Below are 55,343 nucleotides of genomic sequence, written 5' to 3'. Positions count from 1 at the left end.
TCCCAATCCGCGCTATCGCGATCTCTTTCCGGCACCACCGCCGGAGGGCCTGATTCCCAGCTGCGCGGAAGCGGGCATCATCGGAGCCCTGACAGGCGTCATCGGCACGCTGATGGCAATGGAGGCGATCAAGCTTATCGCAGGCATCGGCGAGCCGCTGATCGGCCGCCTGCTGCTCTATGATGGGCTTTCCTCGCGCTTCGAAACCGTACGCTATCGCCGCAAACGCGCTCGGGTCGCGGCGGAATGAGCGAAATCGCGTTTCGTCGCCTCGATGACGGCTTCGACCGCTGGGATGCGTTGCTGGATCTTATCTTGGCATCCTTCGCTTACATGAACGGCCGCATCGATCCGCCATCCTCCGCGCTCGCGCTGACATCCGAAACGCTGAAAGCGAAGGCGTTTAGCGAGATCGCTTATGCCGCGCTTGATGATAAGCATTTAGTCGGCTGCATTTTCTGCCGGCCGGAGGCAGAGAGCCTTTATGTCGGCAAGCTCGCCGTGCTGCCGACAGCGCAGGGCAAGGGCATTGGCAGACGCCTGCTTGCCCTGGCCGAGACTAAAGCGCGCGAGCTCGGTCTAAAAACCTTGCGGCTGGAAACGCGGATCGAGCTCACCGACAATCACGCCACCTTCGCCGCCTGGGGCTTCCGGAAGACGGCCGAAAATCGCCACGCCGGTTTCGATCGCACGACATCAATCGAAATGCGAAAGGCGATTGCCTAGCGCATCTTCAACCGTTTAGCCGTGTCGTTAGGCTTCGCGCGGCGGAATGCGGGTGATGCGGGCACCCATGGCATTCAGCCGCTCCTCGATGCGCTCATAGCCGCGCTCGATCTGCTGGGCGTTGTTGATGACGCTGGTGCCCTCGGCACACATGGCCGCAATGAGCATGGCCATGCCGGCGCGAATGTCAGGGCTTTCGAGCTGCGCGGCGCGCAGCTTGGAGGGGCCCGCGACGATGGCGCGATGCGGATCGCACAGCACGATGCGGGCGCCCATGGCGATCAGCTTGTCGACGAAGAACATGCGGCTTTCGAACATTTTCTCGAACATCAGCACGACGCCATCGCATTGCGAGGCGGTGACGATGGCGATCGACATCGTATCGGCGGGAAACGCCGGCCAGGGCTGATCTTCGATCTTCGGAATATGGCCGCCGAAATCAGGCTGGATTTTCATCTCCTGACCGGAGGGAATGACCAGATCATCGCCGTCGATCTGGCAGCGGATGCCGAGACGCTCGAAGGTCATGAGGGTGGAGCGCAGATGCTCGACGCCAGCGCGGCGGATGGTGATTTCCGAGCCGGTAACGGCGGCAAGGCCGATCAGCGAGCCCACCTCATTGTGGTCGGGGCCGATGCGATGCGATGCACCGCCGAGCCGCTGGCCGCCGTGGATGGTCATCATATTGGTGCCGACGCCTTCGATTCGAGCGCCCATGGCAATCAGGAACCGCGCAAGATCCTGCACGTGCGGTTCGGAAGCACAATTGCGCAGGATCGTCGTCCCCTCGGCGAACACGGCAGCGCAAAGCGCATTTTCCGTCGCCGTCACGGATGGCTCATCGAGGAAGACATCGGCGCCACGCAGCCCATCAGTGCGGAAGCTATAGACGCTATTGACCTCGACCCTCGCGCCGAGCTGTTCCAGCGCCAGAAAATGCGTGTCAACACGCCTGCGGCCGATGACGTCTCCACCGGGCGGCGGCAGAGTGATCTCGCCACAGCGCGCCAGCATCGGTCCGGCAAGCAGGATGGAGGCACGGATACGGGCGCAAAGATCGGGATCGAGATTGGCGGGGCGAAGCTCGCGCGCTTCGATTTCGAGCTCATTGCGGCCGAGCCAATGTACTTTCGCACCGACCGACTGGATCAGCTCCACCAGCGCCTCGACGTCGCGGATGCGCGGCACGTTGCTGAGCTCGACGCGTTGATCGGTCAGAAGCGACGCGGCGATGATCGGCAATGCGGCATTCTTGTTGCCGCTCGGTTCGATCTCTCCCGACAGCTTGAAGCCGCCCTCGACCACATATTGAATCCGCTCATGCGGCAACGCGCGCGCCATGATTTCCGCCCTTCCTGATTTGTGTTTGTGGTCACCTCTGGGCCGGCTTTGTGACATGCACGTGACCGGCGAGAGGGAAATGAGATCAAATTTGCAGCGGGGTATTCAGCCCGTTTCAGCGGGCGAATCAGCATGCTTCCGTCATCGAAAGGGCAGCACGCGATTGGGCGGGCGATGGCCGTCGATGAAGGTGCGGATGTTGATGATGACTTTGTCGCCCATGTCGATTCGGCCCTCGAGCGTGGCCGAACTCATATGCGGCAGGATCACCACCTTGCCCTCATTGGCGAGCTTCACCAACTTCGGATTGACGGCCGGTTCGTTCTCGAACACGTCGAGGCCGGCGCCGGCGATCTTGCCCTCGCGCAGGATCTTGATCAGCGCCGCTTCGTCGATAACATCGCCGCGCGCCGTGTTGACGATGTAGCTCGTCGGCTGCAGCAGCGCCAGGCGGCGGGCAGAAATCAGATGGTAAGTCGCAGGTGTCGACGGGCAATTGACCGAGACGATATCGACGCGGGCAAGCATCTGGTCGAGGCTGTCCCAATAGGTTGCCTCCAGCTCGTCCTCGGTCGTGGGATTGACGCGCTTGCGATTGTGATAGTGGATTGATAGGCCGAACGCCTTGGCGCGGCGGGCGACGGCGGTGCCGATCCGCCCCATGCCGACGATGCCGATGCGCTTGCCGTGGATGCGGCGGCCGAGCATCCAGGTGGGCGACCATCCGGCCCATTCGCCGGGGTTGTCGGTCAGCACACGCGCACCTTCCGCCAGTCGCCGCGGCACAGCGAGGATGAGCGCCATGGTCATGTCGGCGGTGTCTTCGGTCAGCACATTCGGCGTATTGGTGACGGTGATGCCGCGGCGGGCGGCGGCCTCGACATCGATGTGATCCGTGCCGTTGGAGAAGCTGGCGATCAGCTTCATCTGCGGGCCGGCTTCTTCGATGATCTCAGCATCGATGCGGTCGGTGACAGTCGGCACCAGCACATCGACCGAGCGGACGGCCTCTATCAATTCGTCCTTGGTGCGTGGGCGATCATCTATGTTGAGCTCGGCATCGAAGAGTTCGCGCATGCGCGTCTCCACCGCGTCAGGCAGTTTGCGCGTGACGTAGACCTTCGGTTTTTTCTTCGTCGTCATGGCGAGCGGCGATGCCTTGTTCAGATGTTCTTAACCAAGAAGCAGGATAATTTTCCCGTTCCGGGCATTTCTACCAGACCCGCAGGCGAAGACAAACAAAACTCGCTGACGCGATCCGAGGATTTGCCGCTCACCGGAGCGAAAGGTCGCCGGAACTGCGCCTTTGTCATGACGAACGAACGGAACTCCCATGCGTGGCAATGTCTTGAAGTCCTGCGCCATTTTCGCAATCGGCCTGATGATGGCCGCTGTGTCGGTCGATCTTGCCGTCGCCCAGGCCGCCAAGGGGCCGAGCGGCTTGCCGCTGCCGCGCTTCGTCACGCTGAAGTCGAAGCGAGTCAACCTGCGCATCGGGCCGAGCGCGGATTATGCCGTGTCATGGCTCTATCTCAAGCAGGGCCTGCCGGTCGAAATCATTCAGGAATACGATAATTGGCGGCGCGTACGCGATGCCGACGGCACGGAGGGCTGGGTCAACCAGTCGCTGCTGTCGGGCCAGCGCTCGGCGATCGCCGCCCCCTGGATGAAGGGCAAAGGCAAGGCCGTCTTCGTCAACATGCGCCGCGAATCCCAGCCATCCGCCGCCGTCATTGCCAAGCTTCAGCCCGGCGTGATGATGAGTGTCAAGGAATGCACGGGCGACTGGTGCCTCGTTACCGCCGACGGCACCGAAGGCTGGGTGGCACAATCGGAAATCTGGGGCGCCTACCCCGGCGAGGCCTTCAAGTAACGTACTCCTTGGCTTTTCACACATAAGCGATAGTACGACTTTCCGGCACAATGATGTATCCGGTATGAGAAACGGAGACCGGTTACCTTGGCGTACGTGCTCGGCGTTCTTGGCGTTGCAATCGCCACATTCACATCGACGAACATAGACGATATTTTCGTGCTTCTCGGCTTCTTTGCCGATCCGAAGTTCCGATTGAGGCAGATCATCATAGGCCAATATCTCGGTATTGGCGTTCTTTACGGCGTCAGCGTCATCGCCTCATTGCTCGCTCTCGTCATTCCCGCAGCCTATATCGGCCTGCTCGGCCTTGCGCCGATCTATTTCGGCCTCAGCAGGCTATGGGAGCTCTGGAACGGCAGGGAGGCCGGCGATAATCCGGAAGATCACGCCAAGGCCTCGGTAGGACATGGAAACATCGTGGCGGTCGCATTGGTCACGATCGCCAATGGCGGTGACAATATCAGCGTCTATACGCCTCTCTTTGCGACGCGCTCGGCCTATGAGGTTTTGGCCATCGGCTGCATCTTCGCGGTGCTGACGGCAGTCTGGCTGGGTGCAGCACATTCTCTCGTCAATCATCCGAAGCTCGGCGCACCGATCAGGCGACATGGACACAGGGTCGTGCCCTTCGTGCTGATCGCGCTCGGCATCCTCATCCTCTATGAGGCGGGAACCGTAACGCTCTTTCGGTGATAAGCTTGCTTCGGCACTTTATAGCAAAGCCGCCCCTGCGATCTGCCGAAGGCGGCTTCGATGATCTGCTGATAGAGATAAACTTCGTCAGACAAGCCCGAATTCCTTGGCGGCTTCCGACAGCGACCGCATCGGCCGCGGGCCGATCTGCTCGATAACGACGGCGGCGGCGAGATTGCCGAGCTTGGCGCAGTCTTCCAGACCGCGGCCTTGCGTGTAGCCGAAGAGGAAGCCCGCAGCGAAAAGATCACCTGCACCGGTCGTGTCGATACGCTCCTCGATCGGATGGGCATCGACGACATAGCGCTCATCGCCGCGCACGACGACGGCGCCATCTTTGCCCGTCGTCACGGCGGCGATCTTGCAATCGGCCGCGATCAGAGTCAGCGCCTTTTCAAAGTCGTCGGTCTCGTAGAGCGAGAGGGCTTCGTCACGATTGGCGAAGACAATATCGACGGTACCGGAGCGCATGAGGTCGAGGAACTCGTGGCGGTAGCGGCCGACGCAGAAGCTGTCGGAGAGCGTCATCGACATTTCCCGGCCATTGGCATGAGCAATGCGGGCGCACTCGCGGATCGCTTCCTTGGCGCGTGGCGGATCCCAGAGATAGCCCTCGAAATAGGTTACCTTTGCATCGGCGACGACATCTTCCTCGACATCTTCGGGACCCAGCTCGACGCAGGCACCGAGATAGGTATTCATGGAGCGCTCGCCATCCTCAGTGACGAAGATCATCGAACGGGCGGTCGGCGGGAAGGTGCCCTTCGCCTTAGTTTCGTAATGAACGCCCTGGGCGCGGATATCATGGGCGAAGATCTGGCCGAGCTGGTCTTCGGCAACCTTGCCGAAATAGGCAGCCTTGCCGCCAAAATTCGCGACACCGGCCGCCGTGTTGCCGGCACTTCCGCCGGAGGCTTCCAGAGCCGGGCCCATGCGCGAATAGAGAAGCTCGGCGCGCTCGGCGTCTATGAGGTTCATCGCGGCTTTGGTGATGTTGTTTTCGATCAGAAACTGATCGTCGCAACGGGCGATAATGTCGACAATAGCATTGCCGACGGTCAGTACATCGAAGCGAGTCATCTATAGGAGGGTCCCGGATCCTGGTGATAGCCGGTATCCGGTATTATCGGTTTTTCTGAAGTTTTAAAGCAAAATCCGCGCCAACGCGGCCAACTTGATTGCAATCAGTCATTTGCCTGTCACTTTCTATCTTTACATGCTTATCACGCGACTGGGATGGGAAGCTCGAAAGACTTCCGAGCCAGTTTGGGAAGGAATGATGCCTTCCGCCTCACCGGTACGCGGGCCGACCACGGATGAACTGGCGGCATGTGCACCGGGGGGACCTCCCCACCGGGGCGAGATCGACAAGAGCGGGCCAAGCCCGCTTTTTTTGTTTTGCGGGTTTCCAGCCCCGGGCAAGCTGCTACAAGTTTCGGGTCCAATTCCTCGAAATCACGAGCTTCATACCCGCGTGTCCGAAATCCTCACAGACGTTCTTCCCGTCTTCCTGCTCATTCTCGTCGGCTGGGTCATCGTGCGCACGGGGTTGCTGAAAACCGATGTCGGTGAGGCCATGAGCGAGTTCGTCTTTAAGGTCGCGGTGCCGCTCCTGCTGTTCCGGACCATCGCCGAAGCGGATTTTCGCGGTGCTTCGCCGTTTCGATTGTGGATCGCCTATTTCTCCGGCGTCGCCATCACCTGGACTGCCGGCCATATCGTCGCGACACGGCTCTTCGGGCGAGATGCGCGCATCGGTGTGCTCGCCGGCGTTTCCTCGGCTTTTGCCAATACGATCTTCATCGGCCTGCCGCTGGTCGGGCGCACGGTGGGGCCTGACGGCGTCATGGCGATGTCGATCCTGATCGCCGTGCATCTTCCAACGATGATGATCGCAGGCACGCTGCTGATGGAGCAAGCCGAGCGCAAGGAGAATGCCGACGCCGGCCGCAGCACCGGCGAGTTGCTGCGTCAGGTTGGTAGCAATCTCCTGCGCAATCCGCTCGTCATCGGGCTTTTCTGCGGTCTCATCGTCCACCTGACCGGCCTTCCCATCCCCGCAACGCTCGGCACGGTCGTCGACAACATTGCCAACATCGCCGGCCCGGCTGCGCTGATCTCGCTCGGAATGGCGCTGCGTCAATATGGGCTGTCGGGCAATCTCGGCGTCACCAGCGTCATTGCCGCCTTCAAGCTTTTTCTGCTGCCGGCCTGCGTGCTGGCTGCCGGACTTCTTCTCGGCCTGAGCCCGGAATGGCGAGCCGCACTGGTCCTCACGGCCGCTGTTCCTACAGGTGTGAACGCCTGGCTGATTGCCAATCGCTTCGGCGTGGGCCACAGTCTCGCGGCCTCGACGATTACCTTGACGACAGCGCTCGGCGCATTCTCGGTATCGCTCTGGGCCTATCTGCTCGGATAACCGAGGCCGAAACCCGCCGATCGTAACGGCATCTCTCCGCTTTCGGAGAAGCAGGCAGGAAAATGGTCATATATTTTGCGCATCCCGGCCTTCCCACCCGGAGCGCAGCAAAGGATGGCACATGAATATTGCAGCTCCGCTCACCAATCCCGCGTCAGCCTATGCGCAGAAGGTCTTCGTGCTCCAAGGCGGCGGCGCGCTCGGCTCCTATCAGGCGGGTGCCTTCCAGGCGCTGAGAGAACAGAATATCGAGCCGGACTGGATCGCTGGCATCTCGATCGGCGCGATCAATGCCTCGATCATGGCCGGCAACGTGCCCGGCGAGCGGCTCAAGGCGCTGAGCTCCTTTTGGAACAAGGTGACCGTGCATCTCCCCGTCGATCTACTGATGGAAGATCGGCGCGAGACCAACCCTTTCTATCGCTCGGTCAGCAGCTGGTGGGTATCGACCTTCGGCGTGCCCGGCTTCTTTTCCCCGTGGCAGCTTCCAACCTGGTTCCAGACGCGCGGCTCGGCGGGCGCGACCAGCATCTACGATACGGAGCAATTGCGCCAGACGCTGCTCGATCACGTCGATTTCGACCGAATCAACCACGGCCCGGTGCGTTTGAGCCTCGGCGCCGTCAATGTGCGCACCGGCAATTTTGCCTTTTTCGACAACAAGGAGATCAAGATCGGACCCGAGCATGTGATGGCGAGCGGCGCATTGCCGCCGGGCTTTCCAGCGGTCAAGATCGGCAACGAGCATTACTGGGACGGTGGCCTGGTCTCGAACACGCCGCTCAGCTACGTGCTGCGCAATGGCGCCGATATCGATACGGTCGTCTTCCAGGTCGATCTCTTCAGCGCCGTCGGCCCGCTGCCGCAGGATCTGGAAGAGGTCGAGGAGCGGCGCAAGGATATCACCTATTCAAGCCGCACACGGCTCAACACAGATCTCTTTCTGGAACGCCATCGTCTGCGGCGCGCAATATCGGAGCTCTATGCCCGCCTTCCCGAAGAGGCCAAAGCCGATCCGGAGATCAAGAAGCTGGAGCAGCATTGCTCCGATTACGGCGTCACCATCATCCACCTGATCTACCGCAACAAGCAGTTCCGGTCGCATTCGAAGGATTACGAGTTTTCGGCACTGTCCATGCACGAGCATTGGGAGGCCGGCTTGCGCGATGCCCGTAAGGCGCTGGTCGCCGAGGATTGGCGCATGCCGCCGAGCGCCGAGGACGGGTTGAAGGTGTTCGACCTCGATCAGCGGACGCAATCCCGCCGGCATTCAATCTGAGCGAGCAACACAAAAACGCGGCCTGACGGCCGCGTTTTTCAATCGATCCGGTAATTGCCTCAGTTCGTGGCGGCCGGTGCGTTCGGGTCCGGCAGCGGCACCTGGGTATCGGCAAGCGTGCGCAGATAGGCGATCACGTTGGCGCGATCCTCTTCCTTCGGCAGGCCGGCAAACCCCATTGCCGTTCCGGCGACGAATTTCTTCGGCGCGGCCAGGAAATGATAGAGGTGGTCATAGGTCCACTTTTCCGTACCGCCCTTGGAAAAATCCTTCATGCCGGACGAATAGGCGAAGCCTTCGTGCTCGGCGACCGGGCGGTCGACAATACCCCAGAGATCAGGACCAACCTTGTTCGGACCACCCTTTTCTCCGGAATGACAGGCCTGACACTTCTTGAAGATCGTTTCGCCGACCTTGGCATCAGCCTTCTGAAGGAGCTGAGCGATCGGCGTATCCGGCTTGGCAGCCGCGCCCTTGTCACCGCCCGCAGCCGGTTCCTCGGTCGCGACGATGGCAAAACCGGGCTTTTCCGGCGCCTCTGAATGGAAAATAAATCCTGACGCGAGCGACACGGACTTCAACACGAACAGCGTGGCCAAAAGCGCCCCGACACCCATGTTCACGTAGGATGAATTCATCTGCTATGCTCCCCTCGCCGCCAGCATCCTCCGCTGGCCCATCTTGAATTCGCGCGAAACCTATGTCTTTTGGCTGTTTCTTGCAACTCTGTAAACGGTCTCCACCATGAGACGTTTTGACACTTTTCCCTCGGGAATAGAAGGCCCAACAATGACTGATTCAAATTTAGACAAGACGCTGGTCCTCATTCCCGCCCGCATGGCCTCCACGCGCTTGCCGGGCAAGCCGCTCGCGGATATTTGCGGTCTGCCGATGATCGTACAGGTTGCCAAGCGCGCGCGCGAGGCGGCGATCGGTCGCATCGTCGTCGCCGTCGACCATGAGGATACCTATGCCGCAGTCGCCAATGCCGGCTTTGATGTCGTGATGACCGGCAGGGATCATCAATCGGGCTCGGACCGCATCTACGAGGCGCTGCAGGCCGTCGATCCGCAGGGCCGGGCCGAAATCATCGTCAATGTGCAGGGCGACCTGCCGACGATCGATCCCGAGACCATCCGCGCCTCGCTGCGCCCGCTGGAAAATCCGGCCGTCGACATCGCCACACTGACTGTCGAGATCAAGGACGAGGAGGAAAAGACCCTGCCGAGCGTCGTCAAGGTCATCGGCTCGCCGATTTCCGAAAATCGCCTGCGCGCGCTCTACTTCACGCGTGCAACAGCGCCCTACGGCAAGGGGCCGCTCTATCACCATATCGGTCTCTATGCTTACCGCCGCGCTGCACTCGCGAAATTCGTGAGCCTCGGCCCATCGCCGCTCGAACTGCGCGAATCACTAGAACAGCTGCGGGCGCTGGAAGCCGGCATGCGCATCGATGTCGAGATCGTTGACACGATCCCGCTCGGTGTCGATACTCCCGGCGACCTCGAAAAGGCCAGACGCATCCTCTCCGCCGCTTCTCATTGACGGCATTCCCCCAAGGGCAGTCCCATGATTACCAAGACCAACAAGATCTCCTTCCAGGGCGAGTACGGCGCCAATTCCGATATGGCCAGCCGTGACATGTTCCCGACCATGGAGCCGCTGCCCTGCCAGACTTTCGAGGATGCTCTCACTGCCATCGAGAACGGCGACGCCGATCTCGGCATGATCCCGATCGAAAACACGATTGCCGGCCGTGTCGCCGATATTCATCATCTGCTGCCGGAATCGCGCCTGCATATCGTCGGCGAATATTTCATGCCGATCCGCTTCCAGCTGATGGTGCTGCCCGGTGTCAAGAAGGAAGAGATCCGCACGGTCCACAGCCATATCCATGCGCTCGGACAATGCCGCAACATCGTGCGCGCCAATGGCTGGAAACCGGTCATTGCCGGCGATACGGCGGGTGCAGCCAAGCTGGTGCAGGAAACCGGCGACCGCAGCATGGCGGCACTGGCGCCGCGGCTTGCGGCCGATCTCTACGGGCTGGAGATCATCGCCGAGAATGTCGAAGACACCGAAAACAACATGACGCGTTTCGTCATCCTGTCGCGCGACGAAGACTGGGCGGCACGCGGTTCGGCGGACGAAAAGATCGTCACCACTTTCGTCTTCAACGTCCGCAACATTCCCGCCGCCCTCTACAAGGCGCTCGGCGGTTTCGCCACCAACGGCATCAACATGACGAAGCTTGAGAGCTATCAGCTCGGCGGCCGTTTTGTCGCAACGCAATTCTATGCCGATATCGAGGGCCATCCCGCCGATGCGCATGTGCGCCGCGCGCTGGAAGAACTGCGCTTCTTCTCCGAAAAGGTCCGCATTCTCGGCGTCTATAAGGGACACCCGACGCGGGGCGATCTTTAAGCAGGCGGTTATGGCGACACCATTGTGACGGATTTCCCTCTTCCCTTGACGGGAAGAGGGTAGGTTCGGGGACAAATCGCGATCTCGGCTTACTTATCCGGCTCACAAACGCGCAGTCGATGGCCATCCGGATCGAGCACGACGAAGGTCGGGCCGAAATCCATGGTCGTCAGCTCCTGTGCGATCGGCAGGCCGCGTGCCTTCCAATCCCTGTAATGCTGCTCAACCGCCCCGGTGCCTTCGACCATGAAGCCCAGTTCGCCGCGATTGCCGATGGCGGAGGGCTGTGGCTCGACGCTGCTGCGGCGCCAGAGACCGAGACTTAGGCCATTGTCGAGCGCGAAGGCTACGAAGTTCGGCGACGCGAATGCCGGCTCACGGCCGAAGAGATCGCGGTAGAACGGCGTACTTTCGCTGGGATCCTTGACATAGAAAATGATGAGGTTCGGGCTGGTCATGTGGATGGTCCTCTCGTTTGGGTGAATTTAAGGGCATGCGGATAAGAACCGGCGAACGGAGCAAAGTTCGCCGGGAGTGACTGTGTCATCGCGTGGTTGAAGGCGTGCGGGGATGCGGTTCCAAAACGCGTTGCGCTATTCGGATCAGCGTCTTGCGCTCGGATCTTTGATTATGCGCAGGTCGTTACCGCGAAGGTCGCGACGAGTTCGCATCGATTGCCTCAGCGCATCCGATCTTCCTCTCGATACGGCTCACAGCCGTCGAGAAAGCCAAGATCCCGCTTCACGGAATCGGGCACTTCCTCAATATCGAGGCGATTCCAGCGGCAGCTGAAATAGCCGAGGGCGACCTCAGAGAGACGAGCGGGCCATGACTGATGCTTGCCTTTAAGCGCCTCAATGTCGCCGCAATGCACATGTTGCGAAATGATGGAAACGTTGCCTGCCATGATCGGTCCTCCTTCCTGCTTGGATGGTGCCGATCATAGCCAAGCCTACTGACAGTTTCTGGCAGTAGCATTGCGCCCCGAAGATCAATTATGGGCCAGGCCCTCGCGCGCCTGCCATTCTCTTGCCAGAGCGACGCGGCGGCGTGGGTAGCGTGCCTCGAGCACTGCGAAGTCGACGATGCGGTCGGCGCGGAAATGGCGGAAATCCTGGCGTAGTTCGCACCAGGCCATGATGATGCGGGAATTGTCGAAATAGCCGAGCGCGAAGGGCCAGATGCGCCGGGTCGAGATGGCGCCGTTCACATCGCCGTAAGTCAGCTGCACCATGCGCTCGGTCTGGATCGCCTTGCGCATCAGGGAAAGATCGGCCTTGTCTTCGGTGATGCGGCGCGTGCCGACGACCACGGCCGCCTGGTCGACCGCCTCGCGGAGGTCCGCGGGCAGCACGGCGGCAATCTTTGCGAGCGCATCGGTCCCGGCTGCCGCCAGACGAGCGTCGGTTGCACGCGCCACCCATCTCGACCCCAGCACCAGCGCTTCGATCTCATCCTGGGAAAACATCATCGGCGGCAGCATGAAGCCGGGCTTCAGGACATAGCCGATCCCCGGTTCGCCCTCGATCATGGCGCCCTGCGACTGCAGGCTGGCGATATCGCGATAGAGCGTACGCAGGCTGACGCCGGTTTCCTCCGCCAGAACGGCGCCGCTCACCGGACGACGATAGCGCCGCAGCGTCTGCAACAGCGTCAACAAGCGTTCGGAGCGGGCCATGGCAGAATAGTCCTAGCGCTTCCACTCCACCCAGTCGCGCATCAGGCGATGGGCGATAGCGCCCTTGGGCGGAGAGGTATTGCCGGATACAGAGACGCGATCGAGCATGGCAAGCGTCTCTTCCGGGGTGAACCAGCGGCAATCCTCGAGCTCAGCCTCATCCATATGGATTTCCATCGACTTGGCTTCGGCATAGCAGCCGATCATGAGGGAATGCGGCATCGGCCAGGGCTGCGAGGCGTGATAGCGCACACGGCCGATATGAATACCGGATTCCTCGAGCGTTTCGCGGCGCACCGCATTCTCGATTGTTTCGCCCGGCTCGACGAAACCGGCGAGACAGGAATACATGCCCGGCGCAAAATGATGGCTGCGGCCGAGAAGACAACGATTCCTTTCCTCATCGATGCCAAGCATGATGACCACGGGATCCGTGCGCGGGAATATCACGTGTTCGCAGACCGAGCAGACCCGCTTGTAGCCGCCGATCCTGCTTTCCATGACCGAGCCGCAGCGGCCGCAGAAGCGGTTGTCGCCATTCCAGCGGATAAGGCTCATGCCCTGCGCGGCTTCACCCAGGATTTCGCCTTCCAGCAGAAGATCGCGCCAGAGCGAGCGCATGTCAGCCGGCTTGTATTGGCTGGCAAGCTCGTCGGCATTGACGCGCACGGGCACAGCAAGGCGGGGCTCGCCACTCTTGCGATAACCGAGGAGAACGGCATCGTCCCAATTCGGATCGAGATCCTTCAACTCGTAGCGGGCAAACAGAGGGTCGAGCACCTGGCCATCATGCTTCAGCACCAGCCGGTCCTGGGCGAAGGCCAGGATGTGCGTGCCTTCCTTGGCGAGCGCCTGCTTAATCGATTCCTCGTCGCGATGCTCGGCATCCCGGTTGAGCTGGTTTTCCGCGAAAGCGGTGAGACTGCTGGCTTCCGGATGCGGCGCATCCGAGGAAAAGATGGAATGGCTCATTGTGAAAGCGTTTCCCGCAACTTGGCTATGAGGCTGTTCATGTCTTCGTCCGAATAGGGTTCCGCCTTGCCATAGCCCCAGACGGGACCTGGCCAATTGGCATCACCTTCGAACCGCGCGATGACATGAACATGCAGCTGGCGGACGATATTTCCAAGTGCCCCGACATTGATTTTTGTTGCCCCCGTCACCGTCTTCAGGACGCTCGCGACCTTATCCGTTTCGAAGGTCAGCAAGATCCGGTCGAGGGGCGTCAGCTCGAAAACTTCCGATTTGTCGGGCCGGCGCGGGATCAACACGAGCCACGGCCAGCGGCGATCCTTCATCAGCCTGACGTCGCAAAGGCCAGTTATGGTGACGGAAACGCTGTCATTCGCAAGACGATCGTCGAGCGTAAACTCCTTCAAAGGGGCATCCTCCATTGTTTTATCAAATGTTTAGCAGTTTTTTTTGACCTTGGCTTGCTTTTGATGACGATATTGCCGATATGTGCATCCGGGAGGTTGGTGGTGGACGAGCCACTCGCCAACCGGGTCAGGTCCGGAAGGAAGCAGCCCTAACGAGCCCGGCACGGGTCATTCGTGCCAGCCTCCCACCCTTTCCGAAAGCAAGACCCGGCTTTCCGGGCAACAAGCAGGGCGATGAGCGACACCGAGCGACAAGCAAAAGATGCCGCTTCGACCGGCACCGGTTACCGGGTGCTGGCCCGCAAATACAGACCCAAGGACTTCACGGACCTGATGGTCGGTCAGGAGCCGATGGTTCGAACGCTGACCAACGCGTTCGAGACCGGCCGTATCGCTCAGGCCTATATGCTGACCGGCGTGCGCGGCGTCGGCAAGACGACGACCGCCCGTATCCTTGCCCGCGCCCTCAACTACAAGACCGCCGCGGTCGATCGGCCTACGATCGATCTGCGCGAACCCGGCGACCATTGCCAGGCGATCATGGAAGGCCGGCATGTCGACGTCATCGAGATGGACGCCGCCTCCCATACCGGTATCGACGATATCCGGGAGATCATCGAGCAGGTGCGCTACCGGCCCGTTTCGGCCCGCTACAAGGTCTATATCATCGACGAAGTGCACATGCTGTCGACGGCGGCCTTCAACGGACTCCTGAAGACGCTCGAAGAGCCGCCCGAGCATGTGAAGTTCATCTTCGCCACGACGGAAATCCGTAAAGTTCCGATCACGGTGCTGTCGCGCTGTCAGCGGTTCGATCTGCGCCGCATCAGCGCTTCCGATCTCGTCGGGCTGTTCACCACCATTGCCGGCAAGGAAGGCATCGAGGCCGAGCCGGAAGCACTCGCCATGATCGCCCGCGCCGCCGAAGGCTCGGCGCGCGACGGCCTGTCGCTGCTCGATCAGGCGATCGCCCATGGCAGCGGCTTCGTCGCCGCGGATGCCGTGCGCACAATGCTCGGCCTTGCCGACCGCGCCCGCATCGTCGATCTCTTCGGCCATGTCGTCAAAGGCGATGTCTCGGCAGCCCTTGCCGAATTCAACAGCCAGTACGAGGCGGGCGCCAATCCCGTGGTCGTGCTCACCGACCTTGCCGATTTCACCCATCTCGTGACCCGCCTCAAATATGTGCCCGATGCCGCCGACGATCCGTCGCTCAGCGAAGTCGAGCGCACGAAAGCGGCGGAATTCGCGCGAGGGGTTGCGGTAACCGCACTTTCCCGCATCTGGCAGATGCTTCTCAAGGGCATTGCCGAGACGGAGAATGCCTCGCGCACCGCCGGTGCTGCCGAAATGGTGCTGATCCGGCTTGCGCATGCGGCCCATTTGCCGGCACCGGAAGATGCGGCGCGCAGGCTCGCCGAATTTTCTGATGGCAATGGCGCCGCTCGTCCGTCGCCCTCTTCGAGCGGCGGCAATGGTGGCGGCGCTGTGTCCTATCAGGGCAGCGCCGTGGCCCGCGCGGTCGAAACGCCGGCGCCAAGACCTACGCCTTCCGCGCCGGTCGCCATGCTGCGCTCCGTGCCGAATACGCAGCCGGATTCGCAACCTGTCGGCCGTATCGAGTCGAAGCCCGCCGAAGCGCCGAAGCCGCTCGTGCCTGTCAATTCGATGGCCGATATCGCTGAACTTGCGAGCCAGAAGCGCGATCCGAAGCTGAAGGCGCTGGTGCGCACATTCGTGCGCCCCGTCAAGCTGGAGCCAGGAAGGCTTGATGTCAGCTTAACGCCGGGCGCGCCGGGCACGCTTTTGAACGAGCTTGCCGTCAAGCTAAAGGAATGGACCGGCATCCACTGGATCGTCAGCCTCAGCCGCGAGGAAGGCCAGCCGACGCTCGTCGAAGCAGAAGCGAACGCCCAGAAGCAACGGGTCGCCGATGCGCGGCAGGACCCCGATGTCGCGGCGATCCTGGCGCAATTTCCGGGCGCAAAGATCATCGACGTGCGGGTGCGGGCTCCCGAGACGGACGAAGAGGACGAAGCCGCTGCTCCGCCGGCAATCGCCGAATCCATTGATGGCGATATTCTACCCGGCGACGACATCGAATTCTAAGGCTAGGATGGGTGCAGGCGGAACCGCTTCGGCTTGAAGCGTTTGACGACCATGACGACATATCCTGCCGCTCAAACAGAGACTTGCAGAAGAAGGACCAAAGACGATGCGCGACATCATGGGCATGATGGGCAAAGTGAAGGAAATGCAGGCGAAGATGGAGAAGATGCAGTCGGAGATCGCCGACATTCGCGTCGAAGGCAAGGCCGGCGGCGGCCTCGTCACCGTTACCGTCAACGGCAAGGGTCTGATGCTCGGCCTCAAGATCGACTCCTCGCTCTTCAAGGAAGACGATGTCGAGATCCTCGAAGACCTGATCGTTGCCGCCAATAAGGATGCCCAGGAAAAGGCTGAGGCGATCGCAGCTGAAAAGACGCGCGAACTGACCGCCGGCCTGCCGATCCCACCCGGTTTCAAGTTGCCGTTCTGAGAGGGCACGCTTCCCCATCAGCGTGCGGCCGCCTTGCGAATGAGATCGCGGCCGATCGCCTTTATCGGTTCGTTTCGCAACACCAGCGATGTCGTCACCGCGCCATGGCGGGCGATGGAATCGACGATGGTTTCAAGGTCTGACGGTGTCGGCACAAGAACCTTGAGCAGGAAGCAATCTTCGCCCGTCAGCCTCAACACCTCGATAATTTCGGGCATTTCCGAAAACTGCTTCAGATACGGCCGGATATGCTCGTGTGTCGTGCGCAGGCGGATGACTGCCATCATGCCGAGCCCGACGGCGGCGGGATCGACCACGGCACGGTAGCCGGCAATCACGCCACGCTCCTCCAGCCGCTTCAGCCGCTCCGATGCCGCCGGCTGCGACAGGCCGACACGACGGCCGAGCTCCGATACCGAGATTCGTCCGTCCTGCTGCAGGATTTCGATGATCGACAGATCCGTCGGATCCAGTCCTCTTTCGATAGTGTCCATTGCTCACCTTCAATTCATCGGTTGGGATAAGTTTTATCCGATGGATTGCAATGTCAATCGGTATCCCAGCATGCGAGCTTTTCTCCATGAGAGACCATGGAGAAAGGATAGAGATGAGCGATATCATCACGCTACCGGGGCTTGGCGGCTCAGGCGAAGGTCACTGGCAGACATTGTGGGAACGGGACGATCCAGCTATGCGACGCTTCCAGCCATCAAGCTGGGACAGACCGATACTTTCGGATTGGATTGCCGCGCTCGAACGGGAAATCTCCCTTTCTAGAACGCCGCCGATCCTGATCGCGCACAGCCTTGCCTGCCAGCTGATCGCCCATTGGGCGCCTGTGAAGGAGACGGCGATCCTTGGCGCGTTCCTGGTGGCTGTGCCCGACCCTACTGGCGAAATCTACCTTGCCGAGGCTGGCAGCTTTGCCAATCCGCCACGGCAGCAACTACCCTTTCCGTCTCTGCTGGTAGCCAGCACCGATGATCCGTTCGGCTCCTTCGACCACGCACGCCATAGCGCCGAAAGCTGGGGCAGCACCTTCGTCGATGTCGGGCCACGCGGCCATATCAATGCGGCTTCCGGACTGGGCGACTGGCCGGAAGGCAAGGCAATCTTCGGGCGTTTTCGCGCCGAGCTTGGCTGAACATAAATCCGGCATTTGGAAAAGCCGCGCCGGAATGCTATCTCTGCCCCCTCTTCCAGACGTCGTCTGGCCTGCCTGACCGGAGGGAATGCGATGAGCCTGTCGACGTTGCTTGTTTTTGCCGGTGCCTTGTTCATTGCGGCGGGATCGCCGGGACCGAACATCGCGGCACTCGTGGCGCGCGTGCTGACGAAGGGCGCGCGCAACGTGCTGCCTTTCCTCTCCGGCATGTGGCTCGGAGAAGCGATCTGGCTGACCTGCGCCGTTGCCGGACTTGCGACCATTGCCGAAACCTTCCATCTCGCCTTCGTGGTCATCAAATGGCTTGGCGTTGCCTATCTCCTCTATCTTGCCTGGAAGATGTGGTTTGCCTCCTCCGATACGACGGGAGAGGAGTTGCCGGAGGAGCAATCGGCCATACGACTCTTCCTCGCCGGCTTCACGGTCACCATGGGCAATCCGAAGATCATGGTCTTTTACGTGGCGCTGCTGCCCTCGATCATCGATCTGCATGGCGTGACGGTTTCGGGCTGGGCCGAGCTGGTCGCGACGATGTTTGCGGTGCTCGTCATCATCGATCTCTCCTGGGCGATGCTGGCGGCCAAAGCCAGAACCTTCCTCAAAAGCCGCCGGGCTGTGCGCATCGCCAATCGGGCCAGCGCCGGCACCATGGCAGGCGCGGCCGTCGCGATTGCCATGCGGTGATTTCAGGCCGCTGCGTCGCTTTCGATGAACGCCCGCAGCTTATAATGGATAGGCGCCGCCAGATAACGCGCCCGATCCTCCGGTGACAATCGCCTGCCGAAGGTCGCCATCATTTCCGGCATCGTCACTCTCGCGCCGGCATAAGGCAGATAGGTGACCGGCATGTCAGCGCTCACCGTGCCGCCCGCAAGAACGCGGCAATAGATGCCGGGCCGTCCGGCCCGGATATAGCGCTTGATGAATTGCGGATCGTCCATCTTCGCTGCGAAGGTGGAACAGGGAATACGCGCCGAGGTCACTTCCAAAACAAGATCGCCGGCTATGAATTGATCGCCGACGGCGATCTCGCGATTGTCCAGGCCTTCGATGATGATATTTTCGCCGAAGGCACCCGGCTCCATCGATCGTCCAAGCTCGCTTGCCCACCAGTCCAGCGTCACCGAACCTTCGACATAAACCGCCTGGTCACGGCCGCCGTGATGCTTGCGATTGCAGATAGCATCACCGAGCAGCCCCAGCTCGTCGATCATGACGGCACCGTTGACGGCATGCTTGTTGATGCCGGTCTTCGCTTTCTTGCCCGGCAGCATTTCAGGGGCGCCACGGCAAACGGCCAGAATTTTCATCGGTCAACCGTTCCTTCCGAGATTCCGTTCTTGAAGCTTATGAGCTAAAAGCCTCCCATGGCAAAGCGAGTCACCGGCCCCGAAATCGAAAAACTCATCCAGCTCCTGGCGAAAGTGCCGGGCCTCGGGCCGCGCTCGGCGCGCCGCGCGGCGCTGCATCTCATCAAGAAGAAGGACCAGCTGCTCGGGCCACTGTCCCATGCCATGGGCGATGCCTATGACAAGGTGAAGATCTGCTCGCGCTGCGGCAATGTCGATACCGTCGATCCCTGCACCGTCTGCACCGACGACCGCCGCGACCAGTCCGTTATCATCGTCGTCGAGGATGTCTCCGACCTCTGGGCTCTGGAACGATCAGGCGCGATGAACGCCGCCTATCACGTTCTCGGCGGCGTCCTGTCGCCCCTCGACGGTGTTGGGCCTGACGATCTCAACATTCGCGGATTGATCGCCCGCGTCGGCGAAGGCGGTGTCCGCGAGATCATCATCGCCGTCAATGCGACGGTCGAAGGGCAAACCACAGCACACTATATAACTGACCAGCTGGATGGCCTCGAGGTCAAGATCACCCGCCTTGCCCATGGCGTGCCCGTCGGCGGCGAGCTCGATTACCTTGACGAGGGCACGCTTGCGGCAGCGCTGAGGGCGCGGACGGCGATTTGAGGCGATTATTTTCGCAAAGACATAAGGATTGAGCATGAGGAGAGTGCATACCCCCCTCTGTCAGCTTTCGCTGACATACCTCCCACAAGGGACAGAGGGAGGTATCTTTCGGCATATTCGATACCTGCTCGTCCTCCTCTTCGCCCTCCTTCCCCTCCCCGCTCTCGCCGCTTCCAAAGCCGATGTCGAAGCGCAGTTTCAGGTCTGGATCCAGAAGGATCTCTGGCCGGAAGCGCGAAAGGCCGGCATTTCGGAAAAAACCTTCCAGGCCGCTTTTGCCGGCGTGACGCTGAACTGGGATCTGCCGGATCTCGAGCCGCCGGGCTTCCCGAAACCGAAACAACAAGCGCAGACACAGGCCGAATTTTCCTCTCCCGCCCCCTATTTCAATGAGGGGCGGCTGCAGAAACTGGCCGTAACCGGGCGGGGCCTCGCCTCGCAATATGGGCCGGTGCTGCGGCGGATCGAGAAGTCCTACGGCGTACCGGGACCGATCCTGCTGGCGATCTGGGGCCGAGAGACCGGCTTCGGCATCGCCAAGCTGCCGAATTCCGCCGTTCAGGTGCTGGCAACCAAAGCCTTTATGTCGACGCGCAAGGACATGTTCCGCAACGAGCTGATCGCAGGACTGCGCATCCTCGAACATGGCGACGTTACGCCCGATCAGTTCAAGGGCTCCTGGGCCGGCGCGCTCGGCCAGCCGCAGTTCATGCCGACCAACTATCTGAAATATGCAGTCGATTTCGATGGCGATGGCCACCGCAACATCTGGACTTCGGTGCCGGACACGCTGGCATCCATCGCCAACTATATGGTTCAGAAGGGCTGGCAGCGTGGCCGCGGCTGGGGCTATGAAGTTACCATTCCGCAGAACGTCTCCTGCGCCCAGGAAGGGCCAGACCTAGCCAAGCCGATTTCGCAATGGGCCTCGCTCGGTATTCAGCGGGTTTCCGGCAAGTCATTTCCATCCGACGAAATGCGGGCGACCGGCATGATGCTGGTGCCGGCCGGACGCGACGGGCCGGAATTCATCGTCACGCCGAACTTCTATGTCATCAAGGAATACAACAATTCCGACCTATACGGCCTCTATATCGGCAATCTAGCCGACCGCATCGCCAATGGCAGCGGGGCCTTCCAGGAAAAATGGGGCGATGTCGGCAAGATGCTGCGCTCCGACGTCGCAAACATGCAGAAGGCTCTAGAGCGCAAGGGCTACGATGTCGGCGGTACCGACGGCCTGCCCGGCTACAAAACGCGGCGCTCGATCGGCCAATGGCAGGAGAAAAGCGGCATGAAGCCGACCTGCTATCCCGATAGCTCCATGCTCGGCGTGCTGAAATAGCCGCGGAAAAGGCTTTCGGCGCGAATGCCTTGCAATTTGCCGGAAAGAGGCTTATATCCGCATCAAATTCTTGATCGTGTGATGAAGAGTGGGCCGCAAGGACCCGCTCTTTTTTATTAGCGCGATCTCCCAATGCATGAACAATGCGGAGTGAATGCTTGTCGGACGTGACAAACGCAGACAATACCAATGAACCCAGGCTGATCGTCGAAACCGGCCTTGATCAGCGCGTCGCCGCCATCATCGAGCCCGTCCTTGTGGGCATGGGCTTCCGTCTGGTGCGCGTGCGTCTCCTCAATCTGAACGGCCTGACGCTGCAGGTCATGACCGAGCGCAACGACGGCACCATGACCGTCCAGGACTGCGAAGAGGTCTCCACGGCCATTTCTCCGGTCCTAGATGTGGAAGATCCCATCGATAAGGCGTATCATCTCGAAGTGTCTTCGCCGGGCATCGACCGCCCGATGGTGCGAAAGTCGGATTTCCAGCGCTGGATCGGCCACATCGTCAAGTGCGAAACGTCGATCCTCGTCGATAACCGCAAGCGTTTCCGCGGCAAGATCGTCGCCGTCGATGCCGATGGCTTCACGATCGAACGCGATGAGGCGACCCGCGGCGAGGAACAGAAGGTAACCATTCCGTTCAGCACGCTGGCCGAGGCCAAGCTGATCCTGACGGACGATCTCATCCGCGACGCGCTGCGCGCCGACAAGCTGGCGAAAGCCGAGGCAGCGAACCAGAACGAAGCGGACGACGACGAAGAATAACCGATCAACGAACCGCCTGACGGAACGGGAAACCTGAAGGCAGGAAGACGGAGACTAAGAACAATGGCAGTCAGTGCGAACCGGCTAGAACTTCTGCAGATCGCAGATGCAGTGGCGCGCGAAAAGGTCATCGACCGCGAGATCGTGCTTGCCGCAATGGCGGATGCGATCCAGAAGGCCGCGCGCTCGCGTTACGGCACGGAGTCGAATATCCGCGCCGACATCAACCCGAAGACGGGTGAAATCCGCTTGCAGCGCCTGCTCGAAGTGGTCGAGAAGGCCGAGGACTATTCCACGCAGATCCCGCTGGAACTGGCCCGCGACCGCAATCCGGACGCAGCCCTCGGCGATTTCATCGCCGATCCGCTGCCGCCGATGGATTTCGGCCGCATCGCTGCCCAGTCGGCCAAGCAGGTCATCGTGCAGAAGGTGCGCGAAGCCGAGCGTGACCGCCAGTTCGACGAATTCAAGGATCGTGTCGGCGAAATCGTCAACGGCACCGTCAAGCGCGTCGAATACGGCAACGTCATCGTCGATCTCGGCCGTGGCGAGGGCATCATCCGCCGCGACGAAATGATCCCGCGCGAAAACTTCCGCTACGGCGATCGCGTCCGCGCCTATGTCTACGACGTCCGCCGCGAGCAGCGCGGCCCGCAGATATTCCTGTCGCGCACGCATCCGCAGTTCATGGTCAAGCTCTTTACCATGGAAGTGCCCGAAATCTACGACGGCATCATCCAGGTGAAGTCGGTTGCCCGCGATCCGGGTTCGCGCGCCAAGATCGCCGTCATCTCGAACGACTCGTCGATCGATCCGGTCGGCGCCTGCGTCGGTATGCGCGGTTCGCGCGTTCAGGCCGTCGTCGGTGAGCTGCAGGGTGAAAAGATCGACATCATTCCCTGGTCCAGCGAGCCGGCGAACTTCGTCGTCAACGCGCTGCAGCCGGCCGAAGTCGCCAAGGTCGTTCTCGACGAAGATGCAGAGCGCATCGAAGTCGTGGTGCCGGACGAGCAGCTTTCGCTTGCCATCGGCCGCCGCGGCCAGAACGTCCGCCTCGCATCGCAGCTGACCGGCTGGGATATCGACATCATGACGGAAGCCGAGGAATCGGAACGCCGCCAGAAGGAATTCAACGAGCGTACGAACCTGTTCATGGATGCGCTCGACGTCGACGAAATGGTCGGCCAGGTTCTGGCCTCGGAAGGCTTTGCCGCCGTTGAGGAACTGGCTTACGTAGATCTCGATGAAATCTCCTCGATCGACGGTTTCGACGAAGATACCGCGCAGGAAATCCAGACCCGTGCCCGCGAATATCTCGAGAAGCTCGAAGCCGAGATGGACGAGAAGCGCAAGGCGCTGGGCGTCTCCGACGAACTGCGAGAGATCAACGGCATGACCGCACAGATGATGGTCGCCCTGGGCGAGGACGGCATCAAGACGATCGAGGACTTCGCCGGCTGCGCCGCTGACGACCTCGTCGGCTGGAGCGAACGCAAGAACGGCGAAACGAAGAAGTTCGAAGGCCTGTTCTCCAAGCTTGAAGTCTCGCGCGTCGAAGCTGAACAGATGGTCGTGCAGGCTCGCCTGCTGGCCGGCTGGATCACCGAAGCCGATCTCGCCGCTGAGACCGAAGAGGTCGCGGAGGACGAAACCGAGCAACAAGCATGACGATCACCGAGGGGCCTGGCGCACCGACTGAGGACAATGATCTCGGCGGTAACGACGCAAATGGCCGCATGTGCATCGTAACACGCGAAAGCGGATCACCCGACGAATTGATCCGCTTCGTAGCCGCTCCGGACGGAACTATCGTTCCCGACCTGAAGCGGCAACTGCCGGGACGCGGCTGCTGGGTTAAGATAGACCGGGCACTGGTGGACAAGGCAGTGGCGAAGAAACTGTTTTCCCGCGCTTTGAAGGCGGAAGTGACGGCACCGGCAGATCTCGGTGCCGTCGTCGACCGGCTTCTCTTGGCGCAACTGGCCGGGATGATGCACATGGCTCGCAAGGCGGGCCGGTTCGTCAGCGGTTCATCGAAGGTCGATGGCGCCGTTCGCAACGGCTCGGCAATTGCCGTGTTTCATGCGATCGCCGCCGCCGCCGATGGCGTCCGCAAGATCGACCAGGCACGAAAAGCCTGGCATCTCGGTATGGAAACCGAAAAGGAAATACCTTCCTTCCGTGTCTTTACGGAAGCGGAGATGGAAGAACTGATGGGCCAGAATGCTTTTATCCATGCCGCAGCGCTTGCAGGGCAGGCGGGTGAGGGTGTAGTGAAGCGCGCAAACCTGCTCGAACGGTACCGCAACGGCGGTCAGTCCCGGGCAACGGGCGGCGCTGGCCGGCGAAAACAATGACGCGGTCACCGGCCTTTGCCGGACGCCTCATTAAGGTACATGCATTGAACGACAGGGTCTGACGGACGTTTCCGTGCCCTGTCCGAAGGAACAGGAACGGAATGACCGACAATCAAGACGACAAGACGCTGAATGTTTCAGGTAAGAAGACTCTCACCCTGAAGCCATCAGGCGTAAACCAGGGCACCGTGCGCCAGGACATGGGCCGCGGTCGCACCAAGGCGGTCGTGGTTGAGACCCGTAAGCGCCGCCCGCTACGTCCTGAAGACGAAAAGCCAATCACGCCGGTAACGACCGCCGCGCCCTCGGTGACGCGCGTCGCCGAACCGACGCCGCAGCCGCCGCGCCCGCCGCAGCCGGCTCCGCGCATTCATCAACCTGGTGGCCAGCAACAGCGGCCGGGGCAGCCCAACCAGGGTAGTCAGCAGCGCCCGCAGCAGGAGCGTTCGTCGCGACCGGTGGTCTTGAACCATCTGTCGGCCGGCGAAATGGATGCTCGCCGCCGTGCGCTCGCCGAAGCCCAGGTTCGCGACGCTGCCGATGCCGTGCGCCGTGCCGAAGAAGAAGCACGCCGCGCTCAGGAAGAAGAGGCACGCCGCATCGCCGAACAGGCCGAAGCTGCACGCCGCGCCGCAGAAGAGGCCGCACGCGCCGCCGAAGCCAAGGTCGAGACACCCGCACCGGTGGAAGCGCCGAAGCCGGCAGTCCAGACGCCTGCAGCTCCCGTCGTTGCACGTCGTCCGGATGCGGCTCCTCAGCCGGCACGCCCTGGCGCTCCTGCCGGCGAGGCACCGGCCAACCGCCGTCGCGTCAATGAAGAAGAGAGCGATCGCGGCCCGCCCCGAGGCGCTCCGGCACGCGGCAAAATCGTACGCCCGGAACCGGCAAAGCCTGTTACCACGCGTCCGAAGACCGAGGACGAGCGGCGCCGCGGCAAGCTGACGGTTACCACGGCCAATGTCGACGAAGACGGCAATGCCCGCGGCCGTTCACTTTCGGCCATGCGCCGCCGCCAGGAAAAGTTCCGGCGCAGCCAGATGCAGGAAACGCGCGAGAAGATCTCGCGTGAAGTCGTGCTGCCCGAGACCATCACCATTCAGGAACTGTCGCAGCGCATGTCCGAACGCGCCGTCGACGTCATCAAGTACCTGATGAAGGAAGGTCAGATGATGAAGCCGGGCGACGTCATCGACGCCGATCTGGCCGAACTCATCGCCGGCGAATTCGGCCACACGGTCAAGCGCGTTTCGGAATCCGACGTCGAACAGGGCATCTTCAACGTTGCCGACGAGGAAGGCGAACTGGTTTCCCGTCCGCCCGTCGTCACGATCATGGGCCACGTCGACCACGGCAAGACCTCGCTGCTTGACGCCATCCGTCATGCGAACGTGGTCGCCGGCGAAGCCGGTGGCATCACCCAGCATATCGGTGCCTATCAAGTCGAGCAGAACGGTCAGAAGATCACCTTCATCGACACCCCCGGCCACGCCGCCTTCACGGCGATGCGTGCTCGCGGCGCCCAGGCAACCGATATCGCGATCCTGGTCGTCGCAGCCGACGACAGCGTGATGCCGCAGACGATCGAATCGATCAACCACGCCAAGGCGGCGGGTGTTCCGATCATCGTGGCGATCAACAAGATCGACAAGCACGAAGCCAACCCGCAGAAGGTCCGCACGGAACTGCTGCAGCACGAAGTCTTCGTCGAATCGATGGGCGGTGAAGTGCTCGACGTGGAAGTCTCCGCGAAGAACCGAACCAACCTCGACAAGCTGCTCGAAGCCATCCTGCTGCAGGCGGAAATCCTTGATCTCAAGGCCAATCCGAACCGCACGGCCGAAGGCACCGTCATCGAAGCCCAGCTCGACCGCGGCCGCGGCTCCGTCGCCACCGTGCTCGTGCAGAAGGGTACGTTGCGTCCCGGCCAGATCGTCGTTGCCGGCGATCAGTGGGGCCGCGTTCGTGCGCTCGTCAACGACAAGGGTGAGCATGTGAAGGAAGCTGGCCCGGCCATGCCGGTCGAACTGCTCGGCCTTTCCGGCGCACCGCAAGCCGGCGACAAGTTCGCCGTCGTCGAAAGCGAAAGCCGCGCCCGCGAGATCTCGGAATATCGCCAGCGCCTCACCCGCGACAAGGCGGCTGCCCGCCTGTCCGGCCAGCGCGGTTCGCTCGAGCAGATGATGACCCAGCTTCAGACGGTCGGCGTGAAGGAATTCCCGCTGGTCATCAAGGGCGACGTGCAGGGCTCGATCGAAGCCATTGCCGGCGCTCTCGACAAGCTCGGCACCGACGAAGTTCGTGCCCGCATCGTCCATTCAGGCGCAGGCGGCATCACCGAGTCGGACGTCTCGCTGGCGGAAGCCTCCAATGCAGCGATCATCGGCTTCAACGTCCGCGCCAACGCGCAGGCACGTCAGTTCGCCGAGCGTCAGGGCATCGAAATCCGCTACTACAACATCATCTACGACCTGGTGGATGACGTGAAGGCGGCGATGTCGGGCCTGCTCTCTCCGGAGCGCCGCGAAACCTTCCTCGGCAATGCCGAAATCCTCGAGGTGTTCAACATCACGAAGGTCGGCAAGGTCGCAGGTTGCCGCGTCACCGAAGGCAAGGTCGAGCGTGGCGTCGGCGTCCGCCTGGTGCGCGACAACGTCGTCATCCACGAAGGCAAGCTCAAGACCCTCAAGCGCTTCAAGGACGAAGTGTCTGAGGTCAATGTCGGCCAGGAATGCGGCATGGCCTTCGAGAACTACGAAGACATCCGCGCCGGAGACACGATCGAGTGCTTCCGCGTCGAGCATATCACCCGTACGCTGTAAGCAATCCTCGATTTGCGAGATATCAAAACCGCCGGCCAAAACCGGCGGTTTTTTCTTGCCCGTTACGAACAACAGGGAGCCAGTCCGAATCCTTCGTCACCTATATCCCGGCACCTGCCTTTGCCAACCGGGGCGCTCAGGATGCCGCATTCTCAAGGATTCTCGGCTTCTGGCGGGCCGCAAAACCTGTCCAGCCTTGACCTTTGCGCCGGATCGAGTCATTTGACCCCCTTTATCGCGTCCAATGGGACGCTGCTAACGGAACAACCATGACCAAACCAACTTCCTCCGCGCCTTCGCAGCGCATGCTTCGCGTCGGCGAGCAGGTGCGCTCAGCGATCACGCAGGTTCTGCAGCGCGGCGAAGTGCGCGACGACCTGATCGAGCGCACCGTGATCTCCATTTCCGAAGTGCGCATGTCGCCCGATCTGAAGATCGCGACGGCCTTCGTGACGCCGCTCGGCGTTTCCGACCACGGCGCCGTCATCGAAGCGCTGAACCGCCATGCGAAATACATCCGCGGCCGCCTCGGCCCGCAGCTTCGCCAGATGAAGTACATGCCGGAAGTTCGCTTCCGCGACGATACGAGCTTCGACAATTACAAGAAGATCGACGCGCTTCTGCGCTCGCCCGAGGTCAGCCGCGATCTCGACGACGACAACGACCAAGATCAATAAAGAGACAGAGAATGTCCAAGCCACGCAAGCCCAAGGGCCGTCCGATTTCGGGCTGGCTCATCCTCGACAAGCCGATTGATTTCGGCTCGACCGAAGCCGTTTCCAAGATCAAGTGGCTGTTCAAGGCCCAGAAGGCCGGCCATGCCGGCACGCTCGATCCGCTCGCCTCCGGCATGTTGCCGATCGCGCTCGGCGACGCCACGAAGACGGTTCCCTACGTCATGGATGGCCGCAAGATCTATGAATTCACCGTGACCTGGGGCGAGGAACGCGCTTCCGACGACCTGGAGGGCGCTGTAACCGCCACCTCCGACAAGCGTCCGAGCGAAGAGGATATTCGCGCGCTGCTGCCGAAGTATACCGGCGTCATCAACCAGATTCCGCCGCAGTTCTCCGCCATCAAAATATCAGGCGAGCGCGCCTATGACCTCGCCCGCGAAGGCGAGACGGTCGAGATCCCCTCACGCGAAGTCGAGATTTTCCGCCTGACGCTGCTCGCCTGCCCGGATGCCAACACGGCCCATTTCGAAGTCGAATGCGGCAAGGGCACCTATGTGCGCGCGCTCGCCCGCGATTTCGGCCGCGACCTCGGCTGCTACGGTCATATTTCCGGCCTGCGCCGCAGCTTCGTCGCGCCCTTTGCCGAGGAGGCGATGGTGCCGCTTGCCGATCTCGTAGCGCTGGAGGAGATCGAAGATGCGGACGAGCGACTGGCAGCCCTCGATGCGCTGCTGATCGATACAGCGGAAGCTCTTTCTTCGCTGCCGCATCTCGTCATCAGCGACGACCAGGCGCATCGCCTGAAGATGGGCAACCCGATCCTGGTGCGCGGCCGCGATGCACCGGTTGCCGAGACCGAGGCCTATGCCACGTCCCGCGGCAAGCTGATCGCCATCGGCGAGATCGGCCAGGGCGAATTCCGCCCCAAGCGCGTGTTCGGCTGACCTCAATCAACCGGAAATAGCGGCTATTGCGAGTAATGGCGATGCGATATGTTCCCCGACGGGCCATCATGGCCCGTCCAAAGGGGGCAAATATGCGCAGAGTTACATTCGGAATACTTGCATTCCTTTCCCTGTTTCTGACGGTGACAAACGCCCAATCCGCCGAGCGGTGGGCCGGGCTACCGCCATTTCCGCCAATGCCGCAGCCGAAAACGAGCGGCATGGCCGATGTCGACGACATCAAGATGTATTATGCCGAATATGGCGCGGGCGACCCGATCCTCTTCATCCATGGCGGCCTCGGGAATGCCGACGTCTGGGGCGCTCAGGTCGCCGATTTCGCGAGAGATCACCTCGTCATCGTCGCCGACAGCCGCGGGCATGGCCGCTCGACGCGCAGCGAAAAACCTTTTGGCTACGATCTGATGACTTCGGATTATGTCGCGCTGCTCGACTATCTGAAGGTCGGCAAGGTGACGTTGGTCGGATGGTCTGACGGCGGCATCATCGGCATCGACATGGCGATGAAACATCCCGAAAAGCTGACGCGCGTGATCGCGCAAGCCGCCAATGTTACGACCGACGGCGTGAAGCCCGACGTCATGAGCAACAAGACTTTCAACGATTACATCAACGTCGCCGGCGAATATTACAAAAAACTATCGCCAACCCCGAACGAATATGAGGCTTTCGTCAACCAGATCTCGCAGATGTGGGCGACGCAGCCGGCATGGACCGCAGCCGACCTTGGAAAGATCACGGTGCCGGTGACGCTTGCCATAGGCGACCATGACGAAGCGGTGAAGCTTGACCATACCGAGATGATGGCGAAGGAGATCCCGGGCGCGAAGCTTGTCATTCTGAAGGATGCCAGCCATTTCGCCATGCTGCAGGATCCGGAAGGCTACAATGCCATGATCCGGGACGCCATGGCGGGACGCTGAAAGGCGCTCAGGGAGAACCCTCTTTCAATTGGCGCTCAATTGGTTTATAGGCAGCGCCAGCATCAGGCATGCCTGATTGCATTCGCGGCCAATGCTGGACGACATCCCGGCGTTTGGCGACTTCAATCTCCTCTCATAGAAAGGACCATCCGATGTCGATCACTGCTGAGCGCAAGGCTGCGCTGATCAAGGAATACGCTACCGTCGAAGGCGACACCGGTTCTCCGGAAGTCCAGGTTGCGATCCTGACCGAGCGCATCAACAACCTCACGGAACACTTCAAGGACCACAAGAAGGACAACCACTCCCGTCGTGGCCTCCTGACGATGGTTTCCAGCCGCGCTCGCTTCTTGACTACCTCAAGAAGAAGGACGAAGGCCGTTATACCAAGCTGATCACCAGCCTCGGTATCCGCCGCTAACGGAATTTCCGGCGGGCGTTCACCTGAACGTCCGCCGGATGCTTATGAAGGGTATGAACCCTTGAGACCAGTTTCCCTCGCGCCTTATGCCGGTGCGACGCGAAACTGTCGGCAGGCCGGATGGGCCGGTGCTGCCAACAACAACCGTTGACCTGTCATGGGGCAGGATTGCCGGATGCTTTCAGCCGAAGCCTAGCGCTTCGGCCTGATTTCGAAAGCCTCTCGTTGTCTTGCCCGTGATGCGTCACACTTCGTGCGGTCGAAGATGTGCCCTGCCGAATTCGTCGGCGACGGCGCCTTTTCCCGCATCATGCAAGGACAAGATATGTTCGATATCCATACCGTCGAAATCGAGTGGGCAGGCCGCCCGCTGAAGCTCGAAACCGGCAAGATCGCCCGTCAGGCTGACGGCGCCGTTGTCGCCACCTACGGCGAGACCGTGGTGCTTGCGACCGTCGTTTCCGCCAAGGCGCCGAAGCCGGGCCAGGACTTCTTCCCGCTCACCGTCAACTACCAGGAAAAGACCTACGCAGCCGGCAAGATCCCCGGCGGCTACTTCAAGCGCGAGGGTCGCCCGAGCGAAAACGAAACGCTCGTTTCGCGCCTGATCGACCGCCCGATCCGCCCGCTCTTCCCGGAAGGCTACAAGAACGACACCCAGGTCGTCGTCACGGTCATCCAGCATGACCTCGAAAACAATCCGGACATCCTGTCCATGGTTGCAACCTCGGCTGCCCTGACGCTCTCGGGCGTTCCCTTCATGGGCCCGGTCGGCGGCGCTCGCGTCGGCTATATCAACGGCGAATACGTGCTCAACCCGCATCTCGACGAGATGGACGAATCGAGCCTCGACCTCGTCGTCGCCGGGACGCAGGACGCCGTTCTAATGGTTGAATCCGAAGCCAAGGAACTGCCCGAGGACGTCATGCTCGGCGCCGTCATGTTCGGTCATCGCGGCTTCCAGCCCGTCATCGACGCGATCATCAAGCTCGCCGAAGTCGCCGCCAAGGAACCGCGCGACTTCCAGCCGGAAGATTATTCCGAGCTCGAGAAGGAAATGCTCGGCCTCGCCGAAGCCGAACTGCGCGACGCCTACAAGATCACGCAGAAGGCTGATCGCTACGCTGCCGTCGACGCCGTCAAGGCGAAGGTGAAGGCACACTTCCTGCCGGAAGAAGGCGAAGCCAAGTACACGGCCGAAGAAGTCGGCGCCATCTTCAAACACCTGCAGGCGAAGATCGTTCGCTGGAACATCCTCGACACGTCGAGCCGCATCGACGGTCGCGACCTGTCGACCGTTCGCCCGATCGTTTCGGAAGTCGGCCTGTTGCCGCGCACGCATGGTTCTGCGCTGTTTACCCGCGGTGAAACACAGGCAATCGTCGTCGCCACGCTCGGCACCGGCGAAGACGAACAGTATGTCGACAGCCTGACCGGCATGTACAAGGAGCGCTTCCTGCTCCATTACAACTTCCCTCCCTACTCGGTTGGCGAAACCGGCCGCATGGGTTCCCCGGGTCGTCGTGAAATCGGTCACGGCAAGCTCGCATGGCGCGCTATCCGCCCGATGCTGCCGTCGGCGGAACAGTTCCCCTACACGCTGCGCGTCGTTTCCGAGATCACCGAGTCCAACGGCTCGTCCTCGATGGCAACGGTTTGCGGCACCTCGCTCGCCCTCATGGACGCCGGCGTGCCGCTGGCGAAGCCCGTTGCCGGCATCGCCATGGGTCTGATCCTGGAAGGCGATCGCTTCGCCGTTCTCTCCGACATTCTCGGTGACGAAGACCACCTCGGCGACATGGACTTCAAGGTTGCCGGCACTGCCGACGGCATCACCTCGCTGCAGATGGACATCAAGATCGCCGGCATCACCGAAGAGATCATGAAGGTCGCTCTCGGCCAGGCACAGGGCGGTCGTGCCCACATCCTAGGCGAAATGTCCAAGGCCATCACCGAAAGCCGTGGCCAGCTCGGCGAATTCGCACCGCGCATCGAAGTCATGAACATCCCGGTCGACAAGATCCGTGAAGTCATCGGCTCCGGCGGCAAGGTCATCCGCGAAATCGTCGAAAAGACCGGCGCGAAGATCAACATCGAGGACGACGGCACCGTCAAGATCGCCTCGTCCTCCGGCAAGGAAATCGAAGCGGCCCGCAAATGGATCCACTCGATCGTCGCAGAGCCGGAAGTCGGCCAGATCTACGAAGGTACTGTTGTCAAGACCGCCGACTTCGGCGCCTTCGTCAACTTCTTCGGCGCCCGCGACGGCCTCGTCCACATCTCGCAGCTCGCTTCCGAGCGCGTTGCCAAGACGCAGGATGTCGTCAAGGAAGGCGACAAGGTCTGGGTCAAGCTGCTCGGCTTCGATGAGCGCGGCAAGGTTCGCCTGTCCATGAAGGTCGTCGATCAGGCCACCGGCCAGGAAATCGCTGCCGACAAGAAGAAGGACGACGCAGCCGAATAAGCTGCGCCTTCATCCAAGTTCCGGGGCGCGGGATCTCTTCCGCGCCCTTTTTATATTGAATGCCCGTTGGTTTGGCTGGATCGTGGAAGCTGCGTGCCTGGCCCCTCACCCTAGCCCTCTCCCCGCACATGCGGGGCGAGGGGACATGACTGTGCTCGACAACGGCCTATACACACCAAGGGGCATGTTTTCCGGCTCTGTCGTCCCCTCTCCCCGTCCCAACGGGAAGAGGGCTAGGGTGAGGGGTAAGCACGAGATACGATAAGGCCACAGATATCTGACGGTTCAAGTCCACCTTTCAAGACGAGACCATGCCCATGAGCCGCGATGCCCTGAAGACCCTGTTCCATCCCTTTGCCTCCGGCACTGTCGACGCACCCGGCGAAGGCGAGCGGATCCTGTTTCTCGGCGCGGAGGCAGGCTTTGCGCTGCCGGAGGGCTTCGCCGCCGAGCTTTCCGCCGTCCAGGGCTTCCGCCCCTTCTATCGCCAGCTGCAGGCGCAGCGCATCAACGTGACGCCGGAGATCGAGGGTGAAGGCTACGACGGCGCGCTGGTGCTCTGCGGCAAGCACAAGGGCGAGAATGAGGATCACATCGCCGAAGCGCTGACGCGCGTAAAGGGAGGCGGCCTCATCGTCGTTGCAGGCGGCAAGGAAGATGGCATCCAACCACTGCGCAAGCGCATCGAGGCCTTCGGTCTCGAAATCGAGCACATGCCGAAGTATCACGGCGTCGCCTTCTGGTTTGCGCGGCCTGCCGATATCAAGCTGTTGACGGCGCAGCTCGCGAAGCCGGCAACGCGCGTCGACGACAGCTTCACCACGGCGCCCGGCATGTTTTCCCATGACCGTATCGATGCCGGCTCCGAACTGCTCGCCTCGCGCCTGCCAACCGATTTTGCCGGCGATGCCGCCGATTTCGGCGCCGGCTGGGGCTATCTTTCCGTCGAACTGGCAATCAAGTCGCCGAGAATCGAGCGCATCGACCTCTACGAGGCCCATTACGGCTCTCTGGAGGCCGCACGCGCCAATCTGCTGTCGCACTGCCCGAAAGTCGCCCAGCGCTTCTTCTGGCACGATCTGGCGAGCGAGCCGGTCAAGGACAAATACGACCTGATCATCATGAACCCGCCCTTCCATGAGGGCCATGCCGCCGAGCCTTCGCTAGGCCAGGCGATGATCAAGACGGCCGCTTCAGCGCTGCGAAGCGGCGGGCGGCTGATGCTTGTCGCCAATCGCGGCCTGCCCTACGAGCCGGTACTGGCCGAGAATTTCAAGGAATTCGGCGAGACCTGCCGCAATGCCCGCTACAAGGTGCTCTGGGCGAAGAAGTAAGGAAGGATGGCGGTCAGATGGCCGCCATTTTTTGAGCAGGCTCAGGAGGTTCGTTTCAGCACTCTTGCGGCCCACTCGCAGTCGAGCACGGCGTAGACGCATTCATCGCCCCAGACACCATTGAAGCGATCGTTTTCGATCAAAAGCGCCTCGCGACGCAGGCCAAGCCGTTCGACGACACCGACTGAGCCGGTATTTTTCGCATCCAGCCGTGCAAAGATCCGGTGAAAGCCGAATTTTTCGAAGCCGAGGGTAATCATGGCTTCCGCCGCCTCGGTAGCATAGCCCTTCTTGGCATAGGCCGGGTTGGAGGTATAGCCGAGCTCCGCTTGAAGTGCGGCCTTATTTGCAAATGTCAGGCTAACGTCACCTACCAAAGCCCCATCCTCCCGCCGAATGGCAGCGCACAGCAGCGTATCCCCATCTTCGGAGAAAGCGGAATTCAAACGAGCATCGAAACGCTCTCGCAACACCTCCGGCGAAGGTGGATCGCGATACAGGAAACGATAGATCTCCGGCAGGGAGCGATAGGCGCTGTAGGCGACAAAATCCTCAGGCACGAAGCGGCGGAGGACGAGGCGATCAGTCGATGCCAAAAGTTCTGCGTCGTTTGACGTCATCGGGAATCCTCTGGAAGGATATCCGGAAATTCGATCCTCCCGGCCAAAACCGGGAGGACACGACTGAGATCGGGAGCTTATTCCGCGTCGGCGCTCGACAGCGTTTCCAGCGTCGGCATGGAGGTGATGTTGTAGCCAGCATCGACAAAATGGATTTCGCCGGTCACGCCGGCCGAGAGATCCGACAGGAGATAGAGCGACGACGAGCCGACCTGATCGATGGTGACCGACTTGCGCAGCGGCGCGTTGCGCTGGTTCCACGACAGGATGGCTCGGGCGTCGGAAATACCGGCGCCGGCAAGCGTACGGATCGGGCCGGCGGAGACGGCGTTGACGCGAATGCCGCGCGGGCCGTAGTCGGCGGCAAGATAGCGCACAGAAGCCTCGAGGGCCGCCTTGGCGACACCCATGACGTTGTAGTTCGGGATCACGCGCGTCGAGCCGTTATAGGTCAGCGTCAGCATGCTGCCGCCTTCGGTCATCAGATCGGCGGCGCGCTTGGCGACCTCGGTGAAGGAGAAGCAGGAAATCACCATGGTGCGGGTGAAATTCTCCCGCGTGGTGTTGGCATAGAGCCCCTTCAGCTCGTTCTTGTCGGAAAAGCCGATGGCATGGACGATGAAGTCCAGCTTGCCCCAGCGCTGCTTGATGGCGTCGAAAACGGAATCGACCGAAGCGAGATCCTCGACGTCGCACGGCAGAAGGAAGTCCGAGCCGACTTCGGCGGCTAGCGGCTTGACGCGCTTGCCGAGTGCTTCGCCCTGAAACGTGAAAGCCAGTTCCGCGCCTTCGGCGGCCAGCGCCTTTGAAATACCCCAGGCAATCGAATGATTGTTTGCGACACCCATGATGAGGCCGCGCTTACCCTGCATAATTCCCGTCATTGCCTTATCCGTTGTAGCGCTGGAATACGAGCGTAGCGTTGGTGCCGCCGAAGCCGAAGGAGTTCGAAAGAGCGATATCGAACTTGGCGTTGTCGATGCGCTTGCGCACGACCGGCACGCCTTCGAATTCCGGATCGAGTTCGGTGATATGGGCGCTTTCCCCGATGAAGCGCTCCTGCATCATCAGGATCGAGTAAATCGATTCCTGCACGCCCGCTGCGCCGAGCGAATGGCCCGTCAGCGACTTGGTCGACTGGATCGGCGGGATCTTGTCGCCGAAGACTTCGCGGATCGCGCCGATTTCCTTGCTGTCGCCCACCGGCGTCGAGGTGCCGTGGGTGTTGATGTAGTCGATATCGCCTTTCACCGTGGCAAGCGCCTGGCGCATACAGCGCACGGCACCCTCACCCGAAGGCGCCACCATGTCGTAACCATCAGAGGTGGCGCCGTAGCCGATGATTTCGGCATAGATCTTGGCGCCGCGAGCCTTGGCGTGCTCCAGCTCTTCCAGAACCAGCACGCCGGCGCCGCCGGCGATAACGAAGCCGTCACGCTTGGCGTCATAGGCACGCGAGGCGGTTTCCGGGTGGTTCTCGTTGAAGTCGGAGGACATGGCGCCCATGGCGTCGAAGAGGTTCGACATGGTCCAGTCGAGATCTTCGTGGCCGCCGGCGAACATCACGTCCTGCTTGCCCCACTGGATCATTTCAGCGGCATTGCCGATGCAGTGCGCCGAGGTCGAGCAGGCCGACGAGATGGAGTAGTTGACGCCGTGGATCTTGAACCAGGTTGCAAGCGTTGCCGAGGCGGTCGACGACATCGACTTCGGCACCGCGAAGGGGCCGATGCGCTTCGGGCTGTTGTTCTTGCGGGTGATGTCGGCCGCCTCGATCAGCGTGCGGGTCGAGGGGCCGCCAGAGCCCATGATGATGCCGGTGCGCTCGTTGGTGATATCGCCTTCCTCGAGGCCGCTATCGGCGATCGCCTGCTTCATGGCGACGTGGTTCCACGCACCGCCCTGCGATAGGAAGCGCATAGCGCGGCGATCCACCAGGTCGGTCGTATCGATCTTCGGCGCGCCCCAGACCTGGCACTTGAAGCCATGCTCGGCGAAATCAGGAGAGAAGGAAATACCGGATTTGGCGTCGCGCAGCGAGGCGGTCACTTCTTGCGCATTGTTTCCAATCGAAGAGACAATACCCAGACCCGTAACAACTACCCGTCTCATGTCGATGACCTTTTCTAAAACATCTGTCTTTTTGGAGGCGGCGATGCCGCGGTTCAGGCAACCTTGTCCTTGGACAGGCCCACGCGCAGGTCCGTCGCCTGATAGATGGTCTCGCCATCGGCCTTCAGCCAGCCGTCGGCGGTGCCAAGGACGAGGCGGCCGCGCATGACGCGCTTGAAGTCGATGCCGTATTCGAGAAGCTTCGTGTCCGGACGAACCATGCCCTTGAACTTCACTTCGCCTGTCGAAAGCGCCATGCCGCGGCCGGGCTCGCCGAGCCAGCCGAGGAAGAAGCCGGTCAGCTGCCACATGCCGTCGAGGCCGAGGCAGCCCGGCATGATGGGGTTACCGGCAAAATGGCAGGGAAAGTACCAATCATCGGGGCGCACGTCGTATTCGGCGCGGATATAGCCCTTGTCGAAGGCCCCGCCCGTTTCGGAAATATCTGTAATGCGATGGACCATCAGCATCGGCGGCAAGGGAAGCTGTGCATTGCCCGGGCCGAACAGCTCGCCGCGGCCACAGGACAGGATTTCCTCATAATTGAAGCTGGATTGTCTCGTCGTCATAAAAATTCCGTTTCCCCCGCATGAATGCCGATGGATGTGAAGCTTTAGTGCAAGATCGACAGAAAATGAAGCGAAAGCATTGGACTCTCATTCATCCGTTCGATCGAACGCATTAGCTCTTATGTGGTGGTCGCATACAGGAACGCCAGAGCCGCTACCAGTGCCAAATGCGGCAAAAGCCCGATTTTTCCGGCTTTTGAGCACCTTCCCACCCCACGGAAACTATTGAAAGCAATCAAGGCAAAAGTTATATGGCTTAGTAAAGAATTATAGAGATCAGGAATCTGGAGTCCCTGGATGGCAGAACATGCCGAAATCGCGATCGAAACCAGGCTGCGTAAAGTGGGCCTAAGGCCGACTAGGCAGCGGATCGCACTGGGAGACCTCCTTTTTGCCAAGGGCGACCGCCATCTGACCGTGGAAGAGCTTCACGAGGAAGCCGTTGCCGCCGGCGTTCCGGTTTCGCTCGCCACCGTCTACAACACACTGCATCAATTTACCGAGGCAGGCCTGATCCGCGTGCTCGCCGTCGAAAGCACCAAGACCTATTTCGACACCAATGTCTCCGATCACCATCACTTTTTCGTGGAAGGCCACAACGAGGTGCTGGATATTCCGATCAGCAACCTGACGATCGACAATCTGCCCGAGCCGCCGCAGGGCATGGAAATCGCCCATGTCGACGTGGTGATCCGCCTGCGGCGCAAGCAGCAGCGCTGAAATAAGCGCCGCGTCAGCTCACCTGCGACAAGATTCTCCGTCACATCACATCGTCCGGATGCCGGCCTGGCTTATGGTGATAGGTCGGGAAGGTCCAGCCGAACCAGAGCGCGCCGCCGCGCACTGCAAAGGCCGCGATCACACCCAGCCCTGCAGAGGCATAAAGCGGCAGCATCGTTGCATTGGCGGCGGTGAAGACGCTGGCGCCGACGAGTGAAGCAGTCACATAGATTTCCGGACGCAGCAACACCGAAGGTTCGTTTGCCAAGAGATCACGTAAAATGCCGCCGAAGGTCGCCGTCAGCGCGCCGGTGACGATAGCGACGGTGGGCGAGCCCGTCGCTGCCATGCCCTTGGCTGCCCCCATCACGCAATAGGCCGACAGCCCCACCGCATCGAGCCAGATGAGCAGCCGATAGCGCGATTCGAAGAGGTGCGCGGTAAAGAAGACCAGCACGCCGACCACGGCACAGATGACGATATAGGTCGGGTTCAGCACCCAGAAGACCGGTACCCGGCCGAGAACGATATCGCGCAGCGTGCCGCCGCCGATGCCGGTGACGGCCGCCAGAAACAGGAAGCCGATCAGATCGAGCTGCTTGCGCGAGGCCGCCAGCGCGCCGGTCGCGGCAAAAAGAGCGACGCCGGCATAATCAAGAAACGAGAGAAGCGACATCGAAAACTCCAGCGGAACGCCCGCGATTTTTCCGAAATGAATCACGACGGCAAGGGCCGCGCAAGCAGGCGCGTGCAAAGATGTCGCAGCGGCTGCGGCTGTTATCGCGACCGTAACGGCGCTTCGAAAAGGAATCCCCCCGTGAAATCCCTGCTGATCTTAATCCTCAACCTCTTCGCTCTCGTGGTCATGCCCGCCGCGGCCGAGGCGCAGCAATCGATCCTGCAGGACCCCGTGGCCTTCGAGAAGGACCATTTCACCAAGAGCTGCGACGGCCAGGTGAGCTTCGGCGACAAATTCGCCACCCAGCAGGACATCAACAACGACAAACTGATGGATATCGTCGTCAATGAAGGTGAGATCACCTGCAAGGGCGAAAAGGGACCCTACTGCACGGACGAAGGCTGCCCCTACAATTTCTATGTCCAGGTGGCCGAAGGCGGCTACCTGATGATCGCCACGGCGAAGATCTACGGCTACGATTTCATCCAGCGCTTCGGCAACATGGTGCTGGTCATGAAGATGCATCCGCGCTTCTGCGACCGCAAGGATGGCGAAGCGGTCTGCGAAATCACCGTCAGGGTGCGCGGCACCAAATTCGTCACCATATCCCAGAAATAGGTTTTACGGCGCGCGCATCGTTAGGGCCTGAATACGCCGTTACGGTCCTGGATACAGGGCGGAGGTGCGGCCGGCGGCGTAATAGCCGACCAGACCGACCCATTCACGCAATCCGGTCGCCAGCAGTTGCGCATTGCGCGAGGGCTGTGTGAAATCGAAGCCGAGACTTTCCTTGCCGGTGCTGCGATAGTCGACCGGCCAGGGCACGACATTCATGCCCTGTTTGCGGAAAATGCCCATCGAGCGCGGCATGTGGAAGCCCGAAGTGATCAGCAGGCACTCCGAAAGCCCGTTCTGCGCCAGCAGCTCCTTCGTATTGACGGCATTCTCGAAGGTGGTGCGCGAGGTCTTGTCCTCGACCATGCGGCTTGTCGGAATGCCAAGCGCGGTGAAGAAACGCTCGGAAATCACGGCATCGCCCTCATAGGTGCCGCCGATCGAGCCGTCGCCGCCCGAGATCACGATGCGCGCCTGCGGGTATTTCTGCGCGAGACGCAGCGCTTCAATCAGGCGATCGCCGGCCGAATCGAGTTCGTAGCCGCCTCGGACCGTCGTCACCTCGTTCTGAGTGGCGCCGCCGAGAACGATCATGCATTTGAGATCGGCGGGATCGGCAGCCGGATGCGGAAAGCGCTCTTCGAGCGTTTGAACGACATAGGCGCCGGCCGTCGTATAAAGCGAGACGAACAGGATCAGCGCCGACAAGAGCGCCGAGGTGATGACGGTTGCTCGCCAGCGCAGCAGAGCGGCGATGAATGCCAACAGGACAAACAAGAAGGCCAGCGACAGCGGCTGACCGAAGATCCAGACAAGTTTCGAAAAAACGAACACGGCACATCCTTACGCTTGTCGGCAAAACGATTCGCTTTACTCCCTAGCAGATTTTTGTGCACTGCAATGTGGCTATTTCGCCCGCCGTGCCAGCGGCGGCGGCGCGAAGCGCTGATTAAAGCGGCGCTGCAGCGGACGGGGGATGAAAAGCGTCGACAGCGCCAGGACAAGTGCGACCATCGACACCAGCCAGAGCGCGTGCGCGCCAAAGGCGCCGGCCAGAAGCGCGCCGATGATGGCGCCTGATATCATGCCGCTCCAGGGCACGATCTGCACCGTCCAGAGAAAATCCCGATCCCCCAGCAGGAAACGACCAAGACCACGCCCGAAGCGCGACAGCGCCCCGGTAACATAGGTGAGGCCGATCGGCAGGCCTTCGATATGCTCGACGGTGGCATTGACCATGCCCATGGCAAGAACCACCAGATAGAACTGCACGAGAACCAGCGACGGCTCCGCAAAACCCGCGGCAGCGGCCAGAAGGATGCTGACGCAGGCAAGCACCACGAAAGCTCGCCGATCCGCGGCATGGGCAATGACGATGCCGAGCGCATTGCCGATGATGAATGTCAGGATGGCCGAGAACAGCACCGCCGCATGACCGAACTCGCCCATTCCGAGGGCAATCGCCGCCCGTGTCGTATTGCCGGTCATGAAGGACACGAAATTGCCCGTCAGCATCAGCCCGACGGCATCGGTCATGCCCGCCAGAAAGGCGATCGAGGCAACGAGCAGAAACCCCGTCACGGTACGGCGGGTCTTGATAAGACGACGGCGGCGCTGTCTGGTCATGGGCGATTCGGGGCGGGTTACGGAGGATGGGAGGTTAGCATGAAGTTGGGGGGATGCGGAGGATTATAGCGCCGGTTTGCAACGGAGGGCGTCTCTCCAAAGCGCGGTTACAATCTCTTTCTGGCAAAGGCGCGACCCGATCCGGATTTGAGATATTTTTCAAATGCGAACGCCTGCGCCTCATCGGAAAAGCCGATGTAGGTTTTGACCGACCACGGCGCATACTTCGATGTATGAGGCACTTCTCTGGCATTGTGCTTCGCCAGGCGAGCTTTCAAGTCTCCAGTCACGCCGATATAGTAACGATCGGGAAAATCATGGCTTTGAAGGATCTAGACGTACTTCATGCACCGCATGATAGCTAATAGCAACGTCGACACAACCGATACATTGTCGACCAGTTGTACAAAAACTATCTTCCAGTTTAGCTCATTGAGTCAGCTTGGATAAAGTCCGCTTTCGTTACTGCGTAACTTCAGCGCGACAGCCTTCGTTTACTGGCTTGCCGAGCCGAAGCTCGGAGAGCGAAGGCTGGTGGAGCTAAGCGGGATCGAACCGCTGACCTCTTGCATGCCATGCAAGCGCTCTCCCAGCTGAGCTATAGCCCCATCAAGATGGTGCCGTTTGACCGGCCCTGGGTCCCTTCCGAGCGCTTCGCCCGTCGGGGTGGCGGCTTATTACTTGTGGTTTTCACAGATAGCAAGCCGAAAAATTCGGCCCGGGAAATTTTTTCTTTCACCGGGCCGATCGTCTTTCAGATCAGACGTCGTCTTCGTCGCCGGTGACGCCGATGATGTCGCTCATGTCGTCATCATCTTCATCTTCGTCGGCTTCAAGGAAGGTATCGTCGTCATCGTCGCCGATTTCGACATCGTCATCGCCGATATCCGGAATGTCGTCGCCGCTTGCAGCCTCGTCGGCATCTTCGAGCGATACCAGTTCGACTTCCGTGTTTTCGGTATCGACTTCGGCCACTTCATCCTCTTCCGGAACTTCCTTGGAAGCGGAGGTTTCTTCGAAGAAGGACAAGGGCCAGGACTTGCCGGTATAGGGCGAGACCACCGGATCCCGGTTCAGGTCATAGAACTTCTTGCCGGTATCGGGATCGGTACGTTTTGTTCCAAGTTCCGCTTTCGCCACTGTCAAAGCCTCATGAATGGCCGAATGAAAATTCGGCAATGCCGGGGAAGCCGGCGTTTTAAGGGAAATATCAGCCGGTCCCCTTAATCGTTGCGGCCGTTTCTGTCAAAGCTAAAGTTCACGCCGCTTTGCATAGGGTTTTAGTATAGTGGTCGGCGGGCCTTTGCCAAAGGGCTATACGAAGCGGGAGGCCGTCGAGGAGATACTCGCCCGGAAAATGCAATGGCCCAGGCACGCTGAGCCATAGAGCGTGGAAAGATGCGCTGCCGGAATTCATCGCAGCCCAGATGAAAGGCATCGCCGGCATCGAAATCGACATCGAGACGATTGACGGCAAATGGAAGGTGAGCCAGAACCGGCCGCTGGCTGACCGACAGGGCGTCGCCGAAGGCCTTTCGGCGATCGATCGCACGGCGTTGGCGGAAATGGCCGGACTGGTGCGTCGCTACAGCAAACAACGAGAGACCGGTTAGGGACGGAAAAGACATGATCATCGCCATCGACGGACCAGCGGCCGCCGGCAAGGGAACTCTGGCACGCCGGATCGCCGAAGCCTATGGCTATCATCATCTCGACACCGGCCTCACCTATCGCGCCACGGCCAAGGCGCTGCTCGATGCCGGGCTGCCGCTCGACGACGAAGCGATTGCCGAAGGCATGGCGCGCAAGGTCGATCTCGCCGGGCTCGACCGGGCCGTTCTGTCCAGACATGAGATCGGCGAGGCCGCCTCGAAGATCGCAGTCATGCCGACCGTGCGCACCGCATTGCGCGAGATGCAGCAAAAATTTGCGCAGAAGGAGCCCGGCGCCGTGCTGGACGGCCGCGATATCGGCACCGTCGTCTGCCCGGGCGCACCGGTAAAGCTCTATGTGACGGCCTCGGCCGAAGTGCGGGCGAAGCGGCGCTACGAGGAGATTGTCGAAGCCGGCGGCAGCGCCGATTACGACGCCATTTTCGAGGACGTGAAACGGCGCGACGAGCGCGATATGGGACGCACCGACAGCCCTTTGAAACCAGCTGAAGACGCGCACTTGCTAGATACCTCAGAAATGAGTATAGAAGCGGCGTTTCAGACGGCGAAATCGATCATCGACGCCGCTCTGAGCCGAAATGCCTGAAAATTTGAGCGGCCTTCGCGCGCCTCGCGCCGGAAACCGCCGATTTCAAGATAGCCTGACATTCCGTCCAAGCGCCGGATAGCTTCCCGAAGGGAGGCGGACTGGGGTCAGGCCTGTTCAACGCGAACCACCGGCGCATCAGTGTCCAGATTGCATGATCGGGACACGCCAGGAGATTTTATGTCTGTAACTTCCCCCTCTCGCGAAGATTTCGCGGCCCTTCTCGAAGAATCCTTTGCCAAGAACGATCTGGCTGAAGGCTATGTCACCAAGGGCATCATCACCGCCATCGAAAAGGATGTCGCCGTTGTAGACGTCGGCCTCAAGGTCGAAGGCCGCATCGCGCTGAAGGAATTCGGTGCACGCGCCAAGGACGGCACGCTCAAGGTTGGCGATGAAGTCGAAGTCTACGTCGAGCGTATCGAAAACGCGCTTGGCGAAGCCGTTCTGTCGCGCGAAAAGGCTCGCCGCGAAGAAAGTTGGATCAAGCTCGAAGTCAAGTTCGAAGCTGGCGAGCGCGTCGAAGGCGTCATCTTCAACCAGGTCAAGGGCGGCTTCACCGTCGATCTGGATGGCGCTATCGCCTTCCTGCCGCGTTCGCAGGTCGACATCCGTCCGATCCGTGACGTTACCCCGCTGATGCACAACCCGCAGCCCTTCGAAATCCTCAAGATGGACAAGCGTCGCGGCAACATCGTCGTTTCGCGTCGTACGGTTCTGGAAGAGTCACGTGCCGAGCAGCGTTCTGAAATCGTTCAGAACCTCGAAGAAGGCCAGGTTGTTGACGGCGTCGTCAAGAACATCACCGATTACGGTGCGTTCGTTGACCTCGGCGGCATCGACGGCCTGCTGCACGTCACCGACATGGCATGGCGCCGTGTGAACCATCCGTCGGAAATCTTGTCCATCGGCCAACAGGTCAAGGTACAGATCATCCGCATCAACCAGGAAACCCACCGCATCTCGCTCGGCATGAAGCAGCTCGAGAGCGATCCGTGGGATGGCATCCAGGCCAAGTATCCGGAAGGCAAGAAGATCTCCGGTACCGTCACGAACATCACCGACTACGGTGCGTTCGTTGAGCTGGAGCCGGGCATCGAAGGCCTCATCCACATCTCGGAAATGTCCTGGACCAAGAAGAACGTTCACCCCGGCAAGATCCTGTCCACGAGCCAGGAAGTCGAAGTCGTCGTTCTCGAAGTCGATCCGACCAAGCGTCGTATCTCTCTCGGCCTGAAGCAGACGCTGGAAAACCCGTGGGCAGCATTCGCCCGCAACCATCCGGCTGGCACCGAAGTCGAAGGCGAAGTCAAGAACAAGACCGAATTCGGCCTGTTCATCGGCCTCGACGGCGATGTGGACGGCATGGTTCACCTCTCCGACCTCGACTGGAACCGTCCGGGCGAGCAGGTCATCGAAGAGTACAACAAGGGTGACGTCGTCAAGGCTGTCGTTCTCGACGTCGACGTCGAGAAGGAACGCATCTCGCTCGGCATCAAGCAGCTCGGCAAGGACGCAGTCGGCGAAGCAGCAGCTTCCGGCGACCTGCGCAAGAATGCAGTCGTTTCCTGCGAAGTCATCGCAGTCAACGACGGCGGCATCGAAGTGAAGCTCGTCAACCACGAAGACATCACCTCGTTCATCCGCCGCGCCGATCTGTCGCGTGACCGTGACGAGCAGCGCCCGGAGCGTTTCTCGGTTGGTCAGATTGTCGACGCTCGCGTCACCAACTTCTCCAAGAAGGACCGCAAGATCATGCTGTCCATCAAGGCTCTGGAAATCGCGGAAGAGAAGGAAGCCGTTGCTCAGTTCGGTTCGTCCGACTCGGGCGCTTCGCTCGGCGACATCCTGGGTGCGGCTCTGAAGAACCGCAACGCCGAATAATCTTCGGTAGAAGCCTGGAAACAAAAGACCCGCCGGAGCGATCCGGCGGGTTTTTCTTTGTCCACCATGCGGTGCCCGTGCCGCCTGTCTGTTGCGAGCCGGCTATTCCCAGGCGACCATGCGCCGGTAGAAATCGAAGGCGTGGTCGTGCAGAGGGTCGCGCAGAGGCTGCGGCAAGGCAACGAGCTCCGGCCTGACGCTATCATCCCTCGCGGAGGCCGGGCCAGCTTCCGCTTCGTCAGATGCCTCGCCCTCTGACTTTGTCGATGCTTCCTCCGCATCGGCATGCTCTTCATCCTGACCTTGCCGGCTCTCCTCGTCCTGAGCTTGTCCGCCCTCCTCATCGCCGACGGGATCGACGCGATTGAGCAATTTCGATTCGCTGTTCTTGGCGGGGGCGTCTGCCGGCAGATAATTCGCCACGACGAAGGGAACGCCGAGCGGCAGAGGTGCCGGCATTGCCGTCTGCTCCGCAGCCTCATACACCGCCATCGGCGTTACAGCCGACGTCTGCAACATCGGCTTGCCGGAAGCGATGGCAAGAACGTCGGATGCTTCGGGTCCTTCCGCCAGTGACACCGGCATGGCCGCCGCCGCGACCGGACTCTTGAGGCCTTCTTTGACGGCCGGCGGCTGCGCGGATGAGGCTTGCGCGGCAGCATTGCCGGTCAGTGCCTGGGCGATGATCTTCTCGACGGAAGAGGAGGGATTGTTGATGATCTGAAGAAGATCGGAACTGGTCGCCATCGCGGGCGCGCTAATGACGACCTGCAAGCCCTGTTTGATGTCGGCTTCTATCTGCTGGATATCGCGCGGCACCGGCAGCGGCGCTAGCGGCGACCGGATCAGCGCGACTTCGGTCGGTAGTTCGGCTTCGGTGGCGATCGCCGTCAGCAGTACGCTCGCGGTCAAATCATCGACAAGAGAAGCGAGCTCGGAAGGCTGGGCAATGACGGCCGCAGGGGCAGCGGCACCGCTACCGGCAGGCGCGGCTTGCGGGGCGGCGACAGTAGCGTTTTGCGCAACTGTCTGTGCTTGAGCCGTCTGGGCAGCAGCCGGCGCGGATTGAGATTGTACGGGAATGCCCGATTGTGGCGCCGGCTGCGCCGCAGGTGCCGGCTGTGCAACAGACTGAGCCGGCGGTGGTGTGGCCGGCGCAGGCGCAGATGCGGGCATAGCGGAGGCCGGTTCTTCTGCGGCAGCTGCAAGTGCCGTCGCCTGGGCGGCCAGATCGGCCACCTTCTGCAGCGGAGCCGATGTCGGTCCCTGCGCAGCCGGCGTTTCCACTTTGCCGGCATTCTGCCCATAGGAATTGACGACCGCCTTCAGAACGGCGTCCGGCTCGGTGACCGACGCCTGCTCCAGGCTGAGAGCCAGCTGCGCCGCCTGCGCGCTTTCCGGATCCTGCAATGCCGCTGCGAGAAGCGGCAAGGATACCGGCGTCCTCATCTGGGCATCCATTCGCTGCTGCGCGGCGGCAAGTTGCGGCGGCGTCAGACTGCGGATTGCGGCGGCAACACGTTGCGCATAGGCGGTATTGCTCTCGCCCGGCTCACGAGAAACATTCACCACCTTGCTGGCGGCATCGATCGCGGAAAGCAGGCTGTCGAGCATGCGTTCGCGGGCCGCGACCAGCAGCATGTTCAGCTTTCCCTCGACGCTGGCATTGACGGTACTCGACAGAACGGCGAGCGGCGTTGCCGTCGTCTGAAGCCCGGAGGTCTCGGCCGTCGCGACAATCGGCTTCTCAACGGACACACCCACAGCGGACACGACACCAACGGGAAGCAACATGACATGCTCCTTTGTCTGGCAAGACGACGATGGAAGCGGGAAGCAGGTTCAATTGAGGTCCGCTCATGCGGCCTGTGGATTTCCTAGCGCCGGATGACCGAACTGACGAGGCGCGAACGCGCAGAACTGGAGATCATCCGCAAAATAGCAGTCGAATCCTTAACAGATCCCTAAATAAAAGGGCCAATGCCACTTCCGCGACACTGGCCCCTGGATTTCGCGCTGCAAGCGAAGCAATCAGCTATGCGCGAAGATATCCGCCTCTTCCCAGCCAAGGAGGTCGAGCTTGGCGCGCGTCGGCAGGAAGGCGAAACAGTCATCCGCATAGTCCATGCGGCCATCGCGCAGCAGGCGTTGCGTCAGCTTCTCGCGCAGCGCATGCAGATAAAGCACGTCGGAGGCGGCGTATTCGAGCTGCGCCGGGGACAGCGTTTCCGCCGCCCAGTCGGACGATTGCTGCGCCTTGGAGATATCTACCTCGAGCATTTCCTTGAGATTGTCCTTCAGGCCGTGACGGTCGGTATAGGTACGACAGAGGCGCGAGGCGATCTTGGTACAGAAGACAGGTGTCGTGGTGACGCCGAAGGTGTGAAACAGCACCGCGATGTCGAAGCGACCATAGTGAAAGATCTTCTGATGCGTCGGGTCGGCCAGCATGGCGACGAGATTGGGGGCCTGCTTCTGGCCAGCCGCAATGCGGATGATGTCAGCCGTGCCGTCGCCGGGCGAAAGCTGCACGAGGCAAAGTCGGTCACGGCGTGGAACGAGGCCGAGAGTTTCGGTGTCGATGGCAATGGCGCCGGTGTAGCGGGCGGCATCCTCAGTGGAAATATCGCCTTCGTGATAACGGATGGTGGCAGCCATGAGATTCTCCCGGCTCTGTCGTTCTGAATTCGCTTTTCGTCCGTTCTATAGAACGGAGAGGATGAGAACCATACCGGCACCGCTCAAAATGTCGGCGGCGTATTGATCCAGAGCAATATGGTCTCACCATCATGCCGGTTGCGCCAGGAATGATAACGGCGGCTTTCGAAATAAAGGGAATCGCCGGGCAGAAGATCGAAGAACTGGTCGCTGTCGAGCACCAGCTCCAGGCGACCGGCGAGAACATGGATGAACTCCTCGCCCTCGTGGCGATAGGCACCCTCGCTCGTCGCACCAGGTGCGAGTACGAAGCGATGGCAGTCCATCATCGTCCGTCCTTCGGCGAGAAGCTGGACAGTGACGCCCGGCGTCGTTGCCGGCCAGGCACGCCATTCGCCGGATCGGACGAGCGCGGAAGCATCCTCCCGTTCCTCGCCGGACAGGCGCGATACCGTCGTGCCATAATAATCAGCCAGATCATGCAGGGTCTTGAAGCTGACGCCTTGCGAGGTGCGTTCCAGGGTCGACAGCGTCGACGACGTCATGCCCATGTCGACGGCGACCTGGTCCAGCGTCTTGCCGGCGGCATGGCGCAGCGACCGGAGCCTACGGCCGATATCGGAGGAGGCCGGTTGCTCGCCATTTTCCAATCCGGCAGTCCCCTCCTCCGTCTCGAGCGCTTCGCGAATCGCTGCAGGATTGAGGCCACGTTCGGCGCGGAACCATGCAATACGCTTCAGTCGCGCCACATCCTCGGCGCTGAACTGGCGGTGTCCGGTCTCGGAGCGGGAGGGAACCACAAGGCCCTGGCTTTCCCATAGCCGCAGCGTGGAGGCCGACACGCCGGCAAGACGCGCCGCTTCAGCCACCTTATAGCGCACCGGATATCGCTCCGGCTCGATACTGCTCATTCGCCAAGATCCTGATTGTCGTTTTTCGATCCGTTTAGCACGGATGAAGCGACTTAGCGCGCCTTAAAGGAAAGCGGCAACCTCCTGCCAGCCTTCGGCTCATTCTTGTCTCCCAAACAAAATCCCGCTTGAAATCCTACAGGAAAAATGTAGGGGTTTTGTAAATAACTTGCAGAACTTCTGCAAGATAATTCAAAAACGCCTTGTGGGAGCCACTGCAATGACCTTGACCGAGCGGAAGAACGCCGCCATTTCTCGCGGCGTCGGCATGACGACGCAGATCTATGCCGACCGCGCCGAAAATGCGGAGATCTGGGACAAGGAAGGCAATCGCTATATCGATTTTGCTTCCGGCATTGCGGTGGTGAATACAGGCCATCGCCATCCCCGCGTGATTGCCGCCGTCAAGGAACAGCTCGACCGCTTTACGCATACCTGCCATCAGGTCGTACCCTATGAGAGCTATGTGCATCTGGCCGAGCGGCTGAACGCGATCGTTCCCGGCGATTTCGCCAAGAAGACGATCTTCGTGACGACTGGTGCCGAAGCGGTCGAAAATGCCGTCAAGATCGCCCGCGCCGCCACCGGCCGCTCCGCCATTATCGCCTTTGGCGGCGGCTTCCACGGCCGTACCTTCATGGGCATGGCGCTGACCGGCAAGGTCGCCCCCTATAAGATCGGCTTCGGCCCGATGCCGGGCGATGTTTTCCATGCACCCTTCCCGGTGCCGCTGCACGGCATCAGTGTCGAGCAGTCGCTGGCAACACTGAAGAAGCTGTTTGCCGCCGATGTCGATTCACAGCGTGTGGCCGCGATCATCCTCGAGCCCGTGCAGGGCGAAGGCGGCTTCTGTCCCGCGCCGGCGGCCTTCATGAAGGCACTGCGCGAGATTTGCGACCAGCACGGCATTCTCCTGATCGCCGACGAGGTGCAGACCGGCTTTGCGCGCACCGGCAAGATGTTCGCGATGGACCACCATGAGGTGGCCGCCGATCTCGTCACCATGGCAAAGAGCCTTGCCGGCGGCTTCCCGCTCGCCGCCGTCACCGGCCGCGCCGAAATCATGGATGCACCGGCACCGGGCGGCCTTGGCGGCACCTATGGCGGCAATCCGCTTGGCATCGCCGCTGCCCATGCCGTACTCGACGTCATCGCCGACGAGGGTCTTTGCGACCGCGCCAACCAGCTCGGCTCGCGCCTGAAGCAGCGGCTGGAATCGCTGCGCGACAAGGTGCCTGAAATCGTCGACATTCGCGGCCCCGGCTTCATGAATGCGGTTGAATTCAACGACGCGACGACGAAGCTGCCGAGCGCGGATTTCGCCAACAAGGTGCGGCTGATCGCGCTCGACAAGGGGCTGATTCTTTTGACCTGCGGCGTCTATGGCAACGTCATCCGCTTCCTGTCGCCGATCACTATTCAGGATGGCGTGTTCAGCGAAGCGCTCGATATCCTCGAGGCATCGCTATTGGAGGCAAGCGCCTCCCATTAACAGGCGCGCCAACGTATTTTCCTTTATTTGCCGGCGCGAACTGCCGGGCAAACCCTGTCGGAGTGCAGACCATGTCCTTTACGACCGCAATAACCAAGCATGTTCCCTTCTCCTCGCGCCTCCTGCGCGCTTCCGGCTATATCAATGGCGCATGGACTGCCGGCGGCGCGACGAAGATATTCGATGTCATCAACCCCGCGACCGGCGAAGTGCTGGCCTCGCTGCCCGATATGGGTGCTGCCGAGACAACGGCTGCCATCGATGCTGCTTATGCCGCGCAGGTCGCCTGGGCTGCCCGTCCGGCCAAGGAACGAGCCGCGATCCTGCGCAAATGGTTCGATCTGATGGTTGCCAACGCCGACGAGCTGGCGGCGATCCTGACCGCCGAAATGGGCAAGCCGCTGCCGGAAGCCAGAGGCGAGATTCTCTACGCCGCTTCCTATGTCGAATGGTATGCGGAAGAGGCCAAGCGCATCTACGGCGAAACCATCCCCGCGCCCTCCAATGACAAGCGCATGGTCGTCATCAAGCAGCCGGTCGGCGTCGTCGGCACGATCACACCCTGGAATTTCCCGGCGGCCATGATCGCCCGCAAGATCGCGCCGGCGCTGGCCGTCGGCTGCACCGTGGTCTCGAAGCCCGCCGAACAGACGCCGCTGACGGCGATCGCGCTTGCCGTGCTTGCCGAGGAGGCAGGCATTCCCCCAGGCGTCCTCAACATCATCGTCGGCATCGATGGCCCGGCGATCGGCCGCGAACTTTGCGGCAATGCGAAGGTGCGCAAGATCAGCTTCACCGGCTCGACGGAAGTCGGCCGCATCCTGATGCGCCAGTGCGCCGACCAGATCAAGAAGGTCAGCCTCGAGCTCGGCGGCAATGCGCCCTTCATCGTTTTCGACGACGCCGATCTCGATGCCGCCGTCGAAGGCGCAATGGCTTCGAAATATCGCAATGCCGGGCAGACCTGCGTCTGCGCCAACCGCATCTATGTGCAATCCAATGTCTATGACGCCTTTGCCGCCAAGGTCGCCGCCAAGGTGGCCGAGCTTTCTGTCGGCGACGGCTTCAAGCCAGGTGTAACTGTTGGGCCGCTGATCGACGAACAGGGTGTCGCCAAGGCTGAAGACCATGTTCGGGATGCCGTTTCGAAGGGCGCGCGCGTCGTGACGGGCGGCAAGCGCATCGAAGGCGCCGGCACCTTCTTTGCGCCAACGATCCTGACAGGCGTCGACCGTAGCATGAAGGTCGCACGCGAAGAAACGTTCGGTCCTGTTGCGCCGCTCTTCCGCTTCGACACCGTCGAGGATGTCATCGCCCAGGCAAACGATACCGAATTCGGCCTTGCGGCCTATTTCTTCGCCGGCGACCTCAAGAAGGTCTGGCGGGTGGCCGAGGCGCTGGAATATGGCATGGTCGGCATCAATACCGGCCTGATGTCGTCGGAAACGGCACCTTTCGGCGGCATCAAGCAATCCGGCCTCGGACGCGAAGGCTCGCGCCACGGCGCCGACGACTATCTGGAAATGAAGTATCTCTGCATCGGCAACCTGTAGCCGGCTATCAGGTTGAGGTGATATGAATGCGGCCCTGCCACAGGCGGGCCGCGCTCAGCCGGTCGGTGTAAAAGGCGCCGGTATCGAGATTGAGCCTGAGACCATTGACTTCGGCCCGTTGGACTGGCGTGTGGCCGTGGATGATCAGCTTCGGCAGCGGCTGCGCGCTGTCGTAGAAACGCGAGCGGATGAAGACCAGGTCATCGTCTTGCTGGTCGGCAATCGACCGGTCGGGATCGATGCCGGCATGAACGAACAGCGCCTTGGGCGTGTCCAGCAGGATCGGCAGGCTACGCAGGAAATTAACGTGATCGTCGGGCAGCCAGGTTCGAATGAACGTATCGAGCTTCTTCCGCTTGGGATATAATTGCTGCAAACGAGGGATATCCACGCCATAGGAGGCGAGCGTCGCATCCCCGCCGAGCGCCACCCAATCCTCAAGCGATATCTCTCCGTCGACATAGGAAAGCATCTCCATCTCATGATTGCCGGTCAGGCAGATGCGGTCGAAACCGTTCGGCGGCGGCGCCATCAGCCGGCTGACGACCTGCGCCGAGGCAGGACCGCGATCGATGAAATCCCCCAGCATGATGATGAGCTTTCGGCCGGGAAATCCCGCCGCGTCGGCAAAGATCTTGCGCTCCAGCGCGCTCAGGAGATCGTAACGCCCGTGGACATCGCCGATGACGTAGGTGGGCATGTCGAGGTGTTCGAGCCATTCCCGGCGTCGACGATGGCCGAAGCCATTGGTCATTTTTTCGCGTATCCTGGACGCCGCCATGAAACTGCCTTTCGAGCGCACACCCCGGAACGCCTCAACTGTGTCTGCAAAAAGAACTCAAAAGCGACGATTCTTTGCCAGAAAGGCGGAAATTATCGCTGGTGACGGTTCTGGCAGCAGGACCGAACCTGCAGCACCAACCCGCCTTGCGGCAAAGCGTCCCGAACGGCACCTTTATGCATGGAGAAAGTTGACAGTGCGTATCCGCAATCTTATCGCGCTACCCACGCTGGCGCGAGACCTTCCGCCGTCGACCCTGGAAACCCAGATATTGGGGCCTCGGCACGAGGGCTGCCGCCTCAAATTGGAACGTCCCATTCATGGCGACTGTAAACTTATCGTGAAGCCCTGATGGATACGACGACAGCGCTCCAACTCTGCCGCTTTCTGCATGATGCATCCCTGATGCTTCTATGGGGCGCATGCGCCTATCTCTCTCTCCTCGTACCAAGAGCACTTGCCGACACCGTTTGGCGCATGATTGCAAAACCGTTTGTGCTGATTGTCATGGTTGCGGCTTTAACGGCACTGGCCGCACTGCCGGTGACGACGGCGAATATCGGCAGCGGCTGGAGCGATGCGCTCGATGCCGGCATGATCCATGAAGTGGTTTTCGAAACAACGGTCGGGCTCGCCTGGCAGGCGCAGATGCTGGCGGCCATCGTGATGATTTGCGCCTTGCTGCCGCCACAGAACTGGCGCCGCCACAGGCTGGCCCTGGGCGCCAGCATTGGCCTTGCCTCTCTGTCATTGACTGGGCATGCCTCGATGCTGGAGGGATGGTTGCAGCAGGTGCACCGGGCCAATGATATCCTGCACGTGCTTGCCGGCGGCGGCTGGCTGGGGGCGCTGGTGCCGCTGATCCCAATCCTCAAGCTTCTCGGCCAGCCGGAATATAGGGCGGAAGCGCAATTCGCGCTGCGCCGGTTCTCCAATGCCGGTCACGTTGCAGTCGCACTGGTCATTCTCTCCGGCATCGTCAGCACGCTACTGGTCCTGAAACGCCTGCCAACGGACTGGTCTTCGCCGTATCAGAAGTTGCTTGCCATCAAGATCGCCCTGGTTGCCATCATGACGGTGCTGGCCATTATCAACCGCTACGTCTTCGTTCCCTGGATCGGCCGCAAGCCGGGCCGGGCGCTGCTGGCCCTCCGGCTCGGAAGTATCTCCGAGATCGTGATCGGCATTATCGTCATCGCGCTGGTTGCCGTCTTTGGCATGATGGAGCCAGTCTAGCCGCGGAGCGATTTCACGACCGACCGAACGGCCGCCGGATCTTGTGTCGTCGGCTTGTATTCCAGGCCCACCCTGCCGCGATAGCCTTGGGCGTACAGCCAATCCAGCCGTTCCGCCAGATCGATATGGCCTGTGCCGGGATCGTTGCGGCCGGGATGATCGGCAACATGGAGATGGACGATGCGGTCGATGCGATCGCAGATCACCTGCTGCGTGTCCTCGCCCATGACGGCCGAATGATAGAGATCGTAGACGATACCCACTTCCGGGCGGCCGACCTCGTCGACAATATCGAGGCCCTCCGCCGTCGAAGACAGGTAGTAGCCGGCATGGTCTATCTTCGTGTTCAACGGCTCAAGGCCGAGCCGGACGCCGGACCCTTCGAGAATGTCAGCACCGGCACGAAGGGTAGCGACGATGGCCGCGCGCTGCTCGGCGCGGGAAAATTCTGCCAGTTCATCGCCGGCCTGCGCGATCAGAACTGGCGCGCCGAGGCGCTGGGCGACAGCAACGGACTCCCGCAGTCCCTTCAGCCAAATTTCTTTGTTTGCCGGATTCGTCAACGCGATCATAGGCTCCGCCACCATGCCGGACACCCCGATGCCGGTTTCGGCGACGGCAGCTGCAATTGCGTCCAGATCCTTGTTCGTCCAGTGCCAGAACTCGACCGCGTCGAGTCCCGCCGCCTGTGCAAGCCGGATACGATCCGCAAAAGCATCGCCATCGCGCGCAAACAACCACTCGATACAGGCCGAAAACTGTCGCATGAGATCCTCTTCCCTCGATTTGGTCAGGAGCAATGCGCGAGATCATGCGCAACCGCAAGCTTCTCTAGCGATGATATTGCTGTGGCAGCCGCGGCATCGACGGTTTGATGGCCTCTAACTTCACCGCAGAGAGCACGCGCATATCACGGCGGAAATCGGAAGGCGACATCCCGGCAATATGGCGGAAGGACTTGTTGAAAGCGCTGATCGAACCGAAGCCGCTATCCATGGCGACCTGCAGCACATTGGCGCCGTCGCGCATCAGCATCGCCTGCGCCCGCGAAAGGCGCAGCAGGTTCACATATTTGGCCAGCGTCATGCCGGTGGATTTCTTGAAAAGATTCATCGCGTATTTTGGATGCAAGTGTGCCGCCTTGGCGATGTCAACCGTATCGATGTCATGCAGAAAATTATCGGCGATGAAATCACACATGCGCGCCAGGCTGCGCGAGGATTGCGGATGAGCCTGGTCATTGGCCGCATTTCCAGTCTTTTCCGGAACCATGCGATAGGGCTCGAAAGCGATGCGCTCCAAACGCAGCAGGAGTTCCGCGACGGCATGTTCCGCCTTGGCGCCGTCGCCGGACATGACATAGCGGTGCCATCGGGCGAAGTTCTCGTCATCGGCGGCATCGGTCGCCGAGCTTATCAATGCCTGCCCACGAATAAGACGGCCGGAGATATCAAGCGGCAGCCGCAAGCGGAAAAAATGCACGAGCGGCAGATGCGCGCCTGCATAGATCGAATCGTCGGACAGTTCGTCCAGCTGGTGCGGCTGGCCGCCCCAGAAAAGACAGATCTCACCGGCTCGCAAAGTAAGCTCGTGATCGCCTATGCGGTAGTGCACGGTCCCGCGGACAATGTAATTGACTTCCACCTGTGCGTGCCAATGCGGCTTTGCCATCGGCAACGGCTGGTTATGAAACATCTGCAGGACGTTTGGGAGCCCTTCGACACTGCTCGCACCCGGCTGATAAACTGCCCGTTGACCCACCTTACTTTTCGCCAAGTCGATGTTCCCTTTTTAGGAGACAGAAGCGTACCGGCGGATAGTTTAAGCGTGTTCTACTGAGGACGGCAATTGAAAAGGGAGGATTTTCAATGCGTTTAAAACTTGCTGGAGCGACGGCACTTGCTGCCCTGCTTGCTTCCGGTTCTGCCTTTGCTGAGCAAACCACCATTACCGTATGGAGCTGGAACATCGCCGCATCGGCGCTGAAATCGACGGTCGAGGGATTCAATAAGAAAAACCCTGACATCAAGGTCGAGGTTCAAGACATCGGCAACCCAGGGGTCT

General features: G+C 60.9%; 57 protein-coding genes, 1 tRNA gene, 1 other RNA gene and 2 pseudogenes (2 of these 61 only partly in view). 34 read left to right on the top strand and 27 right to left on the bottom strand.

Annotated elements, in window-relative coordinates:
* Together ACK83U_RS17350 and ACK83U_RS17345 are read left to right on the top strand one after the other, a co-directional pair.
* Positions 1-250: the 3' portion of a molybdopterin-synthase adenylyltransferase MoeB gene (locus ACK83U_RS17350; protein ID WP_112609841.1), read on the top strand. 521 nt of this gene lie to the left of the window's left edge; 250 of the gene's 771 nt are visible here — the last part of the coding sequence; the start codon falls outside the window, past its left edge; the stop codon is at positions 248-250.
* A gap of 5 nt (positions 251-255) precedes the next feature.
* Positions 256-726: a GNAT family N-acetyltransferase gene (locus ACK83U_RS17345; RefSeq protein WP_412474867.1), complete on the top strand. Its 471-nt coding sequence runs from the start codon at positions 256-258 to the stop codon at positions 724-726.
* A gap of 27 nt (positions 727-753) precedes the next feature.
* On the opposite strand, the gene murA is transcribed toward ACK83U_RS17345, so the two are convergent.
* The gene (gene murA, locus ACK83U_RS17340; RefSeq protein ID WP_112609837.1) at positions 754-2,067 is read right to left on the bottom strand and encodes a UDP-N-acetylglucosamine 1-carboxyvinyltransferase; all 1,314 of its coding nucleotides are present in this window, start codon (positions 2,065-2,067) and stop codon (positions 754-756) included.
* A gap of 141 nt (positions 2,068-2,208) precedes the next feature.
* On the bottom strand, positions 2,209-3,210 hold the full coding sequence (locus ACK83U_RS17335) for a 2-hydroxyacid dehydrogenase (RefSeq protein WP_112609835.1): 1,002 nt from the start codon (positions 3,208-3,210) through the stop codon (positions 2,209-2,211).
* A 190-nt stretch (positions 3,211-3,400) separates the two neighbouring features.
* Between ACK83U_RS17335 and ACK83U_RS17330 the strand changes: the two genes are divergently transcribed.
* Positions 3,401-3,940 (top strand): SH3 domain-containing protein, encoded by a 540-nt coding sequence (locus ACK83U_RS17330; RefSeq protein WP_112338908.1) that lies wholly within the window; start codon positions 3,401-3,403, stop codon positions 3,938-3,940.
* Between the two features lie 96 nt (positions 3,941-4,036).
* Entirely contained in the window at positions 4,037-4,636 is a 600-nt protein-coding gene (locus tag ACK83U_RS17325) for a cadmium resistance transporter (protein ID WP_412474866.1), read from the top strand.
* Positions 4,637-4,723: 87 nt separating this feature from the next.
* Here the strand turns inward: ACK83U_RS17325 and ACK83U_RS17320 are convergent, their stop codons facing one another.
* Complete coding sequence (locus ACK83U_RS17320; RefSeq protein ID WP_112609831.1) at positions 4,724-5,716, bottom strand: adenosine kinase; 993 nt, start codon at positions 5,714-5,716, stop codon at positions 4,724-4,726.
* Between the two features lie 394 nt (positions 5,717-6,110).
* Here ACK83U_RS17320 and ACK83U_RS17315 point away from each other — a divergent pair, with 394 nt between their 5' ends.
* Together ACK83U_RS17315 and ACK83U_RS17310 are read left to right on the top strand one after the other, a co-directional pair.
* The gene (locus ACK83U_RS17315; RefSeq protein WP_112609829.1) at positions 6,111-7,055 is read left to right on the top strand and encodes an AEC family transporter; all 945 of its coding nucleotides are present in this window, start codon (positions 6,111-6,113) and stop codon (positions 7,053-7,055) included.
* Between the two features lie 121 nt (positions 7,056-7,176).
* Complete coding sequence (locus tag ACK83U_RS17310) at positions 7,177-8,334, top strand: patatin-like phospholipase family protein (protein WP_112609827.1); 1,158 nt, start codon at positions 7,177-7,179, stop codon at positions 8,332-8,334.
* A gap of 59 nt (positions 8,335-8,393) precedes the next feature.
* Here ACK83U_RS17310 and ACK83U_RS17305 read toward each other — a convergent pair whose 3' ends face one another.
* Positions 8,394-8,972: a c-type cytochrome gene (locus tag ACK83U_RS17305; RefSeq protein WP_112400332.1), complete on the bottom strand. Its 579-nt coding sequence runs from the start codon at positions 8,970-8,972 to the stop codon at positions 8,394-8,396.
* Positions 8,973-9,123: 151 nt separating this feature from the next.
* On the opposite strand from ACK83U_RS17305, the gene ACK83U_RS17300 reads away from it, so the two are divergent.
* Both ACK83U_RS17300 and ACK83U_RS17295 read left to right on the top strand, forming a co-directional pair.
* Positions 9,124-9,879 carry a 3-deoxy-manno-octulosonate cytidylyltransferase gene (locus tag ACK83U_RS17300; protein WP_112609825.1) on the top strand — a complete coding sequence of 252 codons (756 nt, stop codon included), beginning with the start codon at positions 9,124-9,126 and terminating at the stop codon, positions 9,877-9,879.
* Positions 9,880-9,903: 24 nt separating this feature from the next.
* Positions 9,904-10,758: a prephenate dehydratase gene (locus ACK83U_RS17295; protein ID WP_112609823.1), complete on the top strand. Its 855-nt coding sequence runs from the start codon at positions 9,904-9,906 to the stop codon at positions 10,756-10,758.
* An 89-nt stretch (positions 10,759-10,847) separates the two neighbouring features.
* On the opposite strand, the gene ACK83U_RS17290 is transcribed toward ACK83U_RS17295, so the two are convergent.
* From ACK83U_RS17290 to ACK83U_RS17270, 5 genes are all read right to left on the bottom strand, one after another.
* Entirely contained in the window at positions 10,848-11,216 is a 369-nt protein-coding gene (locus ACK83U_RS17290; RefSeq protein ID WP_112338900.1) for a VOC family protein, read from the bottom strand.
* 221 nt (positions 11,217-11,437) lie between these two features.
* The gene (locus tag ACK83U_RS17285; protein ID WP_412474683.1) at positions 11,438-11,665 is read right to left on the bottom strand and encodes a hypothetical protein; all 228 of its coding nucleotides are present in this window, start codon (positions 11,663-11,665) and stop codon (positions 11,438-11,440) included.
* An 84-nt stretch (positions 11,666-11,749) separates the two neighbouring features.
* Complete coding sequence (locus ACK83U_RS17280) at positions 11,750-12,436, bottom strand: helix-turn-helix transcriptional regulator (protein WP_112338899.1); 687 nt, start codon at positions 12,434-12,436, stop codon at positions 11,750-11,752.
* A 12-nt stretch (positions 12,437-12,448) separates the two neighbouring features.
* Positions 12,449-13,408, bottom strand: a complete 960-nt coding sequence (nudC, locus tag ACK83U_RS17275) for an NAD(+) diphosphatase (protein ID WP_112609821.1) — start codon at positions 13,406-13,408, stop codon at positions 12,449-12,451.
* The gene (locus tag ACK83U_RS17270) at positions 13,405-13,815 is read right to left on the bottom strand and encodes an HIT family protein (RefSeq protein ID WP_081598397.1); all 411 of its coding nucleotides are present in this window, start codon (positions 13,813-13,815) and stop codon (positions 13,405-13,407) included. Before ACK83U_RS17270 ends, nudC begins: the two co-directional genes overlap by 4 nt.
* 91 nt (positions 13,816-13,906) lie before the next feature.
* Here ACK83U_RS17270 and ffs point away from each other — a divergent pair.
* The 3 genes from ffs to ACK83U_RS17255 all read left to right on the top strand — a co-directional run bounded on the left by ffs (position 13,907) and on the right by ACK83U_RS17255 (position 16,354).
* Positions 13,907-14,004: signal recognition particle sRNA small type (ffs, locus tag ACK83U_RS17265), an RNA gene on the top strand.
* Between the two features lie 45 nt (positions 14,005-14,049).
* Entirely contained in the window at positions 14,050-15,924 is a 1,875-nt protein-coding gene (locus ACK83U_RS17260) for a DNA polymerase III subunit gamma/tau (RefSeq protein ID WP_112609819.1), read from the top strand.
* 106 nt (positions 15,925-16,030) lie between these two features.
* Positions 16,031-16,354 carry a YbaB/EbfC family nucleoid-associated protein gene (locus ACK83U_RS17255; RefSeq protein ID WP_112609817.1) on the top strand — a complete coding sequence of 108 codons (324 nt, stop codon included), beginning with the start codon at positions 16,031-16,033 and terminating at the stop codon, positions 16,352-16,354.
* Between the two features lie 17 nt (positions 16,355-16,371).
* Here ACK83U_RS17255 and ACK83U_RS17250 read toward each other — a convergent pair whose 3' ends face one another.
* Positions 16,372-16,848, bottom strand: coding sequence for an Lrp/AsnC family transcriptional regulator (locus ACK83U_RS17250; protein ID WP_112609815.1), 477 nt, complete (start codon positions 16,846-16,848; stop codon positions 16,372-16,374).
* A gap of 113 nt (positions 16,849-16,961) precedes the next feature.
* Here ACK83U_RS17250 and ACK83U_RS17245 point away from each other — a divergent pair, with 113 nt between their 5' ends.
* Together ACK83U_RS17245 and ACK83U_RS17240 are read left to right on the top strand one after the other, a co-directional pair.
* The gene (locus tag ACK83U_RS17245) at positions 16,962-17,498 is read left to right on the top strand and encodes an RBBP9/YdeN family alpha/beta hydrolase (protein WP_112609813.1); all 537 of its coding nucleotides are present in this window, start codon (positions 16,962-16,964) and stop codon (positions 17,496-17,498) included.
* A gap of 93 nt (positions 17,499-17,591) precedes the next feature.
* Positions 17,592-18,203, top strand: a complete 612-nt coding sequence (locus tag ACK83U_RS17240; protein ID WP_112609811.1) for a LysE family translocator — start codon at positions 17,592-17,594, stop codon at positions 18,201-18,203.
* A gap of 2 nt (positions 18,204-18,205) precedes the next feature.
* Here ACK83U_RS17240 and ACK83U_RS17235 read toward each other — a convergent pair whose 3' ends face one another.
* Complete coding sequence (locus ACK83U_RS17235) at positions 18,206-18,829, bottom strand: MOSC domain-containing protein (protein ID WP_112609809.1); 624 nt, start codon at positions 18,827-18,829, stop codon at positions 18,206-18,208.
* A gap of 57 nt (positions 18,830-18,886) precedes the next feature.
* Between ACK83U_RS17235 and recR the strand changes: the two genes are divergently transcribed.
* The 12 genes and pseudogenes from recR (at position 18,887) to ACK83U_RS17175 (ending at position 33,564) form a co-directional block, all read left to right on the top strand.
* Positions 18,887-19,492, top strand: coding sequence for a recombination mediator RecR (gene recR / locus ACK83U_RS17230; protein ID WP_112338892.1), 606 nt, complete (start codon positions 18,887-18,889; stop codon positions 19,490-19,492).
* Positions 19,493-19,526: 34 nt separating this feature from the next.
* On the top strand, positions 19,527-20,837 hold the full coding sequence (locus ACK83U_RS17225; protein WP_112609807.1) for a lytic murein transglycosylase: 1,311 nt from the start codon (positions 19,527-19,529) through the stop codon (positions 20,835-20,837).
* A gap of 158 nt (positions 20,838-20,995) precedes the next feature.
* Positions 20,996-21,604, top strand: coding sequence for a ribosome maturation factor RimP (rimP, locus tag ACK83U_RS17220; protein ID WP_112609805.1), 609 nt, complete (start codon positions 20,996-20,998; stop codon positions 21,602-21,604).
* A 63-nt stretch (positions 21,605-21,667) separates the two neighbouring features.
* Positions 21,668-23,272: a transcription termination factor NusA gene (gene nusA, locus ACK83U_RS17215; protein WP_015338278.1), complete on the top strand. Its 1,605-nt coding sequence runs from the start codon at positions 21,668-21,670 to the stop codon at positions 23,270-23,272.
* Complete coding sequence (locus ACK83U_RS17210; protein ID WP_112609803.1) at positions 23,269-23,961, top strand: RNA-binding protein; 693 nt, start codon at positions 23,269-23,271, stop codon at positions 23,959-23,961. Before nusA ends, ACK83U_RS17210 begins: the two co-directional genes overlap by 4 nt.
* A 101-nt stretch (positions 23,962-24,062) precedes the next feature.
* A complete protein-coding gene (gene infB / locus ACK83U_RS17205; RefSeq protein ID WP_112338888.1) occupies positions 24,063-26,780 on the top strand; it encodes a translation initiation factor IF-2 in 2,718 nt (905 codons plus the stop codon).
* Between the two features lie 269 nt (positions 26,781-27,049).
* Entirely contained in the window at positions 27,050-27,457 is a 408-nt protein-coding gene (gene rbfA, locus ACK83U_RS17200; RefSeq protein WP_112338886.1) for a 30S ribosome-binding factor RbfA, read from the top strand.
* An 11-nt stretch (positions 27,458-27,468) separates the two neighbouring features.
* Positions 27,469-28,401, top strand: coding sequence for a tRNA pseudouridine(55) synthase TruB (gene truB, locus ACK83U_RS17195; RefSeq protein WP_112412262.1), 933 nt, complete (start codon positions 27,469-27,471; stop codon positions 28,399-28,401).
* Positions 28,402-28,493: 92 nt separating this feature from the next.
* Entirely contained in the window at positions 28,494-29,345 is an 852-nt protein-coding gene (locus ACK83U_RS17190; protein ID WP_112609865.1) for an alpha/beta fold hydrolase, read from the top strand.
* A 152-nt stretch (positions 29,346-29,497) separates the two neighbouring features.
* A pseudogene (gene rpsO, locus ACK83U_RS17185) lies at positions 29,498-29,766 on the top strand (30S ribosomal protein S15).
* A 325-nt stretch (positions 29,767-30,091) separates the two neighbouring features.
* Entirely contained in the window at positions 30,092-32,230 is a 2,139-nt protein-coding gene (gene pnp, locus ACK83U_RS17180; RefSeq protein WP_112398691.1) for a polyribonucleotide nucleotidyltransferase, read from the top strand.
* A 317-nt stretch (positions 32,231-32,547) separates the two neighbouring features.
* Entirely contained in the window at positions 32,548-33,564 is a 1,017-nt protein-coding gene (locus ACK83U_RS17175) for a class I SAM-dependent methyltransferase (RefSeq protein ID WP_112609801.1), read from the top strand.
* A 41-nt stretch (positions 33,565-33,605) separates the two neighbouring features.
* Here the strand turns inward: ACK83U_RS17175 and ACK83U_RS17170 are convergent, their stop codons facing one another.
* The 4 genes from ACK83U_RS17170 to fabA all read right to left on the bottom strand — a co-directional run bounded on the left by ACK83U_RS17170 (position 33,606) and on the right by fabA (position 36,865).
* Positions 33,606-34,184, bottom strand: a complete 579-nt coding sequence (locus tag ACK83U_RS17170) for a GNAT family N-acetyltransferase (RefSeq protein WP_112609799.1) — start codon at positions 34,182-34,184, stop codon at positions 33,606-33,608.
* Positions 34,185-34,261: 77 nt separating this feature from the next.
* A complete protein-coding gene (gene fabI / locus ACK83U_RS17165; RefSeq protein ID WP_112609797.1) occupies positions 34,262-35,068 on the bottom strand; it encodes an enoyl-ACP reductase FabI in 807 nt (268 codons plus the stop codon).
* A gap of 4 nt (positions 35,069-35,072) precedes the next feature.
* Positions 35,073-36,296 (bottom strand): beta-ketoacyl-ACP synthase I, encoded by a 1,224-nt coding sequence (fabB, locus tag ACK83U_RS17160; protein ID WP_092720354.1) that lies wholly within the window; start codon positions 36,294-36,296, stop codon positions 35,073-35,075.
* A 53-nt stretch (positions 36,297-36,349) separates the two neighbouring features.
* Entirely contained in the window at positions 36,350-36,865 is a 516-nt protein-coding gene (gene fabA / locus ACK83U_RS17155) for a 3-hydroxyacyl-[acyl-carrier-protein] dehydratase FabA (RefSeq protein WP_015338264.1), read from the bottom strand.
* A 297-nt stretch (positions 36,866-37,162) separates the two neighbouring features.
* Here fabA and irrA point away from each other — a divergent pair, with 297 nt between their 5' ends.
* Complete coding sequence (gene irrA, locus ACK83U_RS17150) at positions 37,163-37,585, top strand: iron response transcriptional regulator IrrA (protein ID WP_112609795.1); 423 nt, start codon at positions 37,163-37,165, stop codon at positions 37,583-37,585.
* A gap of 40 nt (positions 37,586-37,625) precedes the next feature.
* Here irrA and ACK83U_RS17145 read toward each other — a convergent pair whose 3' ends face one another.
* Positions 37,626-38,261 carry a trimeric intracellular cation channel family protein gene (locus ACK83U_RS17145; RefSeq protein ID WP_112609863.1) on the bottom strand — a complete coding sequence of 212 codons (636 nt, stop codon included), beginning with the start codon at positions 38,259-38,261 and terminating at the stop codon, positions 37,626-37,628.
* A 141-nt stretch (positions 38,262-38,402) separates the two neighbouring features.
* On the opposite strand from ACK83U_RS17145, the gene ACK83U_RS17140 reads away from it, so the two are divergent.
* On the top strand, positions 38,403-38,882 hold the full coding sequence (locus ACK83U_RS17140) for a hypothetical protein (RefSeq protein ID WP_112338880.1): 480 nt from the start codon (positions 38,403-38,405) through the stop codon (positions 38,880-38,882).
* 39 nt (positions 38,883-38,921) lie between these two features.
* On the opposite strand, the gene ACK83U_RS17135 is transcribed toward ACK83U_RS17140, so the two are convergent.
* The 5 genes from ACK83U_RS17135 to ACK83U_RS17115 all read right to left on the bottom strand — a co-directional run bounded on the left by ACK83U_RS17135 (position 38,922) and on the right by ACK83U_RS17115 (position 41,645).
* Positions 38,922-39,713, bottom strand: a complete 792-nt coding sequence (locus ACK83U_RS17135; RefSeq protein WP_112412257.1) for a YdcF family protein — start codon at positions 39,711-39,713, stop codon at positions 38,922-38,924.
* Between the two features lie 72 nt (positions 39,714-39,785).
* A complete protein-coding gene (locus tag ACK83U_RS17130) occupies positions 39,786-40,505 on the bottom strand; it encodes a YoaK family protein (RefSeq protein ID WP_112420144.1) in 720 nt (239 codons plus the stop codon).
* A 107-nt stretch (positions 40,506-40,612) separates the two neighbouring features.
* Positions 40,613-40,837: a GIY-YIG nuclease family protein gene (locus ACK83U_RS17125; protein ID WP_412474865.1), complete on the bottom strand. Its 225-nt coding sequence runs from the start codon at positions 40,835-40,837 to the stop codon at positions 40,613-40,615.
* 200 nt (positions 40,838-41,037) lie between these two features.
* Positions 41,038-41,113, bottom strand: a tRNA-Ala gene (locus ACK83U_RS17120).
* Positions 41,114-41,264: 151 nt separating this feature from the next.
* Positions 41,265-41,645, bottom strand: coding sequence for a TIGR02300 family protein (locus ACK83U_RS17115; RefSeq protein WP_015338257.1), 381 nt, complete (start codon positions 41,643-41,645; stop codon positions 41,265-41,267).
* A 248-nt stretch (positions 41,646-41,893) separates the two neighbouring features.
* Between ACK83U_RS17115 and ACK83U_RS17110 the strand changes: the two are divergent.
* The 3 genes and pseudogenes from ACK83U_RS17110 to rpsA form a co-directional block, all read left to right on the top strand.
* Positions 41,894-42,118, top strand: a pseudogene (locus ACK83U_RS17110) (FMN-binding negative transcriptional regulator); the annotation flags it as partial.
* A 13-nt stretch (positions 42,119-42,131) separates the two neighbouring features.
* The gene (cmk, locus tag ACK83U_RS17105) at positions 42,132-42,764 is read left to right on the top strand and encodes a (d)CMP kinase (RefSeq protein ID WP_112609793.1); all 633 of its coding nucleotides are present in this window, start codon (positions 42,132-42,134) and stop codon (positions 42,762-42,764) included.
* A gap of 180 nt (positions 42,765-42,944) precedes the next feature.
* The gene (gene rpsA / locus ACK83U_RS17100) at positions 42,945-44,648 is read left to right on the top strand and encodes a 30S ribosomal protein S1 (RefSeq protein WP_112338876.1); all 1,704 of its coding nucleotides are present in this window, start codon (positions 42,945-42,947) and stop codon (positions 44,646-44,648) included.
* 102 nt (positions 44,649-44,750) lie between these two features.
* Here rpsA and ACK83U_RS17095 read toward each other — a convergent pair whose 3' ends face one another.
* The 3 genes from ACK83U_RS17095 to ACK83U_RS17085 form a co-directional block, all read right to left on the bottom strand.
* Entirely contained in the window at positions 44,751-46,442 is a 1,692-nt protein-coding gene (locus ACK83U_RS17095; RefSeq protein ID WP_112609791.1) for a hypothetical protein, read from the bottom strand.
* 237 nt (positions 46,443-46,679) lie between these two features.
* Positions 46,680-47,306: a ribonuclease D gene (locus ACK83U_RS17090; protein WP_112398639.1), complete on the bottom strand. Its 627-nt coding sequence runs from the start codon at positions 47,304-47,306 to the stop codon at positions 46,680-46,682.
* An 83-nt stretch (positions 47,307-47,389) separates the two neighbouring features.
* Positions 47,390-48,217 carry a MerR family transcriptional regulator gene (locus ACK83U_RS17085; protein ID WP_112609789.1) on the bottom strand — a complete coding sequence of 276 codons (828 nt, stop codon included), beginning with the start codon at positions 48,215-48,217 and terminating at the stop codon, positions 47,390-47,392.
* A gap of 220 nt (positions 48,218-48,437) precedes the next feature.
* On the opposite strand from ACK83U_RS17085, the gene ACK83U_RS17080 reads away from it, so the two are divergent.
* On the top strand, positions 48,438-49,709 hold the full coding sequence (locus tag ACK83U_RS17080; RefSeq protein WP_112609787.1) for a 4-aminobutyrate--2-oxoglutarate transaminase: 1,272 nt from the start codon (positions 48,438-48,440) through the stop codon (positions 49,707-49,709).
* Between the two features lie 71 nt (positions 49,710-49,780).
* On the top strand, positions 49,781-51,262 hold the full coding sequence (locus ACK83U_RS17075; protein ID WP_112609785.1) for an NAD-dependent succinate-semialdehyde dehydrogenase: 1,482 nt from the start codon (positions 49,781-49,783) through the stop codon (positions 51,260-51,262).
* 7 nt (positions 51,263-51,269) lie between these two features.
* On the opposite strand, the gene ACK83U_RS17070 is transcribed toward ACK83U_RS17075, so the two are convergent.
* Positions 51,270-52,043 carry a metallophosphoesterase family protein gene (locus ACK83U_RS17070; RefSeq protein WP_112609783.1) on the bottom strand — a complete coding sequence of 258 codons (774 nt, stop codon included), beginning with the start codon at positions 52,041-52,043 and terminating at the stop codon, positions 51,270-51,272.
* Between the two features lie 351 nt (positions 52,044-52,394).
* Here ACK83U_RS17070 and copD point away from each other — a divergent pair, with 351 nt between their 5' ends.
* The gene (copD, locus tag ACK83U_RS17065; protein WP_112609781.1) at positions 52,395-53,279 is read left to right on the top strand and encodes a copper homeostasis membrane protein CopD; all 885 of its coding nucleotides are present in this window, start codon (positions 52,395-52,397) and stop codon (positions 53,277-53,279) included.
* Here the strand turns inward: copD and ACK83U_RS17060 are convergent.
* Positions 53,276-54,046 carry a TIM barrel protein gene (locus tag ACK83U_RS17060; protein ID WP_112609779.1) on the bottom strand — a complete coding sequence of 257 codons (771 nt, stop codon included), beginning with the start codon at positions 54,044-54,046 and terminating at the stop codon, positions 53,276-53,278. The genes copD and ACK83U_RS17060 overlap by 4 nt on opposite strands.
* A 64-nt stretch (positions 54,047-54,110) precedes the next feature.
* A complete protein-coding gene (locus tag ACK83U_RS17055; RefSeq protein WP_412474864.1) occupies positions 54,111-55,061 on the bottom strand; it encodes a helix-turn-helix domain-containing protein in 951 nt (316 codons plus the stop codon).
* A gap of 86 nt (positions 55,062-55,147) precedes the next feature.
* Between ACK83U_RS17055 and ACK83U_RS17050 the strand changes: the two genes are divergently transcribed.
* Positions 55,148-55,343: the start of an ABC transporter substrate-binding protein gene (locus ACK83U_RS17050; RefSeq protein WP_112609775.1), read on the top strand. 1,079 nt of this gene lie beyond the right edge of the window; only the first 196 of its 1,275 coding nucleotides appear in the window; its start codon is at positions 55,148-55,150; its stop codon lies off the right edge, out of view.

The sequence above is a fragment of the Rhizobium sp. WW22 genome, assembly GCF_047041135.1.
Taxonomy (GTDB): domain Bacteria; phylum Pseudomonadota; class Alphaproteobacteria; order Rhizobiales; family Rhizobiaceae; genus Rhizobium.
Note: the sequence above shows the minus strand (reverse complement) of the source record. Positions and strands in the feature narration are given on the sequence as shown.

Coding starts and splice junctions, on each gene's coding strand:
- murA (WP_112609837.1), bottom strand. CDS start 2,067: ATGGCGCGCGCGTTGCCGCATGAGCGGATTCAATATGTGGTCGAGGGC.
- ACK83U_RS17335 (WP_112609835.1), bottom strand. CDS start 3,210: ATGACGACGAAGAAAAAACCGAAGGTCTACGTCACGCGCAAACTGCCT.
- ACK83U_RS17330 (WP_112338908.1), top strand. CDS start 3,401: ATGCGTGGCAATGTCTTGAAGTCCTGCGCCATTTTCGCAATCGGCCTG.
- ACK83U_RS17320 (WP_112609831.1), bottom strand. CDS start 5,716: ATGACTCGCTTCGATGTACTGACCGTCGGCAATGCTATTGTCGACATT.
- ACK83U_RS17310 (WP_112609827.1), top strand. CDS start 7,177: ATGAATATTGCAGCTCCGCTCACCAATCCCGCGTCAGCCTATGCGCAG.
- ACK83U_RS17305 (WP_112400332.1), bottom strand. CDS start 8,972: ATGAATTCATCCTACGTGAACATGGGTGTCGGGGCGCTTTTGGCCACG.
- ACK83U_RS17300 (WP_112609825.1), top strand. CDS start 9,124: ATGACTGATTCAAATTTAGACAAGACGCTGGTCCTCATTCCCGCCCGC.
- ACK83U_RS17295 (WP_112609823.1), top strand. CDS start 9,904: ATGATTACCAAGACCAACAAGATCTCCTTCCAGGGCGAGTACGGCGCC.
- ACK83U_RS17290 (WP_112338900.1), bottom strand. CDS start 11,216: ATGACCAGCCCGAACCTCATCATTTTCTATGTCAAGGATCCCAGCGAA.
- ACK83U_RS17285 (WP_412474683.1), bottom strand. CDS start 11,665: ATGGCAGGCAACGTTTCCATCATTTCGCAACATGTGCATTGCGGCGAC.
- ACK83U_RS17280 (WP_112338899.1), bottom strand. CDS start 12,436: ATGGCCCGCTCCGAACGCTTGTTGACGCTGTTGCAGACGCTGCGGCGC.
- nudC (WP_112609821.1), bottom strand. CDS start 13,408: ATGAGCCATTCCATCTTTTCCTCGGATGCGCCGCATCCGGAAGCCAGC.
- ACK83U_RS17260 (WP_112609819.1), top strand. CDS start 14,050: ATGAGCGACACCGAGCGACAAGCAAAAGATGCCGCTTCGACCGGCACC.
- ACK83U_RS17255 (WP_112609817.1), top strand. CDS start 16,031: ATGCGCGACATCATGGGCATGATGGGCAAAGTGAAGGAAATGCAGGCG.
- ACK83U_RS17250 (WP_112609815.1), bottom strand. CDS start 16,848: ATGGACACTATCGAAAGAGGACTGGATCCGACGGATCTGTCGATCATC.
- ACK83U_RS17245 (WP_112609813.1), top strand. CDS start 16,962: ATGAGCGATATCATCACGCTACCGGGGCTTGGCGGCTCAGGCGAAGGT.
- ACK83U_RS17240 (WP_112609811.1), top strand. CDS start 17,592: ATGAGCCTGTCGACGTTGCTTGTTTTTGCCGGTGCCTTGTTCATTGCG.
- ACK83U_RS17235 (WP_112609809.1), bottom strand. CDS start 18,829: ATGAAAATTCTGGCCGTTTGCCGTGGCGCCCCTGAAATGCTGCCGGGC.
- recR (WP_112338892.1), top strand. CDS start 18,887: ATGGCAAAGCGAGTCACCGGCCCCGAAATCGAAAAACTCATCCAGCTC.
- ACK83U_RS17225 (WP_112609807.1), top strand. CDS start 19,527: ATGAGGAGAGTGCATACCCCCCTCTGTCAGCTTTCGCTGACATACCTC.
- nusA (WP_015338278.1), top strand. CDS start 21,668: ATGGCAGTCAGTGCGAACCGGCTAGAACTTCTGCAGATCGCAGATGCA.
- ACK83U_RS17210 (WP_112609803.1), top strand. CDS start 23,269: ATGACGATCACCGAGGGGCCTGGCGCACCGACTGAGGACAATGATCTC.
- infB (WP_112338888.1), top strand. CDS start 24,063: ATGACCGACAATCAAGACGACAAGACGCTGAATGTTTCAGGTAAGAAG.
- rbfA (WP_112338886.1), top strand. CDS start 27,050: ATGACCAAACCAACTTCCTCCGCGCCTTCGCAGCGCATGCTTCGCGTC.
- truB (WP_112412262.1), top strand. CDS start 27,469: ATGTCCAAGCCACGCAAGCCCAAGGGCCGTCCGATTTCGGGCTGGCTC.
- ACK83U_RS17190 (WP_112609865.1), top strand. CDS start 28,494: ATGCGCAGAGTTACATTCGGAATACTTGCATTCCTTTCCCTGTTTCTG.
- pnp (WP_112398691.1), top strand. CDS start 30,092: ATGTTCGATATCCATACCGTCGAAATCGAGTGGGCAGGCCGCCCGCTG.
- ACK83U_RS17175 (WP_112609801.1), top strand. CDS start 32,548: ATGAGCCGCGATGCCCTGAAGACCCTGTTCCATCCCTTTGCCTCCGGC.
- ACK83U_RS17170 (WP_112609799.1), bottom strand. CDS start 34,184: ATGACGTCAAACGACGCAGAACTTTTGGCATCGACTGATCGCCTCGTC.
- fabI (WP_112609797.1), bottom strand. CDS start 35,068: ATGACGGGAATTATGCAGGGTAAGCGCGGCCTCATCATGGGTGTCGCA.
- fabB (WP_092720354.1), bottom strand. CDS start 36,296: ATGAGACGGGTAGTTGTTACGGGTCTGGGTATTGTCTCTTCGATTGGA.
- fabA (WP_015338264.1), bottom strand. CDS start 36,865: ATGACGACGAGACAATCCAGCTTCAATTATGAGGAAATCCTGTCCTGT.
- irrA (WP_112609795.1), top strand. CDS start 37,163: ATGGCAGAACATGCCGAAATCGCGATCGAAACCAGGCTGCGTAAAGTG.
- ACK83U_RS17145 (WP_112609863.1), bottom strand. CDS start 38,261: ATGTCGCTTCTCTCGTTTCTTGATTATGCCGGCGTCGCTCTTTTTGCC.
- ACK83U_RS17130 (WP_112420144.1), bottom strand. CDS start 40,505: ATGACCAGACAGCGCCGCCGTCGTCTTATCAAGACCCGCCGTACCGTG.
- cmk (WP_112609793.1), top strand. CDS start 42,132: ATGATCATCGCCATCGACGGACCAGCGGCCGCCGGCAAGGGAACTCTG.
- rpsA (WP_112338876.1), top strand. CDS start 42,945: ATGTCTGTAACTTCCCCCTCTCGCGAAGATTTCGCGGCCCTTCTCGAA.
- ACK83U_RS17095 (WP_112609791.1), bottom strand. CDS start 46,442: ATGTTGCTTCCCGTTGGTGTCGTGTCCGCTGTGGGTGTGTCCGTTGAG.
- ACK83U_RS17090 (WP_112398639.1), bottom strand. CDS start 47,306: ATGGCTGCCACCATCCGTTATCACGAAGGCGATATTTCCACTGAGGAT.
- ACK83U_RS17085 (WP_112609789.1), bottom strand. CDS start 48,217: ATGAGCAGTATCGAGCCGGAGCGATATCCGGTGCGCTATAAGGTGGCT.
- ACK83U_RS17080 (WP_112609787.1), top strand. CDS start 48,438: ATGACCTTGACCGAGCGGAAGAACGCCGCCATTTCTCGCGGCGTCGGC.
- ACK83U_RS17075 (WP_112609785.1), top strand. CDS start 49,781: ATGTCCTTTACGACCGCAATAACCAAGCATGTTCCCTTCTCCTCGCGC.
- ACK83U_RS17070 (WP_112609783.1), bottom strand. CDS start 52,043: ATGGCGGCGTCCAGGATACGCGAAAAAATGACCAATGGCTTCGGCCAT.
- copD (WP_112609781.1), top strand. CDS start 52,395: ATGGATACGACGACAGCGCTCCAACTCTGCCGCTTTCTGCATGATGCA.
- ACK83U_RS17060 (WP_112609779.1), bottom strand. CDS start 54,046: ATGCGACAGTTTTCGGCCTGTATCGAGTGGTTGTTTGCGCGCGATGGC.